The organism is Kitasatospora sp. Ki12 (assembly GCF_054601375.1).
This window is the reverse complement of record NZ_BAAIHT010000001.1, coordinates 2,227,425-2,285,095: the sequence shown is the minus strand read 5'-3', so window position 1 is coordinate 2,285,095 and position 57,671 is coordinate 2,227,425. Positions and strand designations below refer to the sequence as shown.

General features: G+C 73.5%; 40 protein-coding genes and 1 tRNA gene (2 of these 41 cut by a window edge). 20 read left to right on the top strand and 21 right to left on the bottom strand.

All coding sequences use genetic code 11. The features are described from left to right. Positions 1-1,088, bottom strand: partial view of a sensor histidine kinase gene (locus ACYP53_RS09990; protein ID WP_459647195.1) — the 5' portion only. It extends 76 nt beyond the left edge of the window; only the first 1,088 of its 1,164 coding nucleotides appear in the window; it begins with the start codon at positions 1,086-1,088; its stop codon lies beyond the left edge, outside the window. A gap of 356 nt (positions 1,089-1,444) precedes the next feature. Then, the gene (locus ACYP53_RS09985; RefSeq protein ID WP_459647194.1) at positions 1,445-2,488 is read right to left on the bottom strand and encodes a S53 family peptidase; all 1,044 of its coding nucleotides are present in this window, start codon (positions 2,486-2,488) and stop codon (positions 1,445-1,447) included. A 542-nt stretch (positions 2,489-3,030) separates the two neighbouring features. On the opposite strand from ACYP53_RS09985, the gene ACYP53_RS09980 reads away from it, so the two are divergent. Both ACYP53_RS09980 and ACYP53_RS09975 read left to right on the top strand, forming a co-directional pair. Further along, positions 3,031-3,819: an alpha/beta fold hydrolase gene (locus tag ACYP53_RS09980; RefSeq protein WP_459647193.1), complete on the top strand. Its 789-nt coding sequence runs from the start codon at positions 3,031-3,033 to the stop codon at positions 3,817-3,819. Positions 3,820-3,903: 84 nt separating this feature from the next. Next, the gene (locus ACYP53_RS09975; RefSeq protein WP_189913040.1) at positions 3,904-4,521 is read left to right on the top strand and encodes an RraA family protein; all 618 of its coding nucleotides are present in this window, start codon (positions 3,904-3,906) and stop codon (positions 4,519-4,521) included. 58 nt (positions 4,522-4,579) lie between these two features. Here the strand turns inward: ACYP53_RS09975 and ACYP53_RS09970 are convergent, their stop codons facing one another. Further along, positions 4,580-5,404 (bottom strand): isocitrate lyase/PEP mutase family protein, encoded by an 825-nt coding sequence (locus tag ACYP53_RS09970; RefSeq protein WP_459647192.1) that lies wholly within the window; start codon positions 5,402-5,404, stop codon positions 4,580-4,582. A 112-nt stretch (positions 5,405-5,516) separates the two neighbouring features. Here ACYP53_RS09970 and ACYP53_RS09965 point away from each other — a divergent pair, with 112 nt between their 5' ends. Together ACYP53_RS09965 and ACYP53_RS09960 are read left to right on the top strand one after the other, a co-directional pair. Continuing rightward, on the top strand, positions 5,517-6,524 hold the full coding sequence (locus ACYP53_RS09965) for an ArsR/SmtB family transcription factor (protein WP_459647191.1): 1,008 nt from the start codon (positions 5,517-5,519) through the stop codon (positions 6,522-6,524). 192 nt (positions 6,525-6,716) lie between these two features. Then, complete coding sequence (locus ACYP53_RS09960) at positions 6,717-7,391, top strand: Crp/Fnr family transcriptional regulator (protein WP_030288117.1); 675 nt, start codon at positions 6,717-6,719, stop codon at positions 7,389-7,391. A gap of 119 nt (positions 7,392-7,510) precedes the next feature. Here the strand turns inward: ACYP53_RS09960 and ACYP53_RS09955 are convergent, their stop codons facing one another. The 5 genes from ACYP53_RS09955 to ACYP53_RS09935 form a co-directional block, all read right to left on the bottom strand. Then, entirely contained in the window at positions 7,511-8,344 is an 834-nt protein-coding gene (locus ACYP53_RS09955) for an MBL fold metallo-hydrolase (protein WP_189913043.1), read from the bottom strand. 43 nt (positions 8,345-8,387) lie between these two features. Beyond that, positions 8,388-8,561 carry a hypothetical protein gene (locus ACYP53_RS09950; protein WP_189913044.1) on the bottom strand — a complete coding sequence of 58 codons (174 nt, stop codon included), beginning with the start codon at positions 8,559-8,561 and terminating at the stop codon, positions 8,388-8,390. 77 nt (positions 8,562-8,638) lie between these two features. Further along, positions 8,639-9,505, bottom strand: a complete 867-nt coding sequence (locus ACYP53_RS09945; protein WP_459647190.1) for an NUDIX hydrolase — start codon at positions 9,503-9,505, stop codon at positions 8,639-8,641. Between the two features lie 63 nt (positions 9,506-9,568). Further along, positions 9,569-10,036: a RidA family protein gene (locus ACYP53_RS09940; protein ID WP_391551364.1), complete on the bottom strand. Its 468-nt coding sequence runs from the start codon at positions 10,034-10,036 to the stop codon at positions 9,569-9,571. Further along, on the bottom strand, positions 10,033-10,191 hold the full coding sequence (locus ACYP53_RS09935) for a DUF4177 domain-containing protein (protein ID WP_094743074.1): 159 nt from the start codon (positions 10,189-10,191) through the stop codon (positions 10,033-10,035). The genes ACYP53_RS09940 and ACYP53_RS09935 overlap by 4 nt, the downstream gene beginning before the upstream one ends. A gap of 212 nt (positions 10,192-10,403) precedes the next feature. Here ACYP53_RS09935 and ACYP53_RS09930 point away from each other — a divergent pair, with 212 nt between their 5' ends. Together ACYP53_RS09930 and ACYP53_RS09925 are read left to right on the top strand one after the other, a co-directional pair. Then, positions 10,404-11,477, top strand: a complete 1,074-nt coding sequence (locus ACYP53_RS09930; protein ID WP_459647189.1) for an ArsA-related P-loop ATPase — start codon at positions 10,404-10,406, stop codon at positions 11,475-11,477. Continuing rightward, complete coding sequence (locus tag ACYP53_RS09925; protein ID WP_189913048.1) at positions 11,474-12,661, top strand: ArsA family ATPase; 1,188 nt, start codon at positions 11,474-11,476, stop codon at positions 12,659-12,661. The genes ACYP53_RS09930 and ACYP53_RS09925 overlap by 4 nt, the downstream gene beginning before the upstream one ends. 179 nt (positions 12,662-12,840) lie before the next feature. Here ACYP53_RS09925 and ACYP53_RS09920 read toward each other — a convergent pair whose 3' ends face one another. Next, on the bottom strand, positions 12,841-13,164 hold the full coding sequence (locus tag ACYP53_RS09920; protein WP_033333275.1) for a WhiB family transcriptional regulator: 324 nt from the start codon (positions 13,162-13,164) through the stop codon (positions 12,841-12,843). 501 nt (positions 13,165-13,665) lie between these two features. Here ACYP53_RS09920 and ACYP53_RS09915 point away from each other — a divergent pair. Further along, positions 13,666-15,939, top strand: a complete 2,274-nt coding sequence (locus ACYP53_RS09915; RefSeq protein ID WP_459647188.1) for a transglycosylase domain-containing protein — start codon at positions 13,666-13,668, stop codon at positions 15,937-15,939. Positions 15,940-16,135: 196 nt separating this feature from the next. On the opposite strand, the gene ACYP53_RS09910 is transcribed toward ACYP53_RS09915, so the two are convergent. Beyond that, a complete protein-coding gene (locus ACYP53_RS09910; protein WP_189913050.1) occupies positions 16,136-16,588 on the bottom strand; it encodes a GatB/YqeY domain-containing protein in 453 nt (150 codons plus the stop codon). A gap of 576 nt (positions 16,589-17,164) precedes the next feature. Here ACYP53_RS09910 and ACYP53_RS09905 point away from each other — a divergent pair. The 3 genes from ACYP53_RS09905 (at position 17,165) to ACYP53_RS09895 (ending at position 20,929) form a co-directional block, all read left to right on the top strand. Further along, entirely contained in the window at positions 17,165-18,469 is a 1,305-nt protein-coding gene (locus tag ACYP53_RS09905; RefSeq protein ID WP_189913051.1) for a helix-turn-helix domain-containing protein, read from the top strand. 209 nt (positions 18,470-18,678) lie between these two features. Then, entirely contained in the window at positions 18,679-19,848 is a 1,170-nt protein-coding gene (locus ACYP53_RS09900) for a class I SAM-dependent methyltransferase (protein ID WP_189913052.1), read from the top strand. A 67-nt stretch (positions 19,849-19,915) separates the two neighbouring features. Continuing rightward, entirely contained in the window at positions 19,916-20,929 is a 1,014-nt protein-coding gene (locus ACYP53_RS09895) for a methyltransferase domain-containing protein (RefSeq protein WP_189913053.1), read from the top strand. Between the two features lie 82 nt (positions 20,930-21,011). On the opposite strand, the gene ACYP53_RS09890 is transcribed toward ACYP53_RS09895, so the two are convergent. Together ACYP53_RS09890 and ACYP53_RS09885 are read right to left on the bottom strand one after the other, a co-directional pair. Continuing rightward, entirely contained in the window at positions 21,012-21,587 is a 576-nt protein-coding gene (locus ACYP53_RS09890) for a hypothetical protein (protein ID WP_459647187.1), read from the bottom strand. 18 nt (positions 21,588-21,605) lie between these two features. Further along, on the bottom strand, positions 21,606-22,391 hold the full coding sequence (locus ACYP53_RS09885; RefSeq protein ID WP_189913055.1) for a thioesterase II family protein: 786 nt from the start codon (positions 22,389-22,391) through the stop codon (positions 21,606-21,608). A 159-nt stretch (positions 22,392-22,550) separates the two neighbouring features. Between ACYP53_RS09885 and ACYP53_RS09880 the strand changes: the two genes are divergently transcribed. Then, positions 22,551-22,886 (top strand): acyl carrier protein, encoded by a 336-nt coding sequence (locus tag ACYP53_RS09880; protein WP_189913056.1) that lies wholly within the window; start codon positions 22,551-22,553, stop codon positions 22,884-22,886. A gap of 110 nt (positions 22,887-22,996) precedes the next feature. Here the strand turns inward: ACYP53_RS09880 and ACYP53_RS09875 are convergent, their stop codons facing one another. Beyond that, entirely contained in the window at positions 22,997-24,256 is a 1,260-nt protein-coding gene (locus ACYP53_RS09875) for a beta-ketoacyl-[acyl-carrier-protein] synthase family protein (protein WP_189913057.1), read from the bottom strand. A 91-nt stretch (positions 24,257-24,347) separates the two neighbouring features. Continuing rightward, positions 24,348-25,364, bottom strand: coding sequence for a ferritin-like domain-containing protein (locus ACYP53_RS09870; protein WP_189913058.1), 1,017 nt, complete (start codon positions 25,362-25,364; stop codon positions 24,348-24,350). Between the two features lie 203 nt (positions 25,365-25,567). Here ACYP53_RS09870 and ACYP53_RS09865 point away from each other — a divergent pair, with 203 nt between their 5' ends. Further along, positions 25,568-27,304 (top strand): acyl-CoA dehydrogenase family protein, encoded by a 1,737-nt coding sequence (locus tag ACYP53_RS09865; RefSeq protein ID WP_459647186.1) that lies wholly within the window; start codon positions 25,568-25,570, stop codon positions 27,302-27,304. 76 nt (positions 27,305-27,380) lie between these two features. Here ACYP53_RS09865 and ACYP53_RS09860 read toward each other — a convergent pair whose 3' ends face one another. From ACYP53_RS09860 to ACYP53_RS09840, 5 genes are all read right to left on the bottom strand, one after another. Further along, positions 27,381-28,610 carry a cytochrome P450 gene (locus tag ACYP53_RS09860; RefSeq protein ID WP_459647185.1) on the bottom strand — a complete coding sequence of 410 codons (1,230 nt, stop codon included), beginning with the start codon at positions 28,608-28,610 and terminating at the stop codon, positions 27,381-27,383. Between the two features lie 2 nt (positions 28,611-28,612). Continuing rightward, positions 28,613-29,413 (bottom strand): SDR family NAD(P)-dependent oxidoreductase, encoded by an 801-nt coding sequence (locus ACYP53_RS09855; RefSeq protein ID WP_189913061.1) that lies wholly within the window; start codon positions 29,411-29,413, stop codon positions 28,613-28,615. Positions 29,414-29,547: 134 nt separating this feature from the next. Beyond that, complete coding sequence (gntD, locus tag ACYP53_RS09850; RefSeq protein ID WP_459647184.1) at positions 29,548-30,606, bottom strand: guanitoxin biosynthesis L-enduracididine beta-hydroxylase GntD; 1,059 nt, start codon at positions 30,604-30,606, stop codon at positions 29,548-29,550. Positions 30,607-30,754: 148 nt separating this feature from the next. After that, positions 30,755-37,198, bottom strand: a complete 6,444-nt coding sequence (locus ACYP53_RS09845; RefSeq protein ID WP_459647183.1) for an amino acid adenylation domain-containing protein — start codon at positions 37,196-37,198, stop codon at positions 30,755-30,757. Then, entirely contained in the window at positions 37,195-43,515 is a 6,321-nt protein-coding gene (locus tag ACYP53_RS09840) for an amino acid adenylation domain-containing protein (protein WP_459647182.1), read from the bottom strand. The genes ACYP53_RS09845 and ACYP53_RS09840 overlap by 4 nt, the downstream gene beginning before the upstream one ends. A 276-nt stretch (positions 43,516-43,791) precedes the next feature. On the opposite strand from ACYP53_RS09840, the gene ACYP53_RS09835 reads away from it, so the two are divergent. After that, positions 43,792-45,411 carry an AMP-binding protein gene (locus tag ACYP53_RS09835; protein ID WP_459647181.1) on the top strand — a complete coding sequence of 540 codons (1,620 nt, stop codon included), beginning with the start codon at positions 43,792-43,794 and terminating at the stop codon, positions 45,409-45,411. Positions 45,412-45,442: 31 nt separating this feature from the next. Here ACYP53_RS09835 and ACYP53_RS09830 read toward each other — a convergent pair whose 3' ends face one another. Then, a complete protein-coding gene (locus ACYP53_RS09830) occupies positions 45,443-45,913 on the bottom strand; it encodes a hypothetical protein (RefSeq protein ID WP_459647180.1) in 471 nt (156 codons plus the stop codon). 453 nt (positions 45,914-46,366) lie between these two features. Between ACYP53_RS09830 and ACYP53_RS09825 the strand changes: the two genes are divergently transcribed. The 7 genes from ACYP53_RS09825 to ACYP53_RS09795 all read left to right on the top strand — a co-directional run bounded on the left by ACYP53_RS09825 (position 46,367) and on the right by ACYP53_RS09795 (position 56,714). Then, complete coding sequence (locus tag ACYP53_RS09825; RefSeq protein WP_459647179.1) at positions 46,367-52,702, top strand: amino acid adenylation domain-containing protein; 6,336 nt, start codon at positions 46,367-46,369, stop codon at positions 52,700-52,702. 66 nt (positions 52,703-52,768) lie between these two features. Further along, positions 52,769-52,987, top strand: a complete 219-nt coding sequence (locus tag ACYP53_RS09820) for an MbtH family protein (protein WP_189913068.1) — start codon at positions 52,769-52,771, stop codon at positions 52,985-52,987. Then, on the top strand, positions 52,984-54,243 hold the full coding sequence (locus ACYP53_RS09815) for a beta-ketoacyl-[acyl-carrier-protein] synthase family protein (protein ID WP_459647178.1): 1,260 nt from the start codon (positions 52,984-52,986) through the stop codon (positions 54,241-54,243). Before ACYP53_RS09820 ends, ACYP53_RS09815 begins: the two co-directional genes overlap by 4 nt. Before the next feature lie 138 nt (positions 54,244-54,381). Next, complete coding sequence (panD, locus tag ACYP53_RS09810) at positions 54,382-54,753, top strand: aspartate 1-decarboxylase (RefSeq protein WP_459647177.1); 372 nt, start codon at positions 54,382-54,384, stop codon at positions 54,751-54,753. A gap of 138 nt (positions 54,754-54,891) precedes the next feature. Further along, a complete protein-coding gene (locus ACYP53_RS09805) occupies positions 54,892-55,596 on the top strand; it encodes a CGNR zinc finger domain-containing protein (RefSeq protein WP_459647176.1) in 705 nt (234 codons plus the stop codon). Then, positions 55,596-56,540: a metallophosphoesterase gene (locus ACYP53_RS09800; protein ID WP_459647175.1), complete on the top strand. Its 945-nt coding sequence runs from the start codon at positions 55,596-55,598 to the stop codon at positions 56,538-56,540. Before ACYP53_RS09805 ends, ACYP53_RS09800 begins: the two co-directional genes overlap by 1 nt. Positions 56,541-56,640: 100 nt before the next feature. Continuing rightward, a tRNA-Pro gene (locus tag ACYP53_RS09795) sits at positions 56,641-56,714 on the top strand. A 118-nt stretch (positions 56,715-56,832) separates the two neighbouring features. On the opposite strand, the gene ACYP53_RS09790 is transcribed toward ACYP53_RS09795, so the two are convergent. After that, positions 56,833-57,671, bottom strand: the 3' portion of a protein-coding gene (locus ACYP53_RS09790; protein ID WP_459647174.1) for a LacI family DNA-binding transcriptional regulator. The gene runs 670 nt beyond the window's last position; the window shows 839 of its 1,509 coding nt (coding positions 671-1,509); the start codon falls outside the window, past its right edge — the gene reads right to left on this strand; its stop codon occupies positions 56,833-56,835.

The window sequence follows — 57,671 nt, the reverse complement described above, 5'->3', positions numbered from 1 at the left end:
TCGACGACCGCCGAGAGGTGGAACCAGCCGGCGTCGTCCCGCTCGGCGGTCAGCCGGCCGCCGACGGCCAGCAGCCGCTCGGTGAGGTTGTCGAGGCCTCGTCCGCCGCTCGGCTCCCCCGGCTCGGCCGGTCCGCCGTCCGCCGGGACGCCGTCGTTGGAGACCGTCAGCCGTACGGTGCCGAGCCCGTCCCGGCCGGCCCGGATCTCGCAGCGCCCGGGCACGCTGTGCCGCAGCATGTTGGTGACCGCCTCCCGCACCACGGTGGCCAGCACCGCGTCCAGCTCCGGCCGCAGCACGCCGCAGTCCAGGTCGGCGTCGGCCCTGATCCCGGCCGCCCGCAGCGCCGAGACGGCCGAACGGGACTCCCGCGCCAGGGACATCTGGAGGTCGCCGCTGGAGATCCAGCGGGTGTCCGACATCGCCTGACGCACCATCGCCAGTACTTCGGACATCTCGGAGCGGGCCCGCTCCGGGTCCTCCAGGGCCAGCCGCTGGGCGAGTTGGCACTTCAGCGCGGCCACCGAGAGGCTGTAGCCGAGGAGGTCGTGCAGGTCGCGGGCGAAGCGCAGCCGCTCCTGGTCCACCGCGCGCTCCGCCAGCTCCGTCCGGGCGGCCCTCAACTCGGCCGTCAGATCGGCGAGTCGGGCCACGCCGTAGACGACGATGCCGCCCACGGCGGTGGAGACGACGGCGTTCACGCACTGGCCGAAGTTCCCGTCCAGCGCGGCGCAGAGCGGGTACTGGCCCGCCACCAGGGCGCCGAAGAGGATCCAGGAGCGGGGCGATTCGACGGTCAGCAGTACCGATCCGGCGAAGGAGCCGGGAATGCCGACCCACGAGCCGTCGAACACCAGGAACGGCAGGTAGGTCAGCACCCCGTGGGCGAACAGGCTCCACGGCCACCAGAGCCGCTCCAGCCGCCACGGGCCGGCGTGCATGATCTGGAAGCCGAGCAGCAGCAACAGGACGACCACGGCCGACAGTTGGTGCACGAGGCCGTCGTGGTTGCGGACGGTGGCCACCACCGAGGCGACGAAGAAGCCGACCGCCACCATGACGACGATGCCCTGGGTGAGCCTCGACAAGGGGTCGCCGACCCTCCGGGGCGTTCGACGCCCGGTCGGCCACCGCGAGTGACGATCACCGTCGATTCGGTACGCACTGTGACCCAACGTCAGCTCCCGGTAGACGATTCGACCCGTCATCGGCATGCAGGGCCGCTTCGCACCACGAAGCGGCCCCCGTACGCCTCACCCCGAGCATAGTTCCCGTCGGCAATATCCCGTTAACATAGAGTCACTGACCGGAAATGATGGATTTTCGTCGCCGGTCGATCGCCACCGGACCGGCCGCAAATCGCGGCACATTCTCCGAACTCGTGGAATTGAACCGGCCGGTGCAGCGACCCGGGCAATCCGGCGGAGCGGCCGCGACCTGCGGCTCAGCGATCGGATTCGGCCAGTTCGCGGACGAAGACGGGAACATCCACCGTGCCCCAACCACTCGCGGTGTCGAAGCCCGGGCCGGCGGTGAAGCCGGGAACTCCGCCGTAGTCATTGCGGCCTTCGGTGACATCGGTGATTCCGGCCGCCGCACCGCGCCGGCCGAGCCGGTACAGCAGGGGGTTGACGTCGCCCAGCCGGCCGCCGTGCTCTTGGACCGCGAGGGCCACCACGCCCGCGAACAGGGCCGCGGACTGCGAGCTGCCGCGGGAGCCCTGCATGGTGACGTCGGGGATCGAACGGCCGCCCGCTCCGCCGGCGACCGCCGTTCCGCCGTCCGCCGTTTCGCCCGCCACCGCTCCGCCGTCCGCCACGGACCGCTGCCACCACGGCCGGGCGAACGTCGACGAACGGCCGGCGCCCGACTGCGGCCAGAGCGTGTCGGGCGCCGTCCGGTTGCCGTCGCGGTCGACGTGCAGCCGCACCGCGCCCACCGCCGTCACACGCGGGTCGGAGGCCGGCCAGGCCACCACCCTCCGGTCGTACGTACGGTCGGGCCGGTCGCGGAGCGGCCCGGTCGGCCCGTGGTCCCCGGCGGACGCCACCAGCGTCACCCCGGCCCGGCCGGCGCGGGAGAAGGCCCGCCCGAGGCGGTGGATCGACCGGGGGTCGGTGAAGTTCTGCTCGGGCGTCCCGAAGCTCATCGAGACCACGTCGGCGATGCCGTGCTCGGTCAGGTGGTCGAGGGCCCGCATCATCTCCGGCATCCCGGTCTCGCCCTGGGTCTCGTCGACCGGGATCGCGGTCACCGCGATGCGGGCCCCCGGTGCCAGCGAATGGATCATCGCCACGTCCATCCTGGTCTCCTGTTGCCAGGCGCGGCAGTTCGCGGCGTTCACGCCGGGGTCGGTGCAGGACGGCGCCTTTCCCAGCGGTTCGAGGTTCAGGATGTCCGCGGGCGGCAATCCGTAGGCCTCGTCGTACTTCGCGATGAATTCGGCCAGCTGGGGATCTCCGTAGGAGACCAGGACACCGACCGTCACGCCTTTTCCGGTGATTCCCCGCTGCCACAGTTCGGCGGCTCTGTACGGCACCGCGATGGACGGCTCTTTCGCCGGTTCCGCGGCACCGGCCCGGGCCGCGGCCGGTGCCGCCTGGGCCGGGGCGGCCAGAATTCCGCACAGCAAGGGAAATACGACGGCGGCGCGGCGCCGGAATTCGACGCGCCGGCGCTTCGGGTCCGTTCCCATGTCCACGCTCTCCCTTTTCGTCGAGGGCTCTCCGCGCCTCATGATCCGGTTCGAGCGGCCGGAGGTCAGGGCCCCTCGGCGAGAACGTGGATTTTCCACGGACGGGACCGTGCGCCACGCCCGTGGCCGTCGGCCCGGGGCGCGGCCCATGGTTCCCTCGGGGCCGTCGGGCAGACCCGTCGAGAGCCCCGGCGAGGTGGTCCTGCCCGTCCGGAGTGAGGCCGGCGGCAGGAGGATCACGGGCGCCCCGGAAAATTCCTCGGCGGGAGCGATGAGTTCCGCGACGGACGGCGGTCTACCCCTGCGACCGGATCGTCCGACCGAAGGAACACCCCATGAGCACCGTGGTCTCCACCGACGGCACCACCCTCGCCTGCACCGTCACCGGCTCCGGCCCGGCCGTCGTCCTGGTGGACGGGGCGACCACCCATCGCGCCTTCGACCCGGGCGTCGCGACCGCCGAGCAGCTCTCGGCCCACCACACCGTGTGGGCCTACGACCGGCGCGGCCGCGGCGCCAGCGGCGACACCGCCCCCTTCGCCGTGGAGCGCGAGATCGAGGACCTGGCCGCCGTGGTCGCGGCGGCCGGCGGATCGGCCGCCGTCTACGGCATTTCCTCGGGCGCCGCGCTCGCGCTGCGGGCGGCCGCCGCAGGCGTCGCCATGACCCGACTGGCCGTCTACGAGCCGCCGTTCAGCACCGAGGCGGCCCAGAGCTCCCGCTTCGTCGGGTACGTCACCGAGCTGGAGACGGCGCTCGCCGAGGGGCGGCGCGGGGACGCCGTCGCGGCCTTCATGACCTTCGTCGGGTTGCCCGCCGAGATGCTGGCCGGGATGCGCGCCGCCCCGATGTGGCCGCTGCTGGAGGCGATCGCGCCGACCCTGGCCTACGACGCGGCGGCGCTCGGCGCGCGGACCGGCGGGACCGTCCCGGTCGACGTCCTGGCCCGGATCACCGTGCCGACCCTGGTGCTGGACGGCGGCGCCAGCCCGGAGCTGCTGCGGGCACCGGCCGCCGCGGTGGCCGCGGCCGTGCCGGGCGCCGAGTACCGGACGCTGGCCGGCCAGACCCACGACGTGGCGGCCGGGGTCCTCGTGCCGGAGCTGGTGAAGTTCTTCGCCTGACCTCGGGTCCGGAGGCGCGGGCGACGGGTTCTACGCTTCCGACGGACCGTCTCCCGGCGGGCCGATAACGGAGGACGAGGAAGCATGGACGCCGACTTCAAGGACATTCCCACCACCACCCTGGCCGACATCCTGGGCCGGTCCCGGGTCATGGACATCGGCCTGCGCCCGCTCTGGGCCGGGATGCCCCGGGTGGCCGGCCCGGCGTTCACCGTGCAGTGCCCGCCCGGCGACAACCTGATGCTGCACGCCGCGATCCACCGGGCCGAGCCCGGCTCGGTGATCGTGGTGGAGTCCGGCGACCTGGACTACGCGCTGGCCGGCGGCAACGTGTGCGCCGTGGCGCAGCGCCGGGGCGTGGTGGCCTTCGTCGCCGACGGGCTGATCCGGGACCTCGGCGAGGTCCGGGAGGCGGGCTTCCCGGTCTTCGCCCGCGGGGTGATCCCGATCCCCGGGACGAAGAAGGCGCTGGGCACCCACGGCGCCCCGGTGCGCTGCGGCGGGGTGCTGGTGGCGGCCGGCGACATCGTGGTGGCCGACGAGGAGGGCGTCGTGGTGGTGCCCGCCGCCGAGCGCGGGCCGGTGCTGGACGCGGCCCGCGCGAAGCTGGCCAAGGAGGCCGCCGAGACCCTGGACGAGTGGGCGGCGGAGCACCGCGACCGGATCGAGCGGACCCTCGCCGAGCTGGGCTTCCAGGGCTGACGGCTGCGGGCCGGGGCCGGCGGGGCGGGGGCCGGCGGCGCCGGCGGGCCAGTGGCCGTCAGCCCCGGTACAGCCCGTTCAGCTCGCCGAAGCCGAGCGCGCCGTCGAGCTCCGTCAGCGTCCCGGCGCCGAGCAGTTCGGCGGCGGCGCGGTGGGCCGCCGTGTACGCGGCCTGGGCGAGGCCGGTGCCGAGGCTGATCCGCCGCACCCCCGTGGCGGCGAGTTCGGCGACGGTCGGCCCGCCCGGGACGGCCATCGCGTTCACCGGCAGCGCCGAGCGCTTGCACAGCTCGGCGAGGGCGTCGAGGTCCAGCAGCCCGGGGACGAACAGGCCGTCGGCGCCGGCCTCGGCGTAGGCCTCGGCCCGGGCCAGCACGTCGTCCAGCCCGCCCAGCCCGAACAGGAAGACGTCGGTGCGGGCGTTGACCACCAGCTCGGGCAGTCCGGCCGCGGCCGCCGCCGTACGGGCCGCGCGCAGCCGCTCGGCCTGCTCGGCCACCGGGAACAGCGGGCCGCCGACGGCCGTCGAGTCCTCCAGGTTGACGCCGACGGCGCCCACCCCGACCAGGGCGGTCACGGTCTCGGCGACGTCGGCGGGCAGCGGCCCGTACCCGCCCTCGGCGTCGACGGTGACCGGCAGGTCCACCGCCGCGACGATCCGGCGGGCCGCCTCGACCGCCGCCGCCCGGTCGAGCCGCTGGCCGTCGCCGTGCCCGAGCGACCAGGAGACGCCACCGCTGGTGGTGGCGACGGCGCGGGCGCCGGCCGAGGCGATCACGGCGGCGCTGCCCGCGTCCCAGGCGTTGGGCAGCAGGAGCACGCCGTCCGCGACCAGTTCGCGCAGCCGCAGCGCCCGCTCGCGGGACTCGGGGGTGGTGGACATGGGTGGCACCGGCTTTCGTACGGATCGGTGGGGACGGAGGCATCCTGCGCCCGGCCGCCCCACCGGTACCAGTGATTAAGCTGAGCCTGAATCTTCCGCGGAGGGGGCCCGGATGCGCACCGAACTGCATTTCTCCACACAGGACTTGGCGCTGACCCGGTTCGCCGTCTCGCCGATGCAGGAGGTGGTGACCAGCCTGCGCGCCCTCGCCGGCTCCCCCGTCCCGGCGCTGCACCGGCGCTGGGCCGGGCAGGTCCGCGAGCGGCTGGCCGCCGCCGGGCCGGCCCTGGACCGGCTGACCGCGCTGGTGCCGCCCACCGGGCACCTGCCGGACTTCCTCAACCCCGCCCCGGCCGGCTTCTCCCCCGGGCTCGCCGAGGAACTGGCCGCGATCACCGCCACCGGCGCCGGGCAGGTCCGGGCCGACCTCGACATCATGGCCGCCGAGGCCGGCGGCCGGCTGCCCGCCGTCCTGGCGCCGCTGTACCGCGACCCGGCCGCGCAGCTGCCCCGGCTGGCCGCCGACGTCGAGGCGTACTGGGAGCTGGCGCTGGCCCCGTACTGGGCCCGGATCCGCGCGCTGCTCGCGGCGGACGTCTTCCACCGCTCCCGGCAGGCCGCCGAGCACGGCACCGCGCGGATGCTGGGCGAGCTGCACGACACCGTCCGCTGGGACGGCGCCGCGCTGCGGCTGGAGCGGCGGCACTGCGCCGTCACCCGGCTGACCGCCGGGGCCGGGCTGCTGCTCCTGCCCTCGGCCTTCGCCTGGCCGCGGGTGCTCACCCGGGTGCTGCCGCCCGATCCGCCGCAGCTGGTCTACCCGGCGCGCGGCACGGCCACCCTCTGGGAGCGCCCGCCGGGCGCGGCGGCCCGGACCGACGCGCTGGCCGGCGTCCTCGGCCGCTCCCGCGCCCGGCTGCTGGCCGAGCTGGACTCCCCGGCCTCGACCACCGAGCTGGCCCTGCGCGCCGGACTGTCCCCCGCCGGCGCCTCCCAGCACCTCACCGCCCTGCGTACGGCGGGCCTGACCAGCGCCCACCGCGCGGGCCACGCCGTCCTCCACGCCCGTACGGCGGTCGCCGATTCACTGTTCGATTCAGACGGACAGGAGTTCGACTAGGGCCCGTCTTCGAGCCCGCGTCGTCCGCGTCGTCCGATGACCCGCCGGTACGAATGGCCCCGCACGGCGCACCTCGACACACCCCCTCCTCATATGATCGGAGCGACATGCGCCATGCTTGGTGATGCAGAACACTGAACGGAACTTGCGCCGGACGGCCCACCCGCCGGACGGCCGAGAAGGAGGAAGCACGTGGACGACGTTCTGCGGCGCGCCGCACTCTTCGCGGCACTCGACGACGAACAGGCCGGCGAGCTGCGCGCTTCCATGACCGAGGTCACCCTCGCCCGTGGGGAGTCGCTGTTCCACGAGGGCGACCCGGGCGACCGGCTGTACGTCGTGGCGGAGGGCAAGGTCAAGCTGCACCGCGCCTCCCCGGACGGCCGCGAGAACATGCTGGCCGTCCTCGGCCCCAGCGAGATGATCGGCGAGCTGTCGCTGTTCGACCCGGGCCCGCGCACCGCGACCGCCAGCGCGCTCACCGAGGTCAAGCTGCTGGGCCTGGGCCACGGCGACCTGCAGCCCTGGCTGCACGCCCGTCCCGAGGTCTCCATCGCGCTGCTGCGGGCCATCGCCCGCCGACTGCGCCGGACCAACGACGTGATGTCCGACCTGGTCTTCTCCGACGTGCCCGGCCGCGTCGCCAAGGCTCTGCTGGACCTCTCCCGCCGCTTCGGCGTGCAGTCCGAGGAGGGCATCCACGTCGCCCACGACCTCACCCAGGAGGAGCTGGCCCAGCTGGTCGGCGCCTCCCGCGAGACCGTCAACAAGGCGCTCGCCGACTTCGCCGGCCGCGGCTGGCTGAAGCTGGAGGCGCGCGCGGTGGTCCTGCTGGACGTCGAGCGGCTGTCCCGCCGCTCGCGCTGAGGCGCGGGGCGACGACACGCCGAGCGCCGACACGCCGGGCGACGACACGCCGAGCAGCGGCGCTTGGAGCACCGCGAAGGGCCCGTCCGAACGGACGGGCCCTTCGGCGTTCACCCGGGTCAGTCCGCGCCCGGGATCAGCCCGTGGTCCACCAGGTAGTCCAGCTGGGCCCGCACCGAGAGTTCGGCCGCCGGCCAGAGCGCCCGGTCCACGTCGGCGTAGACCCGCGCCACCACCTCGGGCGCGGTCCGGCAGCCCGACTCGACCGCGGTCTCCACCTGGGCGAGCCGGGCGGCCCGGTGGGCCAGGTAGTAGTCGACGGCGCCGAGCGCGTCCGCGAGCACCGGGCCGTGCCCGGGCAGCACCGTCCGCACGCCGTGCTCGGCGGCCATGGTGTGCAGCCGGCGCAGCGAGTCCAGGTAGTCGCCGAGCCGCCCGTCGGGGTGGGCGACCATCGTGGTGCCACGGCCGAGCACGGTGTCGCCGGTGAGGATCGCACCGTCCTCCGGCAGGTGGAAGGTCAGCGAGTCCGAGGTGTGGCCGGGGGTGGCCACCACCCGCAGGTCCAGACCGCCGACGTCCAGCCGCTGGCCGCCCACCAGGCCCTCGGAGCCCAGCCGGTGCGCCGGGTCCAGCGCCCGCACCTCGGTGCCGGTCAGCTCGGCGAAGCGGGCCGCGCCCTCGGAGTGGTCGGCGTGGCCGTGGGTGAGCAGGGTCAGCGCGATCCGCTTGCCGCGCTCCTCCGCGAGGCCGATCACCCGGCGCAGGTGGTCCTCGTGCAGCGGGCCGGGGTCGATCACCACGGCCAGGTCGGAGCCGGGTTCGGAGAGCAGCCAGGTGTTGGTGCCGTCCAGCGTCATCGGCGACGGGTTCGGTGCCAGCACGCACAGCGCCCTGGGGGTGGCCTCGCCGCCGACGACGGCGGCGGGGTCACCCGGCAGGAGCCCGCTCATGCGGACACCTCGCCGAACTCGGTGATTCGCTTGCTCAGCTGGCTCACCGGCCTCCCCGTCCATCGCGATGGAGGGCCCGCAGCGGCAGCGCCCGGACGATGGCGCGCTGCGCCACCTCGACGAACGGGACCGGGTGGTCGCAGGCAGGGGTACGGGGGATCACGCGGCGGGCGGGCATCTCGGGTGCCGTCCGGCGAGCCACGTCGTTGTGGGTCATCGGGCGTCGGTCCTCTCTCTGCGGTGGTGCGGGGCGGGTGTTCTTCACGGTGTCGCGGGTGGTCTTCCGCGGGTGGGTCAGGGGTTCTCGGGGAACTCCCCGTCGATGGTCAGTTCGTCGTACCCGGGCCAGCGGACCGTCATGCGGTCCCCGCGGACCTCGGCCCGGCCCAGGACCGGTGCCAGCCGGCGGCCGGCGGCCGCGGCCAGCGCCTCGGCGGCGCTGCCGACCGACGACAGCTCGCGGAGCACCGTCACGGTGGGCGGCAGCATGCCGAACCGGCCCTCCTGGTAGCCCCGGACCGCCTCGGCCGGGCTCAGCCAGGCGACCCGGTCGGCCTCGCCGACCTCCAGAGCCGCGCGCTGCCCGGACGGCAGGGCCGCCACGAAGAACCAGGTGTCGTACCGGCGCTCCTCGAACTCCGGGGTGACCCAGCGGGCCCAGCCGCCCAGCAGGTCGCTGCGCAGCACCAGGCCGTGGTCGCGCAGGAACTCGGCGAAGGACAGCTCGTGCGCCTCCAGCGCGGCCCGCTCGGCGGACCAGTCACGCGGCGCGGCGACGCTCTCCGCGTCCGGGCCGGCCAGCAGCACGCCGGCCTCCTCGAAGGTCTCGCGGACCGCCGCGCAGACCACCGCCCGGGCCGTCCGGGCGTCCACGCCGAGCCGGTGCGCCCACTCCTCGGGCGCGGGCCCGGCCCAGCCGGTCTCGACCTCGGCGTCGCGCGGGTCCACCCCGCCGCCCGGGTAGGCGTACATCCCGGCCGCGAAGGCCATCGAGGTGCGCCGGCGCAGCAGGTAGGCCTCCGGCCCGTCGGCGGCGTCGCGCAGCAGTACCACGGTGGCGGCGGGCCGGGGCACCGGCGGGGTCAGCACGCCGGACTCGACCGCCCGGATCCGGGCGGGCCAGCCGGGCGGCATCGGGAGCGTCGTTGCTCGATGGTCCATGCCCGGATGCTAAGCGCACGGAGGCGGGGTAGACCAGGGCCTACCCCGCCTCCGCGATCACGTTCAGGCCTGCTTGACGCGCACCTGGAGCTCGATCTCGACCGGGGCGTCCAGCGGCAGCACCGCGACGCCGACCGCGCTGCGGGCGTGCACGCCCGCGGCGCCCAGCACCTTGCCGAGCAGCTCGCTGCAGCCGTTGATCACGCCCGGCTGGCCGGTGAAGTCGGGGGCGGAGGCGACGAAGCCGACGACCTTGACGACCCGCTCGATCCGGTCGAGGTCGCCGATCACCGACTTCACGGCGGCCAGGGCGTTCAGCGCGCAGGTCTGCGCGAGCTCCTTGGCCTCCTCCGGGGACACCTCGGCGCCGACCTTGCCGGTGCTCACCAGCTTGCCGCCGACCACCGGGAGCTGGCCGGAGGTGAACACGAACTCACCGGACTGCAGGGCCGGCACGTACGCGGCGACCGGGGCGGCCACCGGCGGCAGGGTCAGGCCCAGCTCCGCGAGCTTCGACTCGACGACGCTCATGCGTTCTTCTCCCGCTTGAAGTAGGCCACCAGCTGCTCCGGGTTCGGGCCGGGCACGACCTGGACGAGCTCCCAGCCGTCCTCGCCGAAGTTGTCCAGGATCTGCTTGGTGGCGTGCACGAGCAGGGGCGCCGTCATGTATTCCCACTTGGTCATGGCCAGACTCTAGACGAGCCGCCCGGGCGATCGGCGCCGCACGGGAGGCGGCGTGTGAGGTGGGGCACAAAGAGGGCATGATCGGTCTGGTAACCCCAGGCGCTCCGGGCATCCGGGGCGGTCCCTGGTTACCCTCGCGGGAGGGCACCCTGGTGAGGGACACCCTCGTCAGGAGGGGACGCCCGTAGGACGGAGACGGACGGAGACGGAGCGTGGCACGCACCCCCGGCCAGGCGGACCGGCGCGATCCCGACTGGGAGGGCGTCCGGCTGCACGTGGTCAGCGGCAAGGGCGGCACCGGGAAGACCACGCTGGCCGCCGCGCTGGCCCTGGCGCTCGCCGCCGAGGGCGGACGCGTGCTGCTGATCGAGGTCGAGGGCCGGCAGGGCATCGCCGAGCTGTTCGGCATCGCCGCGCTGCCGTACGAGGAGCGCCGGATCGCCTCGGTCTCCCGCCGGCAGCTGGGGCTCCCGGCCGGTGAGGGCGGCCCGGGCGAGGTCTTCGCGCTGGCGATCGACACCGAGCAGGCGCTGCTCGAGTACCTGGAGATGTTCTACAAGCTCGGCCGGGCCGGCAAGGCGCTGCAGAAGGTCGGCTTCGTCGACTTCGCCACCACCGTCGCGCCCGGGGTCCGGGACGTCCTGCTGACCGGCAAGGCCTGCGAGGCGACCCGGCGCAAGGACCCGGACGGCCGGCGGCGCTACGACGCGGTGGTGATGGACGCGCCGCCGACCGGGCGGCTGACCCGCTTCCTGAACGTCAACGCCGAGGTCGCCGGGCTGGCCCGGATCGGCCCGATACACACCCAGGCGCAGGCCGTGATGCGGGTGCTGAGGTCGCCGGAGACCGCGGTGCACCTGGTCACCCTGCTGGAGGAGATGCCGGTGCAGGAGACGGTCGACGGCATCGCCGAGCTGCGCGAGGCGAAGCTCCCGGTGGGCGGGGTGATGGTCAACATGGTCCGGCCGCCGGTGCTGGACGCGGCGGCCGTGGCCGCGGTGCACGGCGACCACCGGGAGGAGGTCGCCCTGGCGCTCGGGGAGGCCGGGCTCGGGGGCCGCTCCCGCAAGCCGGAGACGGTCCGGGCGGCGGTCGAGCCGCTGATCGACCCGCTGCTGGAGCAGGCCAGGGAGCACGCCGAGCGGGTCGAGCTGGAGCGCGCGCAACGCGCCGACCTGCAGCAGCTGCGGCTGCCGACGTACGAACTGCCGCTGCTGGGCGAGGGCGTGGACCTCAGCGGGCTGTACCGGCTGGCGGGCGAGCTGAAGCGGCAGGGGGCGGCATGACGGGCAACGGCACGAGCACCGGCGGCGGGGTGCGGAGCACCGGGAAGCGGCTCGCCGTGGACGAGCTGATCGACGACCCGGGGACCAGGATCGTCGTCTGCTGCGGCTCCGGCGGCGTGGGCAAGACCACCACCGCCGCCGCGATCGGCCTGCGGGCCGCCGAACGCGGCCGCAAGGTCGTGGTGCTGACCATCGACCCGGCCCGCCGGCTCGCCCAGTCGATGGGCCTGACCGAGCTCGACAACACCCCCCGGGTGGTCAAGGGGGTGACCGGCGCCGGGGAGCTCCAGGCCATGATGCTGGACATGAAGCGGACCTTCGACGAGGTCGTGCTGGCCCACGCGGAGCCCGAACGGGCCCGAATGATCATGGAGAACCCGTTCTACCAGTCCCTGTCGGCCGGCTTCGCGGGCACGCAGGAGTACATGGCGATGGAGAAGCTCGGGCAGCTGCGCGCCGCCGAGGAGTGGGACCTGATCGTCGTGGACACCCCGCCGTCCCGCTCGGCGCTGGACTTCCTGGACGCGCCCAACCGGCTCGGCTCCTTCCTGGACGGCCGGGTGATCCGGATCCTGACCGCCCCGGCCAAGGTCGGCGGGCGCAGCGCGATGCGCTTCCTGAACGCAGGGATGGGCCTGCTCACCGGCACCCTGGGCAAGATCTTCGGCGCCCAGCTGCTCACCGACGTGCAGACCTTCGTCAGCGCGATGGACTCGATGTTCGGCGGCTTCCGCGAGCGCGCCGACCGCACGTACCAGCTGCTCAAGGCGCCGGGCACGGCGTTCCTGGTGGTGGCCGCGCCGGAGCGGGACGCGCTGCGCGAGGCGGCGTACTTCGTGGACCGGCTCGCCGCGGACCGGATGCCGCTGGCCGGGCTGGTGCTCAACCGGGTGCACGGCACGGGCGCCCCGCAGCTCACCGCGGAGCGGGCGCTGGCGGCGGCCGAGGCGCTGGAGGAGAACGGCTCGGAGCACTCCTCGCCGGAGGCGGAGCTGCTCGCGGCCGGGCTGCTGCGGCTGCACGCCGAGCGGATGCAGATCCTGGGGCGGGAGCGCCGTACCCGGGACCGCTTCGTCTCGGTCTACCCGGACGTGCCGATCGTGGAGGTGCCGGCGCTGCCGGGCGACGTGCACGACCTGGAGGGGCTGCGGGCCATCGGGGACCGGCTCAGCGGCACGGCCTAGGAAGGCACGGCGCAGGAAAGCACGGCGTAGGAAGGCACGGCCTGGGAAAACCCGGCGCAGGGCGCCGGGGAACGACGAGGGGCGCCACGGGCGGTGCGGCAGGGCACCCGCCCGGGGCCGATCCGGCCCGGACCCCCCGGTACGGCCGTTTCGGCCTGGTCGGCCCGTTCGTCCCGGACTCAGCCCGCCTGGGCGTAGTCCGTCAGTATCACTCCGGTCGCGAGGGACTCCTCGTACTCGGTGCGGGCCGTCTCCAGCAGCCTCCGCCACGACATGACCGTCGGGCGGCGGCGCAGCAGCGCCCGGCGCTCGCGCTCCGTCATCCCGCCCCAGACCCCGAACTCCACCCGGTTGTCCAGGGCGTCCGCGAGGCACTCCGTCCGCACGGGGCAGCCGCTGCACACCGCCTTCGCGCGGTTCTGTGCCGCCCCCTGGACGAACAGTTCGTCCGGATCACTCGTGCGGCAGGCGGCCTGCGCACTCCAGTCGTCAACCCAGCCCATCCCGGCGCCGTCCTCTCCCGTATCGAGGCTCCCCCACGGCGGCAACGGCATATTCACCGTTGCCAGTTGAGGACGTTACGGAAGAACGACAGCTTGCAACAGCCCCTTCGGGCTCAATCTCGAATGACCCGATTGGACTATGGGTATCGGTCAGCTCACTCGTTGGAGTGATCGCAGGTCGCGCGGCTTGCCAAGGGCGGAGTCCGTACTCTCGCCACAGGCGTCATCACGCAGCGCAACCGTTCACACGGGCACAGCAGCCCCCAGCTGCCTCAAAACCCGGACATCCCCCTGCAATTCGGGCAACTCTCCCCACCCACAAGAGTGAGTGATGTTGACGCACCGAAGCTGTACCAAGCTTGTGACAAGCCTAGGCGAACACCTGCCGCCGTGTACGGGAATCGGCGACGTAGGGTTCTCCCCATGGCACCGAAGCGCCCACAGGCACCCCAGCCCCCAGGCAACACCGGAGCTCCGCGCGGGAGGACCGGCGGATCACCGTTGGAGCACGTCGGCAACGGCGTGAAGTTCCTGGGCGTCAGCGTGCTCTCCGGAGTCCTGCTGGCAGGCCTCGCCCTGCCCGCCGTCGGCGCCATCGGGCTGACCGCCAAGGACACGGCGGAGAGCTTCGACAACATCTCCGACGACTTCAAGACCCCGCCGCTCACCCAGGCGACCCAGATCTTCGACGCCAAGGGCGGCCTGATCGCCAAGGTCTACGAGCGCGACCGCACCGTCCTCACCGCCGACCAGATGTCGCCCTTCATGCGGCACGCCCAGGTGGACATCGAGGACGCCCGCTTCTACGAGCACGGCGCCGTCGACCTCAAGGGCATCCTCCGCGCGGTCAGCAAGAACGCCGAGAGCGGCACCACCTCCCAGGGCGCCTCGACGCTGACCCAGCAGTACGTGAAGAACGTCAACGTGGAGAAGGCCGGCGACGACCAGGCGGCCGTCCTGGAGGCCCAGCGCAAGACCCTGGGCCGCAAGATCCAGGAGCTCAAGGTCGCGATCAAGCTGGAGGAGGACCTGAGCAAGGATCAGATCCTCACCAACTACCTCAACATCACCTTCTACGGCCACCAGGCCTACGGGGTGGAAGCGGCCTCCCAGCGCTACTTCAGCAAGAGCAACAAGGACCTGACCGTCGCCGAGGCCGCCACGCTGGCCGGCATGGTGCAGAACCCGTCGTCCTACGACCCGGTGCGCTACCCCGAGAACACGGTCAAGCGCCGCAACGTCGTGATCGACAAACTGCTGGAGAACAAGCACATCACCCCGGAGCAGGCCAAGGAGGCGAAGGCCGCCCCGCTGGGCCTCGCCTACAAGGACCCGCAGAACGGCTGCATCACCGCCAAGGCCGGCATGGGCTTCTTCTGCGACTACGTCCGCCACGTGGTGAAGCAGGACCCGTCCTTCGGCAAGAGCGCCGAGGAGCGCAAGAAGCTCTGGGACACCGGCGGCCTGAACATCTACACCACGCTGGACCCGGACAAGCAGGCCGCGGCCCAGAACGCCGTCACCAAGAAGGTCAACGTGACCGACCAGGTGTCGGCGGCCGCGACCATGATGGAGCCGGGCAGCGGCAAGATCGTGGCGATGGCCCAGACCCGCCCGTACGGCCTGGACCCGAACAAGAACCAGACCGTCGTCAACCTCAACGTGGACGCCGCGATGGGCGGCGGCAACGGCTTCCAGACCGGCTCGACCTTCAAGCCGATCCTGGCCGCGGCGGCGCTGGAGTCGGGCATGGCGCCCACCCAGCCGTTCCCGTCCGAGAACAAGATCGAGTACCCGCAGATGTCCACCTGCTCGGGCACCTGGAAGAACGTCCCGACGCCCGGCGAGGGCAAGGCCACGGTGAAGAACGAGTCCGAGAAGGAAGTCGGGCCGTACCAGCTCAAGCAGGCCATGGCGCTGTCGGTCAACACCTACTTCGTGCAGATGGAGCAGCAGGTCGGCCTCTGCGCGATGAAGCAGATGGCGAACAAGCTGGGCATCACCCAGTCCGCGAAGGGCGACGCCTTCAAGGAGGTGCCCTCGATGGTCCTGGGCACCCTGGAGCTCTCCCCGCTGACCATGGCGAACGTCTACGCGACCTTCGCCGCGCGTGGCAAGTACTGCACCCCGGTCGCGATCAACAAGATCAGCACGGTGGACGGCAAGGAGCTGCCGGTCCCGCAGACCCAGTGCAGCCAGGCCTTCTCCGAGGACACCGCGGACAAGCTCAACACCGTCCTGCTGAACGTGACCGAGAAGGGCACCGCGGCCGCGCTCGGCCTGGACGGCGGCCGCAAGATCGCCGGCAAGACCGGTACCACCGACGAGAAGAAGGCCGCCTGGTTCAGCGGCTACACCCCGTCGCTGGCCACCTCCGTCTGGCTCGGCGGTCCGGCCGGCGGCGTGAAGATGAAGAACATCAACATCGGCGGCAAGCACTTCGACGAGGTCTTCGGCGCCGACGGCCCCGGCCCGATCTGGCAGCTGGCGATGAACGAGGCCCTCAAGGGCACGCCGATGGAGCCGATCCAGACCGTCGACATCCCGGACCCGCAGCCGGCCACCCCGCCCGCGGGCGCCACCCCGCCGGCCGACCCGAACACCCCGCCCGGCGGCAACCCCCCGCCGCCGCAGCAGGGCGGCGGCAACCCCGGCGGAGGCGGCAACCCCGGGGGCGGCGGCAACCCCGGCGGGATGATCGGCGGCGGGTTCACCTTCCCGCCGGGCATGATCGGCGGCGGCAACGGCGGAAAGCACGGCGGCGGCAACGGCTGACCGAACCGCCGGGGCCGGACCCGCGGAACAGTAGGGGAACAGTAGTGAAGGGGCGTCCTCCGATTCGGAGGACGCCCCTTCGCCGTTTTGCCGGGGTGACGGACGGTCAGAACCCGGCGCGCCATTCACCGTTGGCTGGAGCGCCGCTCGATTCCGGCCAGAGCCGGATCACGCCGACGCACCCGCGCACCGTCGCTCAGGACAGCGCGGCCTTGACGGCGGCGGCGACCCGGCCGCCCTCGGCCAGACCCTCCACCTGCGGCTTCACCAGCTTCATCACGGCACCCATGCCCTGCGGGCCGGTCGCCCCGCTCTCGGCCACGGCGGCCGCGACGATCGCGGCCAGCTCCTCGTCCGAGAGCTGCTTGGGGAGGTAGGTCGCGAGCAGCTCGCCCTCGGCCCGCTCCCGGGCGGCCTGCTCGGTGCGGCCGGCCGTGTCGAAGGCCTCGGCGGCCTCCCGGCGCTTCTTCGCCTCGCGGCCGATCACCTTCAGCACCTCGGCGTCGGACAGCTCGCGCTTCTGCTTGCCCGCCACCTCCTCGCTGGTGACGGCGGCCAGCGTGAGCCGGATGGTGGACGCGCGCAGCTCGTCCCGGACCCTGATCGCAGCCGTGAGGTCCTCGTGCAGTTGCTCCTTGAGCGTTGTCATTTCCTCTTCTTATCCTTCGGCCATGGATGGACTCAACCAGGTTTCCACCGGGTATCCGCTGCGGTTAGCGCAGGTGAACGAGTATGCCGTGTCAAGAGCGCCGGACCGCCGAACGGCCACGCGTCAGCCCGGTGGGCGATCACGGCCGGGAAGGGGCCGTAGGATCCGGCCAACATGGCCGAGAATGCCCGCATACTCTCGGCAGAACAGCCGGATATTGCCGGAAGCACCGTGGAGTTGCCGGTGTCAAAAGGGGCAAATCGAACAGAGCGGCAGGTTCGCAGAAATAGTCCGCGTAGTACACTCGTTCGCATGTAGCTTGAGTAGCCTTACGGGCTGTGGTCACCTCACCGACAAAGACCGCTCCCGAGCAGCAGCGACATACCACCACCACGTCCCCAACTCATTTTTCCACGGTTCTGACACATCGCGGACCGCGCCGGCACGAGCACTCTCCCGGAGGCTCCGGACAAGACCGCGCGGACAGTAATGATCTTTCTGGAGTGATTGGCGCCGCGCGTCGGCGTGTTAAGTTCTGACTTGGATTCTGCTCACAACAGCAGGAAGCGCGGGGGAATGGACAACAATCAGCTTCGCTCCATGTTAGTAACCCAACGGAAGATGGTCGGCTGGAGTCAGGAACAGTTAGCCGAGCATTCCAATGTCAGTGTTCGGACCATTAGGAATCTGGAAACCGGCGCGATCAAGAATCCGCGGCGCAGCTCCGTGGAACTCCTGGTCGGCGCCCTGCTCTCCGCGGCGACCAGCCAGGACACCCTGATATCCCACGTCGCCAATGCGGGAACCCCGACCGGGATGCTGTCCTCCCGGCTGGAACCCGGTCTGCTGACCAACGTCGTCGAGGTTCCGGACAACGCCCGCTGGCAGGGGCTGCGCCCCAAGACGGACATCACCGTCGGGCGCCAGGCCGACCTGCTGCACGTGGTGACCACCCTCCGGCCCGGGCGGCCGCTGGTGCTCACCGGGCCCGCCGGCGTCGGCAAGACCCGGCTGGCCCTCGACTCGGCCGCCCACCTGCTGGACCGCTTCCGCGACGGCGTGGTGGTCCTGGAGCTCGGCTCGGTCACTCCCGAGAGCGTCGACGCGGCCGCGGCCTCGGCGGAGGTGCAGCGCTCGCTCGACACCCTGCTGCACGGCTACGACCGGGACCCGAGGACCAATCCCGAGCTGCAGATGATGGTCGTCATCGACAACGCCGAGCACGTCATCGGCGCGGTGACCAGGCAGGTCAGGATGTTGCTCGACCGCCATCCGGCGCTGCACATCCTGATCACCTCGCTGCGGGCGCCGGCCTCCATCCCGGCGGACCTGTGGGAGGTGTCGCCGCTGTCGGTCGACTACCCGGAGGGGAGCTACGGCTGCCCGCCCGCCGCCGAGCTGTTCTGCCGCCGGGTGCACTCCGTCGTACCGACGCTGGACCTCGGCGACCAGATGCCGCAGGTGGTCGAACTCTGCCGGCGGCTGGGCGGCCTCGCGCTGGCCATCGAGAACGCGGCCTTCCGGATGCGCTCGGTGCCGCTGCACGTCCTGGTGGACGAGTGCCAGGTGCTGCCCATCCTGGGCCAGGACGAGGTGGGCGGGCTGTCCCACCACCGCTCGCTGCACCGCAGCCTCGCCTGGGCCTACGGACTCCTCGACGACCGGCAGCGCCGAGCCCTCAGACAGCTCTCCCGCTTTCCCGATGAATTCTCCATCGACGATGTCCGGCAGGAACCGGTCGACGGCCGGGAGCCCTCCCGCAATATCGATGTGCTGGCCGATCTCGTCGATTTCTCGGTCGTCCAGGTGAAACGTGGCCACCAGTACGCGTACCGGGTCCCCCGGATGATGCGCGAGTACGTCAACGCCATTCCGGCCTGAGGCCGGCACACACTCACACCGTCCGCTCGTCGGGGCGTTTTCCGTCCACGCCGGCCGCTCTGCCGTGCCCGGATACGGTTCCGGGCACGGCCCGGCCGTGGGGCTGCCGTCCGATCGAAATCGGCCGTTCACGCCCAGGCCATTCGGGAAACACCCTGCGGAAAATTCAGCACCGCCCGGCGAAATGCCTTGAGCGCAAATGGGGATCGATGACCACGATAGACTCCTCCGCCCACGACACCAGAACCGATGAAACGTCGGACGAATTCACTCCGCAGCCGGACACCGGCGTGGCGCCGCTGGTCGACGGCTCGAAACTGATCGGCGATCCCCGGGACAGCGCGGTCGTCCGGGCGTCACACCGCGTCTACGAACACTTGATCGCGATGTTCGCACCCGGAATGATCGAGGCCGCGTTCGACCTCGGCGTCTTCGTCGCCCTGGCCGACGGCCCGGCCACCCCCACCGACCTCGCCGCCCGGCTGGACGCCGACGCGCACGGCCTGCGGGTGCTGCTCGACGGCCTGTACTGCTACGAGATCGTCCAGCGGGTCCGCGCCGAGGACGGCGAGGACCTCTACCGGCTGGTGGACGGCATGGCCGAGTGCCTGCTGCCCGGCGGCCTGTACAGCCTGGCCGGCCGGATCGGCTACGACCGGGCGATCGGCTGGGACGTCTGGCGCAACCTCGCCGACCACGTCAAGCGGCCCGCCCGCGGCGCGGACGGCGGCTACCAGGCCAACCAGCTGTCCGCCGAGGACTACGAGCAGGTGGCCCGCGGCATCAACTTCTGGGCGCCGCCGATCGTCGAGTCGCTGGCCAACCTCCTGGCGGAGGAGGAGGGCTGGAAGGGCGAGGCCGACCGGTCCATGCTGGACGTCGGCTGCGGCACCGGCATCTACAGCCAGCTGCTCCTGCAGCGCTTCCGGGGACTGCGGGCGACCGGCCTGGACCACCCGCGGATCGTTCCCATCGCCCGCGGGCAGGCGGAGCGGCTGGGCGTGCGGGAGCGGTTCGAACCGGTGGAGCGCGACTTCTTCACCGAGGAGTGGAACACCGGCCAGGACCTCGTCCTGCTGGTGAACATCTTCCACCTGCAGACCGCGGAGGGCTCCGAGGAGCTCATGCGACGGGCGGCGCAGGCGGTGCGCCAGGGAGGCGTGGTCGCGATCGTCGACCACATCGTCGACGACGAGACCGACGACCAGTCGATCCAGAACCGCTTCTTCCGGCTGTTCGCCGCGTCGATGCTCGTCACCGGCGGCGGGGACTCCTTCTCCCTGGCGGACTACGACCAATGGCTCGACCGGGCCGGCCTGGTGCGGACCGCACTGGTCGACACCCCGATGCACCGGATCCTGCTCGCCCGGCGCCCGTGATCATCACCAGCCCGGCCGGACCTCCCGTCCGGCCTGCCGGATTCCATTCCTTAGAGGGGACAAGGAAATGACCGACAACCTCGTGCTCGGAGCGGCGAGAATGACCGCCGCCGACATCTTCAACGCTACCGTCGCCTCCTCGGCGATCGGCGCCGCCTGGGAGGTCGGAGCCCTCGACGAGCTGGCGGAGCAGGACAAGCTGGACGTCGCCGAGTTCTCGGAACGCAACGACCTCGACCAGTTCGCGGTCGAGGGGATGTTCCAGGCCCTGGCCAGCGTCCGTATCGTCCAGCGGCAGGGCGCCCTGATCGTCACCGACGTCAACTTCGCCGAGGTGTACCGCGCCAAGGCGTTCTACCACTGGCTGTCCCGCGGCTGCGCGGCGCTCTTCGCCGACATGCCGGCCGTGCTGAAGAACGAGAACCGCGTCGGCAGCTTCTACCGCCGCGACTCGGCCGCGATCGCGATCGCCTGCCGCGACATCAACGCCAACTTCTTCGACCCGGTGTTCAAGAAGGCCCTCGGCTCGGTCGGCGAGTTCAGCAAGATCGCCGACCTCGGCTGCGGCAGCGGCGAGCGCATCATCAGCGTGCTGCGGGAGAACCCGAACGCGACCGGCCTCGGCATCGACATCGCCGAGGGCGCGCTGGGCGTGGCCCGGGCCTCGACCAAGGAGGCCGGCTTCGAGGGCAAGGTGTCCTTCGTCAAGGACGACGCCACCAACCCGCAGCCGCACCCGGAGTTCGCCGACGTCGACCTCCTGACCTCCTTCCTGATGGGCCACGACTTCTGGCCGCGGGAGAACTGCATCGCCTCCCTGCGCGGGCTGCGCAAGGCGTTCCCGAACGTCAAGCGCTTCCTGCTCGGCGACACCGCGATGACCACGGACATCCCGGACTCCGAGATCCCGGTCTTCACCCTGGGCTTCGAGGTCGCGCACCGCATGATGGGTGCCTACCTGCCGACCCTGGAGGAGTGGAACGGGGTGTTCGAGGAGGGTGGCTGGCGCCTGGTCGAGGCGCACCGCGTGGTGACCCCGGCGGACAGCGTGATCTTCGAGCTCGAGCCGCTCGCCGACTGATGACACCGAAGTGCTCCGGGACTGATCACCCCGGAGCACTTCTTCGTCTTCTCAATGGAATTGACTGGCCGTCACTTGGTGCCTACTTGGCTCCCGAGTCGCTCTCCGCGACCGCGGGCATGGTGTGGCCCGGGCCGGTGGGCCGCACCTCGGTGATGCCGGGAGCGCGCCGCATCATCACGCCCTGCTGGACGGCCAGCGTGACGCCGACCCCCAGCCAGACCCCGTTGCCGTTGAACTGGCCGTGGAAGAAGACCACTTCGACGCCGCCGACGACCAGCCGCTCGGCCAGGTTCGCCACCCACAGCTTGGCGGTGGTCCGGCCGCCCTTGCGCAGCAGCCGGCCGGTCTGGTCCCGCCACATCGGCATCGTCAGACCGCGGTAGTAGCCGAAGACCAGGGAGAACGCCAGCCCGATGACCAGGAAGACGACGCTCGTCGTCTTCGCCTCGGCGGGGCCGGGCGGCAGGAACCCGCGCAGCACGAGCATCGCGACCCACAGGAAGGTCTGGGCTCTGACGTCGCGGACACTGAACTGGGAGACGAGGACGATCGCCGTGATGAGGACGATGAACGCCACGTTGAGAACGGCGAAGACCGTGTCGTCCGAAGGCGAGTGCTGAGCGGCCAGGGATCCCCAGGATGCCAACAGCGTCATTGAGCCACCTCTGTGGTGTTAAGGGTGATGGTCGGGCCAAGTGCCTTGTGGCAGAACGCCTCTGAGCGCTGCCAGCACGGCGGCCGGGGTGGTGCGCGGGAAGTCGTGGCCGCCCTCCAGGACGGCCAGGGAGTACTCCCCCGCCGCACATGCGGACCAGTGGTGCAGGTGTTCGGCGGGCGCCACGGAGTCCTCGGAACCGCCGAGGACGTGCAACGGGGTGCGCACCGGGGAGGGGGCCGGCAGGACGTGGCCGTCGGCCAGCGTGAAGTCCTTCCTGATCCCGGCCAGGACGGTGCGCAGGAAGTCCGGGTACCTGAAGAGCTCGCGCGGGACAGCGTCCTGTGCGACCAGCCAGCGCAGCAGCTCGACGTCGCGCAGCTCGGACAGCTTCGCCTCCGGCGGCCGGTGCGGGGCGCGCGCGGCCGCCACGACGGTCGCCAGCGGCGCCGGGCCGCCGTGCCGCTCCAGGAGCAGCGTGACCTGATGGGCGAGCAGTCCGCCCAGGCTGTGGCCGAAGAGCACGAACGGGGTGTCGAACTCCCCGGCGAGGGCGGCGAACAGCTGCTCCGCCGTCTCCGCCAGCGAGTCGGGCAGCCGCTCCTCGGCGCGGGTTCCGCGGCCGGGCAGCTCCACCGGTGCCAGCTCGACCCCGGCCGGCAGATGGGCGCGCCAGCCGGCGAAGGCGCCCGCGCCGGCCCCGGCCTGCGGCAGGCAGATCACCCGAAGCCGCCGCTCCGAGGTCTCAACGCGGCCGACGATCCAGGGAGTTGACGATGACTTCGCCGGCACATCGGTGTCCATGACACCGAGCATAGGGGGCGGACCGGAACATTCTCCAGGCAAACCGACGGCAAGCCGTCACCCCCGGAGGCGGTCCGGTCACCGAACGTTCGATCTTGCCGAGTCGTTGCCGGAGGCGATGCCTGGAAGGCCGGGCCCCGGCGCGGCGACGATCCATGTATGACCGACATCGCCTCCGCCCAGATCCCTGATGTGATCAGCCAGCTGGTCAACCTCATCGCCCCGACCAAGAAGGACCGGATCGGTCCGGACACCAAGCTCGTCAGCGAGCTGGGCTACCACTCGCTCGCGATGGTCCAGATGGGTCTCACCCTTGAGGACGTCTTCGAGTTCGACGGCCTCCCCCAGGAGCGCGCCTCCGCGCTGGAGACCGTCCAGGAGATCACCGAGCTCGTCCAGGAGCTCCTGGACGAGGGCGAGGGCGTCCTGCCGACCGTCGACCACCTGCAGTCCATCGTCGTCCCGCTCGGCGGCGACTGGCCGCCGGCGTCCTGACCTCGCGCCACCGCCCCGCCCTCCTCACGCCGCTACGCCACCGCCCCCGGGCCAGGAACCGACCTGGCGCGGGGGCGGACCCGTGAGCACGGGCAGGAGGAGGAGCGGGCTCACGCCCCGGCGCGGAAGGCCAGCACGGTGTTGTGCCCGCCGAAGCCCGCGCTCTGGGTGAGCGCCGCCAGCGGCCCGGCGGGCAGCGGCCGGGGCGCGAGCCGGACCACGTCCAGGTCGATCGCGTCGTCCAGGTCGTCCACGTTGATGGTGGGCGGAGCGGTGCGGTGGTGCAGGGCCAGGACGGTCATCGCCGCGGCCAGCGAACCGGAGGCGCCGATCAGGTGCCCGGCGGAGGACTTCACGGCCGACACGGCCGGCCGGACGCCGCCGAGCGCGGCCCGGATCGCCAGCGCCTCGGCCGCGTCGCCCACCGAGGTGGAGGAGGCGTGCGCGCTGACGTGGCCGACCTCCGCCGGCTCGACCCCGCCGTCCGTGAGCGCCCGCCGGATGGCCCGCGCCATCCCCTCGCCGTCCGGGTGCGGGCGGGTGATGTGGTGGGCGTCGACGCTCGCCCCGGCCCCGGCCAGCTCGGCGTAGATCCGGGCGCCGCGCCGACGGGCGTGCGCGCCGGACTCCAGGACCAGCACCGCCGCGCCCTCGCCCAGGACGAAGCCGTCCCGCTTCTTGTCGAAGGGCCGGGAGGCGCAGGCCGGGGCGTCGTTGTTGCGGGACAGCGCCTTCATCGCCGCGAAGGCGGTGATCGCCATCGGGTTGATGACCGCCTCCGTGCCGCCGGCCACCACCACGTCGGCCCGGCCCAGCCGGATCAGGTCCAGTGCGGCCGCGATGGCGTCGGCGCCCGCCGCGCAGGCCGTCGACGGCGCGTGGGCCACCGCCGTGGCGTTCAGCTCCAGCGCGCACAGCGCCGCCGCGGCGTTGTTCATCAGCATCGGCAGGGTGAACGGCGAGACCCGGCGGGTGTCCCCGGCCCGGATCAGGTCGTGGGCCGGCAGCAGGGTGCTCAGGCCGCCGATGCCGCTGCCGATGACCACCGCGAGGCGCTCGGACTCCGGGTGCCCCGGCGCGCCCGCGGCCGCGCCGAAGCCCGCGTCCAGCCAGGCCTCGCGCTGGGCCAGCAGGGCGAACTGGGCGGAACGGTCGGTGCGCCGGGCCTGGACCCGGTCGATCAGCGGGGCCGGCTCCACGGCGGCCGGGGCCGCGATCCGCACCGGCAGGTCCGCGGCCCAGGGGTCGGCGATCGCGACCGCCGCCGAGACCCCGTCGAGCAGTGCCTTCCAGGTGGACCCGGCGTCGCCGCCCAACGGCGTGGTGGCGCCGAGCCCGGTGATGACGACGTCGTCGCGCTGCGCAGGCACGCGGCTCCTCCGATTCGTTCTCGTCGTTCTGTCGTTCGCTTCGTTCTGTCGTTCGCTTCGTTCGAGTGACGGGGGTGCGGTCGCCCGGCGGTCAGTTGACGCCGACGAAGGCCTCCGGCTTGGCCAGGTGCTCGCTGAGGAAGAGGTCGCGCAGCTTCGGGCTGAGCAGGCCGACCTGGCGCAGGATGTGGATCACCTGCTGGAACAGCAGCTGGCGGTAGCCGAACATCATCGGGTCGTTCATCGCGAAGGTGATGCCGCGCTCGACGTCCAGCTCCATGCGCTCCCACACCTCGCGCAGCAGGAAGCGGCGGGACATCAGGAAGATCGACTCCAGCAGGAACTCCTCGCGCTCGGCGCGCTCCTTGCTGTTCATCTGCTCGTACATGCCGGTGAGCGAGACCACGCCGAAGCCGATGTGCCGGGCCTCGTCGCGGGCGATCATCCGGGTGATCTGGGTGATGATCGGCTCGCCGAAGCCGGTGCCCGCCAGCCGGGTCGCCGCCAGCGCGAGGCCCTCGACGATGACCTGCATGCCGAGGTAGACGATGTCCCAGTCGGACTCCGAGAGCAGGTCGCGCAGCAGCGACTTGAGGCCCGGGTTGATCGGGTAGGAGTTGCCCAGCTTCTCGTCGATGTACTTGGCGTACGCCTCGACGTGCCGCGCCTCGTCGGCGACCTGGGCGGCCGCGTAGATCTTGGCCTCCATGTCGGGCACGGTCTCCACCAGCCGGGCGGTGGTCACCAGCGCGCCCTGTTCACCGTGCAGGAACTGACTGATCATCCAGGAGAGGTACTCCCAGCGGAACTGGTTGATCAGTTCCTCGGGAACCGGGCTGCCCGCACCGCGGAAGTTCTGCAGACCGGTGCTCTGCCCCTCGTCCAACTGCGCGCCGAACCGGACCTCGTGGTTCCAGTCGATATCGGTCGCGGCGTTCCACTGCGCGATCTTGCTCTTCTCGTAGAGCGCCCAGAGCCGATTGTTGCGCTCGCCGTAGTTCCAGTTGAGATTTGCCTTGAACCCGGCGTCGACCTCCATCAGACTCTCCCTGGTCTTGTCCAGGGTGAACAGCACGGTTTCCCGTTCGCCGTGGATTTCGGTATTCATCGCCGCCGGGCCCCTTTGGATTGACGTACTGCCACACGGATACTCTCGGACGGAACGCCCGCGAATAACGAGGCACTCACTGGGCAACTTGCAGGCATGATGAGTTGCCTGCGCCCCTGCCTGGGACGACGGAAGGCCACCTGGCGACACTGCACCGGAACACCGTCGGGCGTTCCGTATTCCCGTGCACAGGAGCCAGCCGTATGGAGCCGAATTCCGTTCCCCGTCCGACCCGGAGCCTGACCGCCGAGCTGGAGGGCCTGCTGGGCGATCCGCTGGCGCCGTCCGGACCGTTCTCCTTCGCCGAGGTCGTGCGGCACGAGGAACTCGACGAGGTCCCGCCGGGCGCGGAGCGGCTGCTCCTGGACTGGGGACTGCCCGAGCGGCTCGTCCCGGCGGTGGCCGGCGGGCGGATGCTCAACCTGGAGTCCGTGCTGGCGGTGACCCGCTCGCTGGCGCGCCGCAACCTGACCATGGCGGTGATGTTCGGCTCCAGCATGCTCGGCTGCCAGCCGGTGTGGCTCTGGGGGACGCCCGAGCAGCGCAAGCGGATCGCCGAGGCGGTGACCTCCGGGGACAAGCTGTGCTTCGGCATCTCCGAGGCGGAGGTCGGCAGCGACCTGACCACCACCGCCACCACCGCCGTCCTCGACGGCGGGCACTACGTCCTGGACGGCGAGAAGTGGCCGGTCGGCAACGGCAACCGGGCCCGCTTCTACACCGTGCTGGCCCAGGGCCCGCGCGGCCCGATGCTGCTGCTGGTCGACAAGCGGGAGCTGGACCCGGAGAGCGTCGAGCCCAAGCCGATCGTCCGGGCCCTCGGCCTGCGCGGCCACGACGTCAGCGGCGTCCGATTCACCGGCTCCCGGGTGCCCGCCGACGGCGCGGTCATCGGACGGCCCGGCCGCGCGATGATCGACACCGTCCGCACCCTGCAGATCACCCGCACCGCGATCGGCGGCATGTCCCTCGGCAGCATGGACGCGGCGCTGCGGATCGGGCTGGACTACGCGCACGAGCGCCGGCTGTACGGCGCCGAGATCTACCGCCTCCCGGTGGTCCGCCAGCACCTCGTCGACGCGCACCTGGACCTGCTGATCTCCGACTGCGTGGCGATCCCGGTGGCCCGGGCGCTGACCGTCGCCCCGGCCCGGCTGGCGCTCTGGTCCTCGGTGGTCAAGTACCTGGTGCCGGTGATCGGCGAGGAGACCCTGGAGCAGATGTCCAAGGTGCTCGCGGCGCGCAGCTACCTGCGCGAGCTGGTCGCCTCCGGCGCCTTCCAGAAGATCCGCCGGGACCACTGCATCACCTCGATCTTCGAGGGCACCACCCACGTCAACCTGTTCAACATCGCGACCCAGCTGGCCGCGCTCGCCCCGCTCGCCGACCGGGCCGCCGAGGGCTCCGAGGAGCTGCTAGCCCGGCTGTTCGACCTCTCCGCCGAGGCCCCGGTCTGGGAGCCCGACGGCAACAGGCTGGCGCTGTCGACCAACGGGCAGGACGAGATCACCCGGGGCTGGCGCACCGCGGTGGAGCGGCTGGCCGAGGTGGCCACGGCCGAGTGCCCGCCCGGCCAGGACCGCGACCTGGCCGAGGTGGTGGCCGAACTGGACCGCCGCCGGACCGCGCTGTACGGGCGGATCGCGGAGCACGGCATCGAGGCCGCCTCGGTGGCCGGCTCGCGCACCGCGGAGGACCACTGCGTCTTCCACGCCGCCGCCTCCTGCGTGCACGTCTGGCTGCACAACCGGGGCACCGCGCCGGACGCGGGCTGGCTCGTCCTGGTGCTCCGGCGGCTGCTGCAGCGCCTGGACCGGGACGTCGTGCTGGACGAGCGGGAGGCCTACCTGCCGGGGCTGGAGGCCGTCATGGAGGACTGCCGGGTCAGCCGCCGGTACTTCGGCCTGGAGGCGGTGCTGGAGAGCGGCGCGCAGGGCTGACCCCCGGAAGCGCATGGAGGCGGCTCCGACCTCGGGTCGGAGCCGCCTCCATGCGCCTTCTTCCGTACCGGAAGGGCTAGTTGGGTACCAGGGTGACCGGCATGGTGGCGTAGCCGCTGAGGAAGTTGGAGTAGACCCGGGTCGGCTCCCCGGCCGGGCGGATCTCGGAGACGTGCTCCTTCAGCCCCTCCAGCATCCCGGCCAGCTCGGCCTTCGCCAGGTAGGCGCCCATGCAGTAGTGCGGGCCGTGGGCGAAGGTCAGGTGCTTGCCGGCGTTGGGGCGGTCCAGCCGGAACTCGTCCGGGGCGTCGAAGACCCGGTCGTCCCGGTTGGCGGAGCCGTTCCACATCGTCACGATGTCGCCGGCCTCGATGAACTCGCCGTGCAGCAGCATGTCGGCGGTGGCCCGGCGGCCGCTGTGCAGGGTGGGCGTGGTCCAGCGCAGGATCTCCTCGACGGCGGCGTCGACGGACACCGCGCCGCTGCGCAGCGCCTCCCACTGCTCGGGGTGGTGCGCCAGCGCGTGCGCGCCGCCGACCATGGCGAGCCGGGTGGTCTCCAGGCCGCCGATGATGATGCTGTAGCAGTTGAAGATCACCTCCTCGCGGGTGAGCCTGCGGTCGCCGACGCTCTGCTCCACCAGCACGCTGACCACGTCCTCGCCCGGCTCGCGGGTGCGCAGCCGGGCCAGTTCGGAGATGTACAGCAGCAGGTCGTTGCGGGCCGCCCAGGTGCCCTCGGCGGAGGGTGAGCCGTCGGTGGCGGCGAGCGCGCCGGAGGTCATCGGGATCAGCTTGGGGCGGTCCTCCTGGGGCACGCCGAGCAGGTCGCAGATGGCCGCGAGCGGGATGTCCGCGGCCACGTCCTGGCCGAAGTCGCACCGCTCTGTCTTGGTGGCTTCGAGGATCAGCTGCCGGACGCCGTTGCGGGCGGCCTCCACGGTGGCGGTGAGCGCGCGCGGGGTGAACGGCCGGGTGAGGATGCCGCGCAGCGCGGTGTGGTCCGGGCCGTCGGTGACGGTCAGCATCTGGCCGACCGCCGAGTCGCTGTCCGCCTGCAGCGTCTCCAGCATGTTGCCGTGCGCCGAGGTGAACGAGGTGTTGTCCTTGTAGAGGGTCTCCATGTCCTCCCTGCGGGTGACGACCCAGAAGCCCTCGCCGCGCTCGGTGTCGCGGTGCCGGTACAGCGGGGCGTTGTCGCGCAGGTGGCGCCAGACCTCGGTGAGGTCGCGGGTGGCGTGCAGGACGGGATCGGCGAGGTCGATCCGGTCCAGCTCGTCGGGGTCCTGGACGGGACGGGTGTCCATGGTCACTTGCCGCCTTCGGGAGCGTCCTGGTCGGGCCGCGGCCGCGGCGCGAGGGGGCCGGGGAAGAACGCGGTGGTGGCGCCGGCCGTCTCGCCGCCGTCCACCACGAACTCCTGGCCGGTGACGAACCTCGCCTGGTCGGAGGCGAGGAAGTGGAAGACCCCGGCGATCTCCTCCGGGGAGGCGTGCCGGCGCGCCGGGATGCGCTCGTTGACCTCGTCGAGCATCGCGTCGGTGTACTCGGCGCGCTGCATCGGGGTCAGCACCGCGCCGGGGGTGACGCACGCGGTGCGCACCAGCGGGCTGAGCTCCATGGCGAAGGTCTGGCAGAGCGAGGCGACACCGGCCTTGGTGGCGTTGTACGGCGCGTAGAGCGGGTAGCCGCGGCTGCCGTTGACCGAGGCGGTGGCGAGCAGCACGCCGTGGCCCCGCTCGATCATGTACGGGGCCGAGTGCCGCCACAGGGCGAGCACGCCGACCAGGTTGACGTCGATGGCGCGGCGCACGTCGGCCTCGGTCAGTTCGAGCACCCCGCCGCGGATGCTGATGCCCGCGTTGGCGATCACCACGTCGAGGGCGCCGCGGGCGGCGTGCACGGCGTCGACGGCCTCCTTGACCGCCTGCCAGTCGGCGACGTCGACCTCCAGGAAGCTCACCGAGCCGGGGCCGCCGTCCAGGCCCGCCGCCGGGGCCTCGGGCTTGGTGACGTCGAGGTTCACCACGTGGTCGCCGGAGGCGGCGAACCGCTCGGCGGTGGCCTTCCCGATGCCGCTGGAGGCGCCGGAGACGATGACTGTGCGCATGGGCGAGGGCCTTTCGAAAGACGCCGGGCCCGGCCGCCGGAGCGGCCGGGTCCCGGCTGGGTGTGCGGGTGCTGGGGTCGGGCCGGGATCAGGCCTGGATCGGGCCGGGGAGGGCCGGGGAGGGCCCGCCGGGATCAGACGATGACCCGGTGCCGGTCGGGGGCGTAACCGGCCAGGTTGCGGCGGAGGTTGCGGCTGACGGTGATCTTCTTCAGCCAGCGGTCGGTGCCGTCGTACCGGGCCTTGAAGGAGCGCCGGCCGTGCGCGGCCTGGTAGTTGTCGACGACCAGCAGGGTGCCGGGGCCGACCACGACCTCCTGCTGGACCCGGGTCAGCTCCGACATCAGCCGGTCCAGGGCCTCGACGGCCTCCCGGTCGTCCCCGACGCAGCGCATGAACGGCAGGTCGATGCGCAGGTACGGGGAGAGGCTGTCGCCGAAGAGCGCGCTGGTGGGCGTGGGGTCGTCGGCCATCCGGCGGAGCTTGGCGAGCGCCGGGTGGTCCGGGTCCGAGGTCTCCAGCTGCCGGATGTGCTCGGTGTCCGGGAGGATGTGGTACCGGTCCTGGGAGAGCACTTCCCGGGTGCGGTCGTCGAGTCGGACGTCCCGGACGGAGGCGACGATGGTCGGCACCGCGTCGGCGTTGCGCAGGCCGAGCAGGATCAGGTAGTCGCAGCGGTTGGGGTGGAAGCCGTCCTCGGTGTGGAACTCCAGCAGGGCCTCGCTGCCGTAGCCGCTCTGCCGGTCCTCGTCGCCGCGGATCGGCAGGATGTTCTGGATGATGCTGCCCTCCTGGAGGGTGGCCCAGCCGAAGGGCTCGCCCAGCGCGATGCCGACCAGCGCCAGCATGGCCTCCTGGGTGCGGGCGGACTCCAGCGCTATCGCGTCGCGCCAGTGCGCCGGGGTCGGGCCGAGCTCGGTGTCGTCCACCGGCAGGCCGTGCACCAGGCAGGCGGCGGCGGGCTCGCGGCGGCGGAAGTCGGCCAGGAAGGACTGCAGGCCGACCGGCAGCATCCGGTCGAACTGCCAGGCCCGGTCGTAGAACTCCTCGTCGAGCGGGCTGCCGCAGTCGTCGGCGATCTTGTGGGCGGCCTGGGCCAGTTCGGCGGCCTCGTCGGCGCTCAGGGTGTACTCCGCGAGCCGGCCCTCGTACGGGGTCGGAGCGGTGGCAGTGGACGGTTCGTGACGGTTCATCAGGCGTTCCCTTGCGTGTTCTCCGACCGGTTTCGGCCGGCTGGGGCGGGCGGGTGGTCCTGTGCCGCCTGCCCGGGGGCAGGCGGCGGGGCGGTGTCACGGGCGGAGGGCCGAGCAGGGTCCCGGCTGGCTCCGCCGCCCGGGTCGGTCAGTCCTCGGCGGCGAACTTGGCGATGAACTCGTCGAGTTCGTCCTGGTCGAGGTCGATGAGCGGCTCCTCGGCCTCCTCACCGGCGTCCGGCGCCGACTCGGTGACCACGGCGGCCAGTTCGGCGACGGACTTGTGGGTGAAGACGTCCCGCGGGGAGATCTCCAGCCCGGCCTCGCGCGCGGCGGTGACCAGCTTGATCGACATGATCGAGTCGCCGCCGAGCGCGAAGAAGCTGTCGTCGATGCCGATCCGGTCGACCTGGAGCACCTCGACGAACAGCCGCCGCAGCAGCTCCTCGCGCGGGGTGCGGGGCGCCCGGCTGCCCTCGGCGGCGGCGAAGCGGGGGGCGGGCAGCGCGGCCCGGTCCAGCTTGCCGTGCGGTGTGGTGGGCAGTTCGGGGATCTCGACCACGGCGGCCGGCACCATGTACTCCGGCAGGTGGGCGGCGACCCGCTCGCGCAGCGCGGCGGGGTCGGTGCCCTCCGGTCCGGCCGGGACGACGTACGCGACCAGCTGCCGCGCCCCCGGGGTGGACTCGCGCAGCTGCACGGTGGCGTGCCGCACGCTCGGGTCGGCGGCCAGCACGGCCTCGATCTCGCCGGGCTCGATCCGGAAGCCGCGCAGCTTCACCTGGTCGTCGGCCCGGCGCACGTAGTCCAGCCGGCCGTCCGGCAGCCAGCGGGCGATGTCGCCGGTGCGGTACATCCGGGTGCCCGGCCCGCCGAACGGGTCGGCGACGTAACGGCTCGCGGTGAGCTCCGGCCGGTGCAGGTAGCCCCGGGCCAGGCCGGCGCCGGAGATGTACACCTCGCCGGGCACGCCGGCGGGCAGCGGGCGCAGGCAGTGGTCGAGGACCCGGATCCGGGCGCCGACCACCGGGACGCCGATCGACACGGCGACGCCGGGCTCCAGCGGCCCGCCGACGGTCGCGATGATCGTGGTCTCGGTCGGGCCGTAGATGTTCAGCATCCGCCGACCGGGGGCCCAGCGGGCCACCAGCTCGGGCGGCAGCACCTCGCCGCCGGTGACCAGGGTGATCCCCTCCGGCAGGCTGCCGTCGGCCATCGCGGCCAGCGAGGACGGCGGGATGGTGAGGGTCCGCACCCCGGTCCTGGCCACCCAGTCGGCCAGCGGCCGGCCGGGCAGCATCTCCTCGTAGCTGCCGACGACCACGCAGGAGCCGCTCAGCAGCGCGGTGTTGAGCTCGCCCATGGCGCCGTCGAAGCTGGGCGAGGCGAACCACAGCACCTTGCGGCCGGGGCCGAGGTCCAGGTGGCGCCGCTGGGTCGCCAGGAAGCTGGCCAGGCCCGCGTGGGTGACCAGGACGCCCTTGGGGCGGCCGGTGGAGCCCGAGGTGAAGATGATGTACGCGCCGCAGGCGGGCAGCAGCGGGCGGCCGCGCTCGGCGTCGGTCACCTCCCCGGACGGGGTGTCCGCCGGGGCGGTGAGCCGGTCGGTGGTGACCACCCGGTCGCGCAGCCCGTCCGGGATCTTCCCGACCGCGTCGGGCGCGGCCAGGATGAGGTCCGGCCGGGCGTCGGTGAGCATGAACTCGATCCGGTCGGCCGGGTAGTCGGTGTCCACCGGCATGTGGACGGAGCCGCTCTTCCAGATCGCCAGGATGGTGGTGACCAGCTCCGCCGTGCGGGGCAGCAGGACCGCGACGACGCGCTCCGGGCCGGCCCCGTGCGCGAGCAGGACGCGCGCCAGGCGGTTGGCCCGCTCGTCGAGTTCGGCGTAGCTGAGCTCCTCGGTGCCGGTCAGCACGGCCGGCGCGTCGGGGTGCTCGGCGACCCGCTCGGCGAACAGCGCCGGGATGGTGGCCGCGGGGGCGGCGGGGGCGGTCGCGGCCCACCGCTCCAGGACGGTCTCCCTGGTCGCCGCGGACAGCAGGTCCAGCCCGGCGAGCGGCGTGGCGGGCGCCTCGGCGAAGGTCTCCAGCACCCGCAGCACCGAGGCCAGCAGGTCGCCCGCCTCGGCCTCGCCGTACAGGTCGGTGCGGTAGTGGAGCTTGACGTCCAGGCGCTCGCCCGGGCGCACCAGCAGCCGCAGCGGGTAGTGGGCGGAGCCGGGCACGGACGGCTCGCGCAGCCCGATGCCCAGGCCCGGTACGGGCTGCCGCACCTCGGCGTGGTCGATGCCGGCGTTCTCGAAGCCGACGATGGTGTCGAAGAGTTCGCCGAGGCCGACGGCCCGCTGGATCTCGGGCAGCCCGAGGTGGTGGTGGGCGATCAGCTCGGACTGCTCGGTCTGCAGCCGGACCAGGGCCGCGGACAGCGGCTCCGCCGGGTCCAGCACGGCCCGGAACGGCACGGTGTTCATGACCAGGCCGATCGCGTCCTCGACGCCGGGCAGCTCGGGCGCGCGCCCGGACACCGAGGCGCCGAAGACGACGTCGGCGCGGCCGGTCAGCCGCTCCAGGGCGATCGCCCAGGCGCCGTTGAACAGGGTGTTCACGGTGATCCCGGCGGCGCGGGCGGCGGCGGTGATCCGGGCCGAGGCCTCGGCGTCCAGGACCTCGTGGGCGGTGCCCTGCGCGGCCAGCACCGACAGGTCGGCGTTCGGGGCGACCAGCGTCGGCTCGTCCAGGCCGACCAGCGCCCCCGCCCAGGCCCGCTCGGCGGCGGCGCCGTCCCGGCCGGTCAGCCAGGCGAGCACCCGGCGGAACGGCACCGGCTCCGGCAGCCCCTCGGCGGAGCCGCCGGCGGCGTACGCGGCGAACACCTCGCGGTAGAACAGCGGCACCGACCAGCCGTCCAGCAGGATGTGGTGGTCCGTCACGACCAGCACGTGGCGGTCGTCGGCGAGCCGGACCAGCAGCGCCCGCAGCAGCGGCGAGGAGCCCAGCGGGAACGGCCGGTCGTGCTCCTCGGCCACCAGCTCCTCGACCCGGCGGCCCTGCTCCCCGGGGGCGAGGGCGCCGAGGTCGACCTCCCGCCAGGGCAGCTCGACCCGCTCGGGGACGACCTGCACGGCCCGGCCGGAGCGCAGCCGTACGAAGCGGGCCCGCAGGTTGGCGTGCCGGGCGAGCACCGTGCCGAAGGCGGCGCGCAGGACGGCGGGCGCCACCTCCCCGTCCAGGTCGAAGACCTGCTGGGTGATGTACGGGTCGACCCGGTCGGGCGCGAGCAGGGCGTGGAAGCTCATGCCCTGCTGGAGCGAGGTCAGCGGCCACACCTCGACGGCGTCGGGGTGGGCGGCCTCGACCTCGGCGCGCTCCTCGGCGGTCAGTTCGAGCAGCGGCCCCTCGGGCAGCGGCTCGGCGGCGGCCTCCGCGGCGTCGGCGTCCCGGGCGGCGGCGGCCAGCGCGGCCACCGTGCGGTGCAGGAAGACGTCCCGGGGGCTGAGCGCGAGCCCGGCCCGGCGGGCCAGTGCGGAGAGCCGCATGGACAGCAGCGAGTCGCCGCCCAGGTTGAAGAAGTTGTCGTGGATCCCGACCTTCTCGACCGGCAGCACCTCGGCGAACAGCCCGCAGAGCAGTTCCTCCTGCTCGTCGCGCGGCTCGCCGCCCTCGCCGCCGCCGTCGAAGCGGACCGCGGGCAGCGCCGCCTTGTCCACCTTGCCGTTGACGGTGATCGGCAGCTCGTCGAGGACCAGGACGGCGGTCGGCACCATGTAGCCGGGCAGCACCTCGGCGGCCCGGGCGCGCAGCGCCGCGCCGTCGACGGTGGCGCCGGACGCGGCGACCACGTAGCCGACCAGCATCGGCGAGCCGGGGTGGTCCTCGCGGGCCACCACGACGGCGTGCCGCACGCCCGGGTCGGCGGCCAGCACGGCCTCGATCTCGCCCGGTTCGACCCGGAAGCCGCGGATCTTGATCTGGTCGTCGGTGCGGCCGAGGAACACCAGGGTGCCGTCGTCGTCCCGCTGGGCGCGGTCGCCGGTGCGGTACATCCGGGCGCCGGGACCGCCGAACGGGTCGGCGACGAAGCGTTCGGCGGTGAGCACCCGCTGCCCGAGGTAGCCGCGGGCGAGACCGGCGCCGGCCAGGTACAGCTCGCCGGTCACGCCGGGCGGGACGGGCCGCAGCGCGTCGTCCAGCAGGTGGGCCCGCAGGTTGTCGGCGGGGCCGCCGATCACCGGGTGCTCGTGCGCCGCGAAGCGGGCGTACATCGGGTCGACGGTGCACTCGGCCGGCCCGTACAGGTTGTACGCGGACAGGCCGTCGGTGGCGCGCAGCCGCTGCCACAGCGGCTCGTCGACGGCCTCGCCGCCGAGCGCGAGGACGCGCACCGTACGGCCCTCGTCGAGCAGGCCCTCGGCGATCAGCTGGCGGGCGAAGCTCGGGGTGGTGTCCAGCACCTCGATGCCGTGGCGGGTGACGTGGTCGAGCAGGGCCCGCGGGTCGGCCCGCAGCTCCTCCTCGATCATGTGCAGCTCGTGGCCGCCGACCATCCACAGCAGCTGGCTCCACGAGGCGTCGAACACCAGGGAGTTGGTGAGCGCGGCGCGCAGCGGGCGGCCGGCCGCGGCCTGCTCCGGCTGGAACAGGTGGTTGCGGTGGCTGTGGAACATGTTGGCCAGCGACCGGTGCTCGATCGCGACGCCCTTGGGGCGGCCGGTGGAGCCGGAGGTGTAGACGGTGTACGCCAGGTTCTCCGGGCGCAGCGGGGCGATCCGGTCGGCGTCGGTGAGGTCCGCGCCGGTGGGGTCGGCGCCGTCCGGCTCCGGCGGCAGCTCGTCCAGCAGCACCCGCTCGGTGCCCTCCGGCAGCCGGGCGGCGGCCGCGCCGGTGGTCACCACCAGGTGCGGGCGCAGCTCGGAGAAGACCGCGGCGATCCGCTCGGCGGGCTGCTCCAGGTCCACCGGCACGTACACCGCACCGGACTTGAGGATCGCCAGCAGGGTGACGACGGCCCCGGCGGTGCGCGGCAGGGCCATCACCACGGGCCGCTCGGGGGCGGCGCCGCGGGCGACCAGCTGCCGGGCCAGCCGGTTGGCGGCGGTGTTGAGCCCGGCGAAGGTGAGCTTCTCGGCGCCGCAGCTGACCGCGGGCGCGTCCGGGGTGCGGGCGGCCTGCTCCTCGAAGAGCCGCACCAGGGTGCCGGGCGGCGTGGCGACCGGGGCCGGGGCGGCGGCGCGGTCGACGCGCAGCCGCTCCTCCCCGGTGAGCAGCGGCAGCCGGCCGACCGGGGTGTCCGGGCGCTCGACGGCGTGGCCGACCAGCAGGCTCAGGCGCTCCAGCAGCGCCTCGGCCCGCTCCTTCGGGTAGAGGTCGGCGCGGTAGTTGAGCTCGAACACGGTGGTCGGGCCGGGGAAGACGGCCAGGCTGAGCGGGTAGTGGGTGCCCTCGGGCACCTCGTCGACGGCCTCGCCGGCAAGGGCCAGGCGCAGACCGGCAACTTCGACGCCGCGGGCGGAGGCCGGCAGCGGGAAGTTCTCGAAGGCGACGGTGGTGTCGAAGAGGCCGTCGTGGCCGCTGATCCGGTGGATGTCGGCGAGGCCGAGCCAGGAGTGCTCGGCGAGCGCGGCCTGCTCGTCCTGGACGCGGTCGAGCAGCGCGCCGTACGGCTCGGTGTGGTCGATCCGCACCCGGGCCGGGACGGTGTTGATCAGCAGGCCGACGACCCGGTCCACACCGGGGATCGCGGCCGGGCGGTCGGCCACGGTGCAGCCGAAGACCACGTCGTCGCTGCCGGTCATCAGCGCGAGCAGCAGCGACCAGGCGCCCTGGATCACGGTGTTGACGGTGAGGTTGCGGCCGCGGGCGGCCTCGGCCAGCGCGCGGGAGCGCTCCTCGTCCAGCTCCAGCCGGATCCGGTGCTGGGAGACGTCGCCGCCGGCCAGTTCGGCGCCGCGGCCGAGCAGGGTCGGGCCCTCCAGGCCGGCCAGCGCCTTGCCCCAGGCGGCCTCAGTGGCGGCGCGGTTGCGGGCGCTCAGCCAGCCGAGGTAGTCGCCGACGGAGACGGCCGGGTCCAGGGCGGCGGCGTCACCGCCGTGGTGGAGGATCCGGAAGAGGTCCTCGACGACGACCGGCATCGACCAGCCGTCCATCAGGATGTGGTGGTTGGTCAGCACGAAGACGTGCCGGTCGGCGGCCAGCGCGACCAGGGTGAACCGCAGCAGCGGGGGCTGGGTCATCTCGAAGCGGCGGTGGCGCTCCTCGGTGAGCACCTCCCGCAGCCGCCGCTGCTGCTCGGCGGGGTCGAGGCCGGTGAGGGAGACCTCGGCCCACGGCAGCTCCACCTGGGAGGCCACGGCCTGGAACGGCTCGCCGGAGCGGCGCTGCAGGAACCCGACCCGCAGCGCGGGGTGCCGGGCCACGACCAGTTCGCAGGCGCGCCGCAGCGCGGCCGGGTCCAGCGGTCCGGTCAGCTCGATCGGGAGCTGCATGTTGTAGTGGTCGACGCCCTCCTGCCCGCCGTCGTACAGGGCGTGGAAGAGCATGCCCTCCTGCAGCGGCGTCAACGGCCAGATCGCGTCGAACGAGGTCGGCTTCATTTCCCACTTCTCCAGTGCGCTTCGAGTTCGGCGAGCTCGTCGGCGTCGAGTTCGAGCCGGGGTGCCGCCGGCGGGGCGACGGCGGCCTCGGGCTCGGTCTCGGTGGCGACATCCGCCAGAGCCGCCACGGTGCGGTGACGGAACACGTCCCGTGGGGTGAGGGACAGGCCTGCGATCCGGGCCCGGCCGGCCAGCCGGGTGGAGGCGATGGAGTCGCCGCCCAGGTCGAAGAAGTTGTCGTCGATGCCCACCTGCTGTCCGTCGAGCACCTCGCTGAAGAGGCGGCAGAGCAGGTGCTCGCGGTCGGTGCGCGGCTCGCGCCGCTCCCGCCGGCCGGCCTGCGGAGCGGGCAGGGCGGACCGGTCGAGCTTGCCGTTGGGGGTGAGCGGCAGGGCGGTCAGCGACACGATCGCGGACGGGACCATGTACTCGGGCAGCTGCTCGGCGACCTGCTTGCGGGCGGTGTCCAGGTCGGGCAGGGCGCCGGGCTCGGGCACCGCGTAGGAGACGATCCGCGGGCTGCCCGGGACGTCCTCGCGGACGACGGTGGCGACCTGCCGGATGCCGTCCACCGCGGACAGCGCCGAGTCGATCTCGCCGAGCTCGATCCGGTGGCCGCGGATCTTCACCTGGTGGTCGGCGCGGTCGAGGTAGCGCACCGCTCCGTCGGGGCGGCGCACGCCGAGGTCGCCGGTGCGGTACATCCGGGTGCCGGCCGGGCCGAAGGGGTCGGGGACGAACCGTTCGGCGGTGAGCAGCGGGCGCCGGGTGTAGCCGTCGGTCACGCCGGTGCCGGCGATGTAGATCTCGCCGGGCATGCCGGCCGGGACGGGGCGCAGCGCGCCGTCCAGCAGGTAGACCCGCAGGTTGTCGGCCGGGCCTCCGACCGGGACGTCGGCGGTGCCGGTCTCGGACCTGGCCTGCCAGGTGGTGGTGTAGATGGAGACCTCGGTCGGCCCGTACAGGTTGTGCAGGCCGGCCTCGCTGACCTTGCGGAAACGTTCCACCAGGCCGGCGGTCATCTTCTCGCCGCCGCAGAACACCTGGCGCAGGCTGTCGCAGCCGGCCGCGCCGGGCTCCAGCAGGAACAGCTCCAGGGTGGACGGGACGAACTGCGCGGTGTGGACGCGCTCGGTGCGGATCAGCTCCGGCAGGTAGCCGGGGTGCTGGTCGGCCTCCGGCAGCGCGACCACCATCGTCGCGCCGACGTGCAGGGTCCAGAAGATCTCCCACACCGACGGGTCGAAGCTGATCGAGGTGCGCTGCAGCACCCGGTCGCCGGGCGCCAGCGGGAAGCAGCGCTGCATCCAGCGCAGGTAGTTCACGATGCCGCGGTGGGCGACCACGATGCCCTTGGGACGGCCGGTGGAGCCCGAGGTGAAGATCACGTACGAGGTGTGCACCGGGTCGACCGCGCGGTCCGGCGCCGGGCCCGCGGTCTCCCGCGCCGACAGCTCGGCGAAGGTCCGCTCGTCCAGGGTGAGCGCCGGACGGGCGTCCTCGGTCATCGCCCGCACCCGCTCCGGCGGGTACTCCGGGTCCAGCGGGAGGTAGGCGGCGCCGGTGCGCAGGACCGCGAGCAGCGCGACCACCAGGTCCACGCCGCGCGGCAGCGCCACCGCGACCACGTCGCCGGGGCCGATCCCCTCCGCCGCCAGGGTCGCCGCCAACCCGCCGGAGAGCGCGTCGAGTTCGGCGTAGCTGACCCGGCGCTCGCCGTACACCACGGCCTCGGCGTCCGGCGTCCGGCGGGCCTGCGCGGTGAACAGCCCGTGCAGGGTGCCCTCCTGGTGCGCCACGGCGGTCTCGTTGCACGCCTCGACCAGCGCGCGGCGCTCCTCGGCGTCGACCAACTCGACGCGTCCGAGCGGGAGTTCCGGCTCGGCGACGAAGGACCGCAGGTACCGCTCCAGCCGCTCCAGCAGCAGCTCGGCCTGCTCGGCGGCGAACAGGTCCTCGCGGTAGGTGAGTTCGAGCCGCAGCCGCGGGCCGGGGTGGACGATCAAGCTGAGCGGGTAGTGGGTGACACCCGTACGGTCGGACTCCGCGACCGCGATCTCCAGCCCCGGCAGGGTCCGGCGGATCGCCTCGCGGTCGGCCGGCGCGTTCTCGAACACCATGGTGGTGTCGAAGAGTTCACCCAGCCCCAGGCCCCGCTGGATGTCGGCCAGGCCCAGGTGGTGGTGCGCGCCGAGCGCGGCCTGCTCGGCCTGCACCTCGGTGTGCAGCTCGGTCAGCGTCCGCTCGGCGGAGAGCCGCACCCGCACCGGGACGGTGTTCATCACCAGGCCGACCAGGTCCTGCATCCCGGCCAGCTGCGGCGGGCGGGCGGAGACCGAGGTGCCGAAGACCACGTCGTCCCGGCCGGTCAGCTGCCCCAGCAGCGCCGCCCAGGCGCCCTGGAAGACGGTGTTCACGGTCAGGCCGGCCCGGCGGGCGGTGCCGCCGAGGTCCGCGGAGAGCTTCTCGGACAGCGACCGGCGGATCAGCGCGGGCATCTCGGTGGTCAGCGCCGCCCCGGGCGCGACCAGACAGGGCTGCTCGATCCCGGCCAGCGCCCGCTTCCAGGCGTCCGCCGCGGTCTCCCGCGGCTGGAGGTCCTGCCAGCGCAGGTAGGCCGCGAAGGAGACCGGCTCGGAGGGCTCGGCCGTCCCGGAGTACGCCGCGAACAGGTCCTTCAGCATGATCCCGACGGACCAGCCGTCGAAGAGCACGTGGTGGCTGGTGAAGACCAGCAGGTGCCGGTCGTCGGCGGTGGTGATCACGGCGAACCGCAGCAGCGGCGGCCGCGCCAGGTCGAAGCGGGTCGCCTTGTCGGCGGCCAGCAGCTCGGCGGTGCGCGCCCGCTGCTCCTCGGCGTCGAGCCCGCGCAGGTCGTGCACGGCCCAGGGAACGGCCAGCTCGGCCGGGATGGTCTGCCGGGCCTCGCCCAGCCCGTCCAGGTCGAAGCCGGCGCGCAGCGCGTCGTGCCGGGCGACCAGGGCGTCGCAGGCGGCCCGCAGCCGGTCCGTGGCGACCTCGCCGGTCAGGTCGAAGACCATCTGGCCGATGTACGGGTCGGCGCCGGAGTCGTCCGCGTACAGCGAGTGGAACAGCATGCCCTGCTGCAGCGGGGTCAGCGGCAGGCCCTCGGACGGGCCGCCGGCGTCGGTCAGCAGCGACCGGTCGAGGTCCGCGGCCCGGCCGCCGTCGGCGACCGCGGCCATGGTGGCGGCGGTGCGGTAGGTCAGGACGTCCTGCGGGGTGAGCGCCAGGCCGGAGTTGACCGCCCGGGCGGCGAGCTGGACGGCGGTGATGGAGTCGCCGCCCAGGTCGAAGAAGCTGTCGTCGATGCCGATCGCGTCCGCGCCGAGCACCTCGTGCAGCAGCTCGCAGAGCACCGTCTCGGTGCGGGTGCGCGGCGGCCGGCGGGTGGCGCCGCCGCGGATGTCGGGCTCGGGCAGCGCGTCCCGGTCGATCTTGTTGTTCGAGGTGAGCGGGAAGGCGTCCAGCACGACGACCGCGGCCGGCACCATGTGCTCCGGCAGGGTCCGGCCGACCCAGGCGCGCAGCTCGGCCGGCTCGACCTCGGCCTCGGGCGCGGCCACCACGTAGGCGACCAGCCGGCGCGCACTGCCCTGCCCGGCGCGGGCCACCACCGCGGCCCGGGCGACCGAGGGGTGCGCGGTGAGTCTGGACTCGACCTCCCCGAGCTCGACCCGGAAGCCGCGGATCTTCACCTGGTGGTCGCTGCGGCCGACGAAGTGCAGCTTGCCGTCCGGCCCCCAGGAGCCGTTGTCGCCGGTGCGGTACATCCGGCTGCCGGGCGGGCCCCACGGGTCCGCGACGAAGCGCTGCGCGGTGAGGTCGGGACGGCGGTGGTAGCCGACCGAGACGCCGGGGCCGGCCAGGTAGATCTCGCCGGTGACGCCGGGCGGCACCGGGCGCAGCAGGGTGTCCAGCACCAGGACCCGGGCGTTGTGCAGCGGCGAGCCGATCGACGGCGTGCCGGGGCCGGTCAGCGGCCCGGTCATGGTGGTGAACACGGTGCTCTCGGTGGCGCCGTACACGTTGTGCAGCCGGTGCGCCCCGCCCCAGCGGCGGACCAGCTCGGCGGGCAGCGCCTCGGCGCCGACCGCGATGATCAGGTCGTCCGGCAGCGAGCCGGGCGGGAAGGCGGCCAGCACGGACGGCACGGTGCCCACGCAGCTGACCCGGTGCTCGGCGATGAACTCGGCCAGCTGCGGGCCGGGCATCAGCTTCGGCGGGGCGATCACCGCGCAGCCGCCGCTCATCAGCCAGACCGACAGCTCCCACATCGACGGGTCGAAGCTGGGCGAGCTGATCATCAGCACCCGCTCGCCCTCGCGCAGCGCCAGCACGCCGGGCTGGGACTCGGCGAAGTCGGCCAGGCCGGTGTGCGGCACCAGCACGCCCTTGGGACGGCCGGTGGAGCCCGAGGTGTAGATCATGTACGCGATGTCGGCCGCGGTCGGCGCGGTCGGGGGCGCTGGGAGGGCCGGGTCGGCGGCGTCCAGCGCGGCCGCCACCTCGGCGTCGTCGAGGTGCACCACGGCCAGGCCGTCGCGGGCCGGCAGCCCGTCGGCGCGGCGGGTGAGCATCAGGTCCGGCCGCGCGTCGGCGAGCATCCCGTCCACCCGGTCCGCCGGGTAGCCCGGGTCCACCGGGAAGTAGACGGCGCCGGCCTTCATCACCGCGAGCAGCGCCACCAGGTTGTCCAGGCCGCGCGGCAGGGCGACGGCGACGAAGCCGCCGCGGCGCACCCCGCGCTCGACCAGCATCCGCGCCAGGTGGTTCACCCGGGCGTCGAGCAGGCGGTAGCTGAAGGTCCGCCCCTCGGACTCCACCGCGTCGGCGTCGGGGGTGCGGGCGGCCTGCCGCTCGAACAGCTCCGGCAGGGTGGCGCGTTCGGTCGGCCACTCGGTGTCGTTGAACTCGTCCAGCACCCGGGCCTGTTCGACCTCCGTGGCGAGCTGCAGCCGGGCCAGCGGGGTGTCCGGGTCGGCCTCGGCCAGGCGGTGCAGGAAGGCCAGCAGCCGGACGGTGTGGGCGTCCAGGTCCGCCTGGTCGTAGCGGGCCTCGTTGCCCTCCAGGCGGACGTGCTGCCCGCCGGCCGGGTCCGGGAACAGGGTGAGGACCAGGTCCGGGACCTGGCCCGCGTTGAGGCCGGTCACGGTGGCCGGGAAGCCGGCCAGCTCGGTGCGGTCGCCGGTGGGCACCAGGTTGAGCGCGGTGTGGAACAGCCGGTCGCCCGCGTCGCGCATGCCGAGCTCGCGGCGGATGTGCTCGTGCGGGAAGCGCTGGTGGGTGAGCAGTTCGCCGAGCCGCGCGGAGGTGTGGTCGATCAGCTCGCCGACCGTCATCCCCGGGTGCAGCTGGACGCGCAGCGGCAGCTCGTTGGCGAGCATGCCCGGGGTGGCGCGGGCCGCGTCGGTGCGCCGCACGGTGGCGGTCAGCCCGAGGACCAGGTCCTGATGGCCGCTCAGGCCGCTGAGGTAGGCGGCGACCCCGGCCGCGACCACCGCCGTCCAGTCGGTGCGCCGGCGCCGGCCGAGCTTGCGCAGCGCCGTCGCGTAGGTCGAGTGCAGCAGGGTCTGGGCGCGCAGCACGTCGCCCACCCAGTCGGCGGCCCGGGGGGCCACGGTGACCGGCTCGGGCCGGTCGGTCAGCCGCTCCAGCCAGTACCCGCGGTCCGCCTCGTACTGCTCCGAATCCAGGTAGGCGGCCTCCTCCAGGGGCAGCACCAGGGAGGACGGCAGCGGGCGGCCGCCCGGCTCGGTGCCGGCGGCCATCGCCTTGTAGAGCCCGTTGATCCGCTCGGTGAGGATGGCCAGGCCCTGGATGTCGGTCAGCACGTGGTGGTAGCTGCTGTACCAGAACCAGTGGCCCGCACCGAGCTTGAGCAGCACGTCCTCGCCCACCGGCCCGCGCCGCAGGTCGTAGGTGGTGCTCATCCGCTCGGCGATCCACCGGTGGGCGGCCAGCTCGGGGTCGGCCCGGTCGGAGAGGTCGACGACGTCCCAGCCGGCGTTGGAGCGGCCCAGGTACTCCTGGTACGGGCCGTCCGCGTCCTCGCCGAGGCGCACCTCGAAGACCTGGGACTCGGCGTGCGCCTGCCGGATCGCCCGGTGCCACAGCTCAGGGTCGAGCGGGCCGCGGATCTCGAAGCGGCGCACCAGGTTGAACCTCGGCGAGTCCGGCGCGAACTGCTGGGCGAGCCAGAGCGCCCGGCTCGCGGCGGTCAGCGGCGTACGGTCCCCGGCTTCGCGGATCGGCGAGTGCGGACCGGATCCTTCTCGATCGCTTGCCCGGTTCACACCTGGCTCCTCTCCGCGGCGGTCGGCCGGCGGCGCGGGCGGCCCCCTGGCCGCTGGCCGGTGACCGCACTTACAGTTCTCGCCGCCGATGCTTGCGCGCGTGGAGTGAACCGACCAGGAAACTGACCGGCAATCGACCTTGCTGGTCCCGCCCGTGCGGTGGACCGGAGTTGCCCGCTCGATTCCTGGCTTCCTGCCCGTACGAACCGGAGGATGCGGCCTTGGGCGGCAGCGACGTTGCTCCGAAGAACGCAAGGATCCGGGAGGAAACGGTCAATGAGCATCCCCGACAGGGCCCTGTTGGACTGGGTCGAGGAAGCCTCGGAGGAGCGCGGCCTGCACTTCGCCGGTCCGGGAGACTCCTGGGACTTCCACAGCTACGCCGAACTGGCCGACAAGGTGCTGCGCACGGCCGAGGCGCTGCGCGCCGCCGGCGCCCAGGAGGGCGACGTGGTGGCGGTCGTCCAGCGCTGCAGCCCCGGTTTTGTCGCGACCTTCTTCGGCGCCATCGCCGCGGGCTGCACCCCGTGCTCCATCGCGCCGCCGTTCGCATTCCAGCGCGGCGGCGAGTACGCCGAGCACGCGCGGGCCCTCTTCGACACCGCGCAGCCCCGGGTGATCGTCTGCGACGAGGAGTCGGAGGACTCCGTGCGCACCGTCACCGAGGGCCTCGACCTGCCGGAGCCGGTGGTCTTCGACGCGTTCATCGCCGAGGTCGAGCCCGCCCAGAAGCCGTACCCCCCGGCCGAGTTCGCGCTGCTGCAGTTCACCTCCGGCTCCAGCGGCCGCTCCCGCGGCGTGCTGGTCGGCCACGAGGCGCTGACCAACGACGTGAACGCGATGCACCGCTGGCTGGAGTGGTTCCCGGAGTACTCGGGCGCCTCCTGGCTGCCGGTGCACCACGACATGGGCCTGATCGGCTGCATGGTCAACTTCGTGACGATGAGCTGCGACGGCTGGATGATGCAGCCGGAGGACTTCATCCGCTCCCCGCTGCGCTACCTGCGCTGCATCAGCGACAACAAGGTCGGCCTGACCGCCATGCCCAACTTCGGCCTGGCGTACATCCTGCACCGGGTGAAGCCGGCCCAGCTGGAGGGCCTGGACTTCTCCTCCTTCCGCTCGCTGATCCTCGGCGCGGAGCGGATCGACCCGCAGGTGCTGGAGGGCTTCGAGGCGCTGCTCGGCCCGCACGGCTTCGACCGGCGCGCACTGCTGCCCGCGTACGGCGGCGCCGAGGCCACCCTGGCCGTCACCGGCCTGCCGATCGGCGAGGGCTGGAGCGAGGTCACCCTGGAGGGCGACCAGGCCGGGCGGTTCGTCGGCTGCGGCCGTCCGCTGCGCGGCGTCCAGGTCACCGTCGTCGACGACGAGGGCGTCGAGGTGGCGGACCGCGTGGTCGGCGAGGTGCTGGTGAGCGGGAACACCCTGGGCACCCGCTACCAGGGCGTCGCCGGCACGGCCTCCGGCACGGTGCTCGACGGCGGCGTGCTGCACACCGGCGACGCCGGCTTCCTGCACGAGGGCCAGCTGTACGTGGTCGGCCGGCTCGGCGACGGCGTCAAGGTCCGCGGCAAGATGGTCTTCGCCGAGAGCCTGGAGGCCAAGCTGCACGAACTCGGCATCCCCCAGCGGCGGGTGGCGGTCCTGCTGGGCCACCGCGAGGACCGCGCCACCGGCGTGGTCGTCCTGGAGAAGCCCGACCCGCAGTGGCAGGCCGCCGCGCACGCGGTGCTCGCCGAGGCCCTCGGCACCGAGGCCGACCTGCTCGCCGTCGAGGTGCCGCGCGGCGGTCTCGCCGTCACCTCCAGCGGCAAGCCGCGCCGTCGGGTGATGTGGGCGGCACTGGCCGCCGGCGAACTGGGCGGCGACATCCGGAGCCTGACACCGGCCTGACCGGCCGGCCCGGAAGCGCCGCCCTGCCGGGTCAGGCCGCCGAGCCGGCGGGAAGGCGCTTCCGGGACCTGATGGTCACCACCAGCATGCGGGCCAGCAGCATCGCGCCGAAGGAGATGGCGAGGAAGCCGAACCCGGTGTCGATGTCCTGGTTCTGGCCGACCTTGAAGAAGGCCGTCCGGGAGACCAGCAGGCCCGCCCAGACCGGCAGGGCGTACAGGCCGCCCTTGAACACGGTGTGCCCGGCCGCGTCCCGGCTCACCGGCAGCAGCGCGCCGTACGCCACGCCGAGCACCAGACCGATACCGGTGATCCCGGCGCCGAGGCCGATCGAGGCGCCGCTCCTGTCGTGGTCGATCAGGTCGTCCTGGAGGGCTCCGACCACGATCGGAATCAGCGGGAGCAGCCACGGGACAAGAGTTAACCTCTGGTCCCTGAACTCGCGGATAAGTCCGAGCACCAGAACGGCTGCGGTCAGAATCTCGACCATGTTGTCTTTCACGGGGAAATCCCATCGTGTGTGAGGCGCCCGCGTCGGCACCGGTGCCGTGAGCACGGGCGCGGCCTCGTCAGAACGGCTGTCGGAACGGTCGTCAGAACGGCGGTGAGAACGGCGGTCAGAACGGCGCAGACGCACCCTACTGCAGCCCACGCCGGTGGAATAGGGACGTCTCTCCGACGCCTCCGCAGAACCGAATTCCCCTGGTGGAGACCGTTACACCCGATCGGCAGCTGGAATGCAATTTCGATTGCCGGGCACTTGCCTGGCAGGCCCGCGCGGCAGCCGGAAGCATGGCCGAAGCGGGCCGGCCGGACGGCCCCGGACGGCCCTCGGGCGAGTGAGACCGCCACACAACACGCCCTCGTTCCCGCCCCCCGGCGACACCGGCCGTTCGGTGCCGGACGTCGCCCGCGGACCGTGCGACCGCGACCCGCCCCGGTTGGAGATCACCCAGTGCCTGCCCACGACTCACCGCTGGAAGCGGTCCTTCCGCTCGCGCCCCTGCAGGAGGGGCTGTTCTTCCACTCCCTGCTCGGCCAGGGCGGCGTCGACGAGTACGTCAGCCAGGCCGCCCTGCGGCTGGACGGCCCGCTCGACCGGGACCGGCTGCGCGCCGCCTGCCGGGCCGTGGTCGGCCGCCACACCGCGCTGCGCACCTCCTTCCAGCAGCGGAAGAACGGGCAGGCCGTCCAGCTGGTGCACCGCAAGGTCACTGTCCCGGTCACCGAACTCGACCTGGCCGGGCCCGACTCGGGCGACCGCACGGACGCCGGGGGCACGGACGCCGGGGGCACGGACACCGGGGGCACGGACGCCGCGCTGCTGCGCCACCTCACCGAGGAGCGGCTGCACGGCTTCGACCTGGGCGCCCCGCCGCTGATCCGCTTCTCGATCGTCCGGACCGCCCCCGAGTCGCACGTCCTCGTCCTGACGCACCATCACATCCTGCTGGACGGCTGGTCGTTGTCGACCGTGCTGCGCGACCTGGTGACGATCTACGCGGCCGGCGGCGAGGATACCGCGCTGCCGAAGGCCGTCCCGGCCACCGGCTACCTGGCCTGGCTGGCCAAGCGCGACGCCGAGGCCTCCCGGCAGGCGTGGCGGCAGGCCTTCGCCGGCCTCGACGCGCCCACCGTGACCGGCCCCGAGCACACCGGCGCCGCCGAGGAGCTCCCCGACCTGGTCACCGCCGAGCTGTCCGCCGAGCTCACCGCGGCCGTCCGGGACGCCGCCCGCGGTCGCGGCCTGACCCTCAACACCGTCGCGCAGACCGCCTGGGCGCTCGCCCTCGCCTCGCTGACCGGGAAGACGGACGTCGTCTTCGGGCAGACCGTCTCGGTGCGCTCCGCCGCCGCCCCGCGGGTCGAGGAGATGGTCGGACTGCTCATCAACTCGGTGCCGGTCCGCGTGCGCCTGGACCCGGCCGAGCCGCTGCACACCCTCCTCGACCGGGTCCAGCGCGAGCAGTCGGCGCTCACCGAGCACCACCACCTCCCGCTGCCCGAGATCCAGCGCGGCGCCGGACACGGCACCCTCTTCGACACCTTCCTCGCCCTCGCCGACCCGGGCAGCGGCGACGACGGGGCCGCCCGGCCGCTGGCCGGCCTGCGGATCTCCCCGCTCGCCGACGACCTGGTCGCCGCCGACCCCGACGGCGCCCGCGGCTCCACCCACTACCCGCTCAGCCTGGTGGTCGTCCCCGGCGACCGGCTGATCCTCGAACTCACCCACCGCCGCGAGGTGTTCGACGCCGACACGGCCCGCGGCGTACTGCGCCGACTGGAGGCCGCGCTCACCGCCCTCGCCGCCGCCCCCGACACCCCCACGGCCGCCCTCGACCTGCTCGACGACGCCACCCGGGCCGCCCTGCCCGCCCCCGGCGTCCCGGCCCGCGGCCCCGCGCCCGAGACCACCGTGCCCGCGCTGTTCGAGGCCCAGGCCGACCGGGTGCCGGACGCCGTCGCCCTCTCCGACCGGCACCGCACGCTCAGCTACCGGGACACCAACGCGGCCGCCAACCGGATCGCCCGCGCCCTGATCGCCCGCGGCATCGGCCCCGAGTCGATCGTCGCCGTCCTGCTGCCGCACGACGCCGAGCTGGTCGTCGCCCTGCTCGGCGTACTGAAGTCCGGTGCAGCCTACCTGCCGATCGACCCGGCGCTGCCGGCCGAGCGGATCGCCTTCATGCTCCAGGACGCCCGGCCCGCCGCCGTACTCACCGACCGGGCCGCCCTGCTCGCCGACCAGGCTCCTGGTGAGTTCCCGGCCCCCGAGGCGCTGCTGCCCGCCGACCTCCTGGCCGAACCGCACCCGGACGGCAATGTCACCGACGCCGAGCGGGTCCGCCCGCTGCGCCCCGGCAACGGCGCCTACCTGATCTACACCTCCGGCTCCACCGGCCGCCCCAAGGGCGTCCAGGTCGAGCACCGCTCCGTCGGCGTCTACCTGGAGTTCGCCCGGCACACCTACCCGGGGCTGGCCGAGACCGCGATCGTGCAGTCGCCGATCTCCTTCGACTTCACCGTCACCGGCGTCTGGGGCGGGCTCACCGCCGGCGGCCGGGTGCACATGGCCGAGCTCACCGAGGCCGCCCCGACCGGCCTCGGCCCGGCCGCCTTCGCCAAGGTGACGCCCAGCCAGATGCCGCTGCTCGCCGACACCCACACCTGGCTCTCCCCCACCCGCGACCTGGTGGTCGGCGGCGAGCAGCTGTCCGGCGCGATGCTGCGCGCCTGGCGGGCCGGCAACCCGACCGCCACCGCCGTCAACGAGTACGGCCCCACCGAGGCCACCGTCGGCTGCATGGAGTTCCGCAGCGGCCCCGAGGACGAGATCGCCCTCGGCGCCGTCCCGATCGGCAGGGCGATCCCGGGCGCCGCGATGCACGTCCTCGACACCTGGCTGCGCCCCGTCCCGGCCGGCGTGCCCGGCGAGGTCTACATCGCCGGCCCGAGCCTGGCCCGCGGCTACGTCCGCCGCCCCGGCGTGACCGCCGAGCGCTTCGTCGCCAACCCCTTCGGCGCGCCCGGCGAGCGGATGTACCGCACCGGCGACGTCGCCCAGTGGGGCGCCGACGGCGAACTCGTCTACCTCGGCCGCGCCGACGACCAGGTGAAGATCCGCGGCCAGCGGGTGGAGCCCGCCGAGATCGAGGCCGTGCTCTGCGAGCACCCGGCGGTGCGGCACTGCGTGGTCGTCGTCCGGAGCGGCCCGCAGGCCGACCGGCTGGTCGCCTACCTCGTCCCCGACGGCACGCCCGGGCCCGGGGAACTGCGCGAGCACGTCGCCGCCCGGCTGCCCTCCGCCATGGTGCCGGACGCCTTCGTCCCCGTACCGGAGATCCCGCTCACGCCCAACGGCAAGCTGGACCGCGCCGCGCTGCCGCCCGTCCCCGAGCTCGCCGAGGACCGCTCGACCGGCCGGCCGCCGCGCAACCCGGCCGAGGAACTGCTGGTCAAGCTGTTCGGCGAGGTGCTGAACCGGGACGTGCGCTCCGTCCACGACGGCTTCTTCGAACTCGGCGGCGACTCCATCACCTCCCTGCAGCTGGTCGCCAAGGCGCGCGGCGCGGGCCTGGAGCTGACCGCCCAGCAGGTCTTCGAGCACCGTACGGCCGCCGCGCTCGCCGCCCTGGCCGGCCCGGCGGCCGGCACCGCCGCCCCGGTCGCCCACGACGACGGGCTGGGCGACTTCCCGGCCCCGCCCATCGTCCACCGGCTGCGCGAACTCGGCGGCCCGATCGACTCGTTCAACCAGTCCACGCTGCTCGCCGTGCCCGCCGGGCTCGGCCTGGAGCAGCTGACCGGCGCGGTGCGGGCGCTGCTCGACCGGCACGGCGCGCTGCGCATGCGGCTCACCGAGGACTGGACGCTGTCCGTCCCCGCCGCCGACCCGGACACCGCCGGGTCACGCCCCTCCTCCGACCAGGTCCGCCGGGTCGACGTCGCCGACCAGGTCCGCCGGGTCGACGTCGCCGACCAGGTCCGCCGGGTCGACGTCGCCGGGCTCGGCCCCGACGCCCTCGCCGCGGCCGTCACCGAGCACGCCGAGGAGGCCGCCCGCCGGCTGGACCCGCGCGCCGGCAACCTGCTCCAGGCGGTCTGGTTCGACGCCGGCACCGCCACCGGCCGGCTCCTCGTCCTCGTCCACCACCTGGCCGTGGACGCCGTCTCCTGGCGCGTCCTGCTGCCCGACCTGCACGCCGCCTGGCAGGCCGCCGGCGCCGGCCGGGCCGCCGCGCTCGACCCGGTGCCGACCTCGCTGCGGCGCTGGTACGACACCCTCGCCGAGGCCGCCGGCCGCCCGCACTTCGCCGCCCAGCTCGAACACTGGCGCCGCACCCTCGCCGAGGCCGGCCCGCAGCTCACCGACCGCGCCGCCGACCCGGCCCGCGACGTGCACGGCACCGCCCGGAGCCTGACCGTCGAACTCACCCCCGCCGAGACCGAGGCCCTGCTCACCACCCTGCCCGCGGCCTTCCGGGCCGGCCCCGACGAGGTGCTGCTCACCGCCCTCGCCCTGGCCGCCACCCGGGCCCGCGCCACCGGCGGCCTGCTGGTCGACGTGGAGGGCCACGGCCGCCGCGACCTCGACGGCCTGGACCTCACCCGTACGGTCGGCTGGCTCACCACCCTGCACCCCGTCCTGCTCGCCCCCGGCACCGCCCGCCTCGACGACGCCGACCTGGCCCGTGCGCTCAAGACGGTCAAGGAGCAGCTGCGCGGCGTCCCCGACCACGGCCTCGGCTACGGACTGCTGCGCTACCTGGACGACCGGGGCCGCGACGCCCTCGGCGGCCTCCCCCACCCGCAGCTCGCCTTCAACTACCTCGGCCGGTTCACCGCCGGAGCCCCCGAGGCGGACTGGCGCCCGGCCGGCGAGACCGCCGCCCCGCCCGTCCACCCCGACCAGCCGATGGCCCACCCGCTGGAGGTCAACGCGGTCGCCGAGGACGACGGCGCCGGCCCGCGGCTCACCGCCACCTGGTCCTGGGCCCCCGGCCTGCTCGCCGAGCCCGAGGTCCGGGCCCTGGCCGAGGAGTGGACGGCCGCGCTGCGCGCCCTCGCCGCCTTCGCCGGCCGGCCCGCGGCGCACGGGATCACCCCCTCGGACGTCCCACTGGTCCGGATCACCCAGGACGAGCTGGACGCCCTCGCCGAGCACGGCCCGGTCGCGGACGTGCTCCCGCTCACCCCCACCCAGCAGGGCCTGCTGTTCCACGCCCGCTACGAGCACGGCGGCACCGACCTGCACACCGTCCAGACCGTGCTGGAACTCGACGGCGACCTCGACCCGGCCCGGATGCGCACCGCCTTCCGGACCCTGGTGCGACGCCACGAGGCACTGCGCGCCCGCTTCGCGCTGCTGCCCTCCGGCGAGCCGGTGCAGGTCCTGGACGAACGGGCCGAGGCGCCCTGGCGCGAACTCGACCTGCGCCGCGCCGACGAGGAGCGGCAGCGGGAGGCGCTCGCCGCGGAACGGCGCGAGCCCTTCGACCCGGCCCGCTCCCCGCTGGTGCGCGGCCTGCTGGCGCGGGTCGGCCGCCGCCGCCACCTGCTGGTGCTGACCCTGCACCACATCCTGGTCGACGGCCGGTCCAGCGCGATCCTGCTGCGCGACCTGGCCCACCTCTACCGCCACCGCGGGGACGAGTCCGGCCTGCCCGACCCCGTCCCGTACCGCCGGCACTTCGGCTGGCTGGAACGGCAGGACGGCGAGGCCTCGCGCGCCGCCTGGCAGAAGGCCCTGTCCGGCGCCGAACCGACCCTGCTGGCACCGGACGGCGACCCCGCCCGGGTGCACGCCCAGCCGGTGCGGCGCACCGCGGAACTCCCCGAGGAGACCACCGAGGCGCTCCGCCGGGCCGCCCGCGACCACGGCGTCACCCTCAACACGGTCGTCCAGGCCGCCTGGGCGCTCACCCTGCGGCGGCTCACCGGCGTCCGCGAACCGGTCTTCGGCGCCACCGGGTCGATCCGCACCCCGGAACTGCCCGGCCACGAGGACCTGGTCGGGCTCCTGATCAACACCACGCCGGTCCGGGTACGGCTGGACCCGGACGCCGGACTCGGCACCCTGCTGCGGGACCTCCACCGGGAGCAGACCGAACTCGCCCCGCACCGGTACCTGGCGCCCGGCGCCGTCCTGCGCGCCGCCGGACGTGCCGGGCAGCGCGAACTCTTCGACAGCTGCCTGGTGTTCGAGAACTACGCGGCCGCCGAGGCGGTCGGGTCGACCGCCGACGCGGGCTCGGCCGGGTCCTCCGGCGATCTGAGGATCACCGACACCTACGGCCAGGACCCGTACCACTACCCCGTCCGGCTGACCGTCACCCCCGAGCAGCGGCTGCACCTCGCCCTCAGCCACCGGCCGGAACTGATCCCGGCCGCGCTCGCCGAACGGGCCGGCGGCCTCCTGGTCACCCTGCTGCACGCGATCGCCGAGCGGCCCTCGGCAAAGCCCGGCGAGCTGCTGCCGGACGCCGACGCCCTGCGGGCCGCCCAGGACACCCTGGCGGTCCTGGCGGCCGAGGCGATCGAGGCCGCGTCCGGTGCCGCCGGCGCGCTCGACCCCCTCGGCCCGGACGACGACTTCTTCGCCCGCGGCGGCGACTCGCTGGCCGCGCTGCGGCTGTCCGGCCGGATCGAGGCCGCGTTCGGCCGTCCGGTCGACGTCCGCGCGGTCTTCCAGCAGCGCACCCCGCGCCGCCTGGCCGCGCTGTGCGTCCCGGTCACCGCTTCCTCCTCCCCCTCCTCCTCCCCCGGCTTCGCGGACCCCGACGTCCGCTGAGCCCGCCCGAACCACCACGACCCACCACGACCCGTAGAGCCACCCGCGACGAAAGGCACGAGTCCGATGCAGAACCCCTTCGACAACCCGGACGGCACGTTCCTGGTGCTGCGCAACGAGGAAGGGCAGCACTCCCTCTGGCCTTCGTTCGCCGAGGTCCCGGCCGGCTGGACGGTGGCCCACGAGAAGTCCGGCCGTCAGGAGGCCCTGGACTACATCGAGAACAACTGGACCGACATCCGGCCGCAGAGCCTGGTCGCCGCCATGGAGTCCGAGCCGGCATGACGTACGACCGCAGCGGTGAAGCCGTGGTGGTGACCGGACTCGGCGCGGTCACCCCCCTCGGAGCGACGGCCAAGGACACCTGGTCGGCGCTGCTCGCCGGGCGCGGAGCCGTTGCGGCCCTGGACGACCCCTGGGCCGCCGAGCTCCCGGTCCGGATCGCGGCCCGGGCCGCGGCCGAACCCGGTGAGCTCCTGGACCGGGTGCTCGCCCGCCGGGTGGACCGGGTCGGCGCCTTCGGCCTGGCCGCCGTCCGCGAGGCCTGGGCGGACGCGGGCTACACCGGACCGGCCGGCACCCCCGACACCCCGGACCCGGAGCGGGTCGCGGTGGTGCTGGGCACCGGCATCGGCGGCGTGCACACCGTCGTGAACAACCACGAGGAGCTGCGCACCCGCGGGGCCCGCCGGGTCTCCCCGCACGCCGTGGCGATGCTGATGGGCAATCACACCGCCGCACTCGCCGCCCTCGACGTCAACGCCCAGGCGCAGGCCTCGGCCCCGTCCGCCGCCTGCGCGGCCGGCGCCGACGCCATCGCCACCGCGCTGGACCTGATCCGGCTCGGCCGCGCCGACGTCGTGGTGGCGGGCGGCGCGGACGCGGGCGTCCACCCGCTGGTCGCCGCCGCGTTCGCCTCCATGCGCGCGCTCTCCGGCCGCAACGACGAGCCGCACCGCGCCTCCCGGCCGTTCGACCGGGACCGCGACGGCTTCGTCCTCGGCGAGGGCGCCGGGGTGCTGGTGCTGGAGAGCGAGCGCCACGCCCGGGCCCGCGGAGCGCACCGGTACGCCGTCCTCGCGGGCGTCGGCCAGGCCTCCGAGGCGCACCACCCCACCGGCCCGCGCCCGGACGGCCGCGGCCTGGCCGCCGCGCTGCGCCGGGCCCTGGCCGACGCCCGGCTGGACCCGGCCGACGTCCGGCACGTCCAGGCGCACGCCACGTCCACCCCGGCCGGCGACGCGGCCGAGGCCGCGGCGCTGCGCACGGTGTTCGGGCCGGGGGCCGTGCCGGTCTCGGCGATCAAGTCGATGACCGGCCACCTGCTGGGCGCCGCCGGCGGGCTCGCGGCGGTCGCGGCCGTCCTGTCCCTGTCCGACGGCGTCGTCCCGCCGACCGTCAACCTGGAGAACCCGGAGGAGGGCCTCGGACTGGACGTCGTCCGGGACACCCCGCGCGAACTGCCCTCCGGCCCCGCGGCCGTCCTCTGCAACGCCTCCGGCTTCGGCGGGCACAACGTGTCGCTCGCCTTCGCCCGCTGAACCGTTTCCCCCGCGGTACCGCCCGTCCGCCGTACCGCTTGTCCGCTGTACCCGTCTGTCCGCCGTACCGCTCGTCCGCCGTACCCGCTCGTCAGCCGTACCGCCCTGTCGAAATTCCACACCTGTGAGGTTGAGAACGTGCGACGCACCATGCTGAAGTCGAAGATCCACCGCGCCACCGTCACCCAGGCCGAGCTGCACTACGTCGGCTCGCTGACCCTGGACCCGGTCCTGATGGAGAACGCCGACCTGCTGCCCGGCGAGCTGGTCCACGTCGTCGACGTCGACAACGGCGCCCGCCTGGAGACCTACGTCATCGAGGGCGAGCGCGGCTCGGGCGTGGTCTGCATCAACGGCGCCGCGGCCCGTCTGGTCCACCCGGGCGACACCGTGATCATCATCGCCTACGCCTCGGTCGAGAACGACGAGGCCGCGGACCTCAAGCCGACCGTCGTCTTCGTGGACAAGGCCAACGCGGTGGTGAAGGTCGGCGTCGACCCGGCCTCCTGACCCGCCGCCCCACCCCGCAGGTGCCCGCCGCGCACGAGCCGGCGGGCACCTCGCCTTTCCCGGCGCCCCGCACCGCCCCCTCACCCCTCCCTCATTCCACCCGTAACCCGTTGACCCGGTTACACCTATCCTGACCCCATGAGCGACGGAGACGACCGGAACACCACCCCGCCCGGGCTGGTCCTCACCACCCCCGCGGGCAGCCGCTTCCACTTCGACCCCGGCGCCCTCTGCCTCGAACTGCTCACCACCGGCGGCCCCGGCCCGTACGCCCGCTACGAGGTGCTGCACCGGCCCGCCGACCTCTCCGCCTGGCTCCCCCGGTCCCGGCTGCGCCTGCCCGCCGACGCCGTCCGGGTCTCCGGCCCCGAGCTCGCCGCCGCCCGCACCCTGCGCGACGCCCTCTGGCGCCTCGCCGCCGCCCGCGCCCACGGCGGCCCCGGCCCCGCCGAGGACTACGAGGTCCTCAACCGGGCCGCCGAGCACCCCCCGCTCGTCCCCCGGATCGCCCCCGACGGCACCCCGGCCGCCCCACCGCCCGCCGACGGCTCCCAGCTGGTCTCCACCCTCGCCCGGGACGCCATCGCCCTGCTCACCGGCCCGCACGCGGACCGGGTCCGCGAATGCGGCGCGGACAACTGCCAACTGATCTTCGTCGACACCTCCCGGCCCGGCCGGCGCCGCTGGTGCTCGATGGAACGCTGCGGCAACCGCCACAAGGTCCGCGCCCTGCGCGCCCGCCGCGAGGGCGAGGCCGCTCCGCCCCCGGCGCCCGGCGCCCCTGGTGGCGGTGCGCCCGGCGGCGGTGCGCCGGCTGATCAACCGTCTGAGAGCATGGGCTGATGCGACCGCTGTACTCCGTTCCCCTCGGCATCGCCGCCGCCGGCGCCGCCTGCCTCGCCTACTCCGCCGGGTACGAGGTCCGGGCCTTCCGCCTCCGCCGGGTCGAGGTCCCCGTCCTCCCCCGCGGCGCCCGGCCGCTCCGGATCCTCCAGGTGTCCGACATCCACATGGTGAGCGGCCAGGGCAAGAAGCAGCGCTGGCTGCAGAGCCTGGCCGGCCTGCGCCCCGACCTCGTGGTCAACACCGGCGACAACCTCTCCGACCCGCTCGGCGTCCCGGCCACCCTCGACGCGCTCGGGCCGCTCATGGAGTTCCCGGGCGTCTACGTCTTCGGCTCCAACGACTACTACGGCCCGGCCCGCAAGAACCCGGCCCGCTACCTCCAGGCGATGCGCAGCGGCGTCCACGGCATGAACAACCCCGACGGCTCCGCCGGCCGCGGCATCTCCGGCGCCGTCCACAACCCCTGGGAGAAGCTCCGCGACGGCTTCGACGCGGCCGGCTGGCTCGACCTCACCAACACCCGCGGCCGCCTCACCCTGAACGGCCTCGACCTCGAGTTCACCGGCCTCGACGACCCCCACATCCGCCGCGACCGCTACAGCGCGGTCACCGGCGGCCCCTCCGCCGACGCCGACCTCTCCCTCGCCGTCGTCCACGCGCCCTACCTGCGCGTCCTCGACGCCTTCACCGCCGACCGCTACCCGCTGATCCTGGCCGGACACACCCACGGCGGCCAGCTCTGCATCCCCTTCTACGGCGCCCTCGTCACCAACTGCGACATCGACACCCGCCGAGTGAAGGGCCTCTCCACCCACACCGCCGGCGGCCACCGCTCCTACCTCCACGTCTCCGCCGGCTGCGGCACCAACCGCTACACCCCCGTCCGCTTCGCCTGCCCCCCCGAAGCCACCCTCCTCACCCTCACCCCGACCCCCCGCTGACCCCCACCGGACGCCCGCCCGAAACCGGATTTCGTGTCTCGGCGAGCGTCCGGTAGAGTTCTACTCGTCGCGAAGGAGACGGAGCGACAAACCGCAAGACCGGGGTGTGGCGCAGCTTGGTAGCGCGCTTCGTTCGGGACGAAGAGGCCGTGGGTTCAAATCCCGCCACCCCGACCCAGTAAGACCAGCTCAGGGCCGGTCTCCCGCAAGGGAGACCGGCCCTGACTGGTTTTCGGGGACCGTTCTGGAGAAATCCTGGAGAAGATCTTGGAATTCTTCTCCAGAGCGACCTCTACCTCCGGGCCCGGAGCAACGCGTCCAGGACCGCCACCGGCGACCCGGGGCTCATCGCCCGGCGGGCTTCCAGCGCCTCCTCCCACATCTCGGTGAGCGCGGCCATGAGCGCGCGCCGCATCCTCTGGGTGATGTGGTCGTAGCGGGACTGCACCGAGCCGTCCTCGTGCCCCATCCGCTCGTCCATGAGCTTCGGCGGGGTGCCGACCTCCCGCATCAGGGTCTTGTGGGTGTGCCGCAGCCCGTGCGGGGTCAGCCCCGGCGCGATCGGCAGCCAGCACGCCTCCGCGCGCTGTGAGGCTCCGCGCCCCCGTGCCGGAATCCCCGGCCACGGCTCGGCCACTACTGGGACCGGGTGCTCATCGTGCTGCCCGCGCTTCGGGTACTTGCCGGTCGTGGCCGGCTGGAACAGCCACGTGGCGAAGCCGGAACGTCGCCAGTGTGCCGCCAGCTCCCCTGACGCCGCGTTGCGGACGTATCCGAGTTCGTTGATGGCCGCCAGGACCTTCAGCCGGGTCGGGTCCGCGACGGCGTGCGGGCGGTTCAGGACGTTGGACACCGTGCCCGTGGAAACGCCCGAACGGCGCGCGACATCGACCAGCTTCGCCCCCGGGCGGCTTGCGGAGCCGTTCGCGGCTCCGTGACCGCTGAAGACGTAGGTCAGCCCGTGGCACTCGCACGGCTTCCGCGCCGTCCGGGCGATGTGGCCGGCCAGGAGCTCGGACAGCCAGTCAGGCGTGTCGATGCCGCGGTAGGAGTCGTCCTTGGGAGGGCAGCGGTGCAGCTCGCCCGTGTCCAGCTCGTAGAGCTGCCATTCCACCCGGACGCTGCTGGGCC

Excerpts from the sequence above, each read along its gene's own strand:
- ACYP53_RS09820 (WP_189913068.1), top strand. The coding sequence starts at position 52,769 with ATGCAGAACCCCTTCGACAACCCGGACGGCACGTTCCTGGTGCTGCGC.
- ACYP53_RS09835 (WP_459647181.1), top strand. The coding sequence starts at position 43,792 with ATGAGCATCCCCGACAGGGCCCTGTTGGACTGGGTCGAGGAAGCCTCG.
- ACYP53_RS09895 (WP_189913053.1), top strand. The coding sequence starts at position 19,916 with ATGACCGACAACCTCGTGCTCGGAGCGGCGAGAATGACCGCCGCCGAC.
- ACYP53_RS09870 (WP_189913058.1), bottom strand. The coding sequence starts at position 25,364 with ATGAATACCGAAATCCACGGCGAACGGGAAACCGTGCTGTTCACCCTG.
- ACYP53_RS09900 (WP_189913052.1), top strand. The coding sequence starts at position 18,679 with ATGACCACGATAGACTCCTCCGCCCACGACACCAGAACCGATGAAACG.
- ACYP53_RS09805 (WP_459647176.1), top strand. The coding sequence starts at position 54,892 with ATGAGCGACGGAGACGACCGGAACACCACCCCGCCCGGGCTGGTCCTC.
- ACYP53_RS09925 (WP_189913048.1), top strand. The coding sequence starts at position 11,474 with ATGACGGGCAACGGCACGAGCACCGGCGGCGGGGTGCGGAGCACCGGG.
- ACYP53_RS09950 (WP_189913044.1), bottom strand. The coding sequence starts at position 8,561 with ATGACCCACAACGACGTGGCTCGCCGGACGGCACCCGAGATGCCCGCC.
- ACYP53_RS09890 (WP_459647187.1), bottom strand. The coding sequence starts at position 21,587 with ATGACGCTGTTGGCATCCTGGGGATCCCTGGCCGCTCAGCACTCGCCT.
- ACYP53_RS09955 (WP_189913043.1), bottom strand. The coding sequence starts at position 8,344 with ATGAGCGGGCTCCTGCCGGGTGACCCCGCCGCCGTCGTCGGCGGCGAG.
- gntD (WP_459647184.1), bottom strand. The coding sequence starts at position 30,606 with ATGAACCGTCACGAACCGTCCACTGCCACCGCTCCGACCCCGTACGAG.
- ACYP53_RS09975 (WP_189913040.1), top strand. The coding sequence starts at position 3,904 with ATGGACGCCGACTTCAAGGACATTCCCACCACCACCCTGGCCGACATC.
- ACYP53_RS09965 (WP_459647191.1), top strand. The coding sequence starts at position 5,517 with ATGCGCACCGAACTGCATTTCTCCACACAGGACTTGGCGCTGACCCGG.
- ACYP53_RS09935 (WP_094743074.1), bottom strand. The coding sequence starts at position 10,191 with ATGACCAAGTGGGAATACATGACGGCGCCCCTGCTCGTGCACGCCACC.
- ACYP53_RS09980 (WP_459647193.1), top strand. The coding sequence starts at position 3,031 with ATGAGCACCGTGGTCTCCACCGACGGCACCACCCTCGCCTGCACCGTC.
- ACYP53_RS09945 (WP_459647190.1), bottom strand. The coding sequence starts at position 9,505 with ATGGACCATCGAGCAACGACGCTCCCGATGCCGCCCGGCTGGCCCGCC.
- ACYP53_RS09940 (WP_391551364.1), bottom strand. The coding sequence starts at position 10,036 with ATGAGCGTCGTCGAGTCGAAGCTCGCGGAGCTGGGCCTGACCCTGCCG.
- ACYP53_RS09800 (WP_459647175.1), top strand. The coding sequence starts at position 55,596 with ATGCGACCGCTGTACTCCGTTCCCCTCGGCATCGCCGCCGCCGGCGCC.
- ACYP53_RS09880 (WP_189913056.1), top strand. The coding sequence starts at position 22,551 with ATGACCGACATCGCCTCCGCCCAGATCCCTGATGTGATCAGCCAGCTG.
- ACYP53_RS09855 (WP_189913061.1), bottom strand. The coding sequence starts at position 29,413 with ATGCGCACAGTCATCGTCTCCGGCGCCTCCAGCGGCATCGGGAAGGCC.
- ACYP53_RS09865 (WP_459647186.1), top strand. The coding sequence starts at position 25,568 with ATGGAGCCGAATTCCGTTCCCCGTCCGACCCGGAGCCTGACCGCCGAG.
- ACYP53_RS09845 (WP_459647183.1), bottom strand. The coding sequence starts at position 37,198 with ATGAAGCCGACCTCGTTCGACGCGATCTGGCCGTTGACGCCGCTGCAG.
- ACYP53_RS09815 (WP_459647178.1), top strand. The coding sequence starts at position 52,984 with ATGACGTACGACCGCAGCGGTGAAGCCGTGGTGGTGACCGGACTCGGC.
- ACYP53_RS09905 (WP_189913051.1), top strand. The coding sequence starts at position 17,165 with ATGGACAACAATCAGCTTCGCTCCATGTTAGTAACCCAACGGAAGATG.
- ACYP53_RS09860 (WP_459647185.1), bottom strand. The coding sequence starts at position 28,610 with ATGGACACCCGTCCCGTCCAGGACCCCGACGAGCTGGACCGGATCGAC.
- ACYP53_RS09920 (WP_033333275.1), bottom strand. The coding sequence starts at position 13,164 with ATGGGCTGGGTTGACGACTGGAGTGCGCAGGCCGCCTGCCGCACGAGT.
- ACYP53_RS09885 (WP_189913055.1), bottom strand. The coding sequence starts at position 22,391 with ATGGACACCGATGTGCCGGCGAAGTCATCGTCAACTCCCTGGATCGTC.
- ACYP53_RS09910 (WP_189913050.1), bottom strand. The coding sequence starts at position 16,588 with ATGACAACGCTCAAGGAGCAACTGCACGAGGACCTCACGGCTGCGATC.
- ACYP53_RS09970 (WP_459647192.1), bottom strand. The coding sequence starts at position 5,404 with ATGTCCACCACCCCCGAGTCCCGCGAGCGGGCGCTGCGGCTGCGCGAA.